This is a genomic window from Autumnicola psychrophila (genome assembly GCF_031846645.1).
In the GTDB taxonomy this organism is placed as follows: Bacteria; Bacteroidota; Bacteroidia; order Flavobacteriales; family Flavobacteriaceae; genus Autumnicola; species Autumnicola psychrophila.
The window spans coordinates 115343-173013 of sequence record NZ_JAVRHN010000008.1 but is presented as its reverse complement, the minus strand read 5'-3'; the positions used below and the strand labels follow the sequence as shown (position 1 = coordinate 173013).

General features: G+C 38.7%; 55 protein-coding genes (1 of these 55 cut by a window edge). 27 read left to right on the top strand and 28 right to left on the bottom strand.

All coding sequences use genetic code 11. The features are described 5' to 3' along the window. Window positions 1–4 precede the first annotated feature (4 nt). Window positions 5–295, bottom strand: coding sequence for a four helix bundle protein (locus RM541_RS12035; RefSeq protein ID WP_311500395.1), 291 nt, complete (start codon window positions 293–295; stop codon window positions 5–7). A gap of 42 nt (window positions 296–337) precedes the next feature. After that, on the bottom strand, window positions 338–745 hold the full coding sequence (gene ruvX / locus RM541_RS12030; protein WP_311500451.1) for a Holliday junction resolvase RuvX: 408 nt from the start codon (window positions 743–745) through the stop codon (window positions 338–340). Window positions 746–833: 88 nt separating this feature from the next. On the opposite strand from ruvX, the gene RM541_RS12025 reads away from it, so the two are divergent. Both RM541_RS12025 and RM541_RS12020 read left to right on the top strand, forming a co-directional pair. Beyond that, window positions 834–1649, top strand: a complete 816-nt coding sequence (locus tag RM541_RS12025; RefSeq protein ID WP_311500394.1) for a 2,3,4,5-tetrahydropyridine-2,6-dicarboxylate N-succinyltransferase — start codon at window positions 834–836, stop codon at window positions 1647–1649. A 43-nt stretch (window positions 1650–1692) separates the two neighbouring features. Beyond that, on the top strand, window positions 1693–2745 hold the full coding sequence (locus tag RM541_RS12020) for a glycosyltransferase family 9 protein (RefSeq protein ID WP_311500393.1): 1053 nt from the start codon (window positions 1693–1695) through the stop codon (window positions 2743–2745). Here the strand turns inward: RM541_RS12020 and RM541_RS12015 are convergent. Further along, window positions 2723–3553 carry a glycosyltransferase family 2 protein gene (locus RM541_RS12015; protein WP_311500392.1) on the bottom strand — a complete coding sequence of 277 codons (831 nt, stop codon included), beginning with the start codon at window positions 3551–3553 and terminating at the stop codon, window positions 2723–2725. The genes RM541_RS12020 and RM541_RS12015 overlap by 23 nt on opposite strands. Window positions 3554–3614: 61 nt before the next feature. Between RM541_RS12015 and RM541_RS12010 the strand changes: the two genes are divergently transcribed. Beyond that, window positions 3615–4622 carry a glycosyltransferase family 2 protein gene (locus RM541_RS12010; RefSeq protein WP_311500391.1) on the top strand — a complete coding sequence of 336 codons (1008 nt, stop codon included), beginning with the start codon at window positions 3615–3617 and terminating at the stop codon, window positions 4620–4622. A gap of 1 nt (window position 4623) precedes the next feature. On the opposite strand, the gene RM541_RS12005 is transcribed toward RM541_RS12010, so the two are convergent. Next, the gene (locus tag RM541_RS12005) at window positions 4624–5376 is read right to left on the bottom strand and encodes a lipopolysaccharide kinase InaA family protein (protein ID WP_311500390.1); all 753 of its coding nucleotides are present in this window, start codon (window positions 5374–5376) and stop codon (window positions 4624–4626) included. Between the two features lie 121 nt (window positions 5377–5497). Here RM541_RS12005 and RM541_RS12000 point away from each other — a divergent pair, with 121 nt between their 5' ends. Continuing rightward, window positions 5498–6655 (top strand): CDP-glycerol glycerophosphotransferase family protein, encoded by a 1158-nt coding sequence (locus RM541_RS12000; protein WP_311500389.1) that lies wholly within the window; start codon window positions 5498–5500, stop codon window positions 6653–6655. A 16-nt stretch (window positions 6656–6671) separates the two neighbouring features. On the opposite strand, the gene RM541_RS11995 is transcribed toward RM541_RS12000, so the two are convergent. Both RM541_RS11995 and RM541_RS11990 read right to left on the bottom strand, forming a co-directional pair. Then, complete coding sequence (locus RM541_RS11995; protein WP_311500388.1) at window positions 6672–7454, bottom strand: glycosyltransferase family 2 protein; 783 nt, start codon at window positions 7452–7454, stop codon at window positions 6672–6674. 116 nt (window positions 7455–7570) lie between these two features. Further along, on the bottom strand, window positions 7571–8434 hold the full coding sequence (locus RM541_RS11990) for a hypothetical protein (RefSeq protein ID WP_311500387.1): 864 nt from the start codon (window positions 8432–8434) through the stop codon (window positions 7571–7573). A gap of 244 nt (window positions 8435–8678) precedes the next feature. Here RM541_RS11990 and RM541_RS11985 point away from each other — a divergent pair, with 244 nt between their 5' ends. The 7 genes from RM541_RS11985 (at window position 8679) to RM541_RS11955 (ending at window position 14921) form a co-directional block, all read left to right on the top strand. Continuing rightward, window positions 8679–9824 (top strand): glycosyltransferase family 4 protein, encoded by a 1146-nt coding sequence (locus RM541_RS11985; RefSeq protein ID WP_311500386.1) that lies wholly within the window; start codon window positions 8679–8681, stop codon window positions 9822–9824. Further along, entirely contained in the window at window positions 9814–10386 is a 573-nt protein-coding gene (locus RM541_RS11980; protein ID WP_311500385.1) for an L-threonylcarbamoyladenylate synthase, read from the top strand. Before RM541_RS11985 ends, RM541_RS11980 begins: the two co-directional genes overlap by 11 nt. Window positions 10387–10479: 93 nt before the next feature. Further along, a complete protein-coding gene (locus RM541_RS11975) occupies window positions 10480–11901 on the top strand; it encodes a CCA tRNA nucleotidyltransferase (RefSeq protein WP_311500384.1) in 1422 nt (473 codons plus the stop codon). Between the two features lie 134 nt (window positions 11902–12035). Further along, the gene (locus RM541_RS11970; protein WP_311500383.1) at window positions 12036–13061 is read left to right on the top strand and encodes a COX15/CtaA family protein; all 1026 of its coding nucleotides are present in this window, start codon (window positions 12036–12038) and stop codon (window positions 13059–13061) included. Window positions 13062–13085: 24 nt separating this feature from the next. Next, a complete protein-coding gene (locus RM541_RS11965) occupies window positions 13086–13586 on the top strand; it encodes an IS1096 element passenger TnpR family protein (protein ID WP_311495942.1) in 501 nt (166 codons plus the stop codon). Between the two features lie 49 nt (window positions 13587–13635). Continuing rightward, entirely contained in the window at window positions 13636–14694 is a 1059-nt protein-coding gene (locus RM541_RS11960) for a nucleoid-associated protein (protein WP_311495941.1), read from the top strand. Between the two features lie 68 nt (window positions 14695–14762). Continuing rightward, window positions 14763–14921, top strand: coding sequence for a hypothetical protein (locus RM541_RS11955; RefSeq protein ID WP_311500382.1), 159 nt, complete (start codon window positions 14763–14765; stop codon window positions 14919–14921). A 26-nt stretch (window positions 14922–14947) separates the two neighbouring features. Here RM541_RS11955 and RM541_RS11950 read toward each other — a convergent pair whose 3' ends face one another. The 3 genes from RM541_RS11950 to RM541_RS11940 form a co-directional block, all read right to left on the bottom strand. After that, entirely contained in the window at window positions 14948–16078 is a 1131-nt protein-coding gene (locus RM541_RS11950) for an asparagine synthase-related protein (RefSeq protein ID WP_311500381.1), read from the bottom strand. A 63-nt stretch (window positions 16079–16141) separates the two neighbouring features. Next, entirely contained in the window at window positions 16142–16693 is a 552-nt protein-coding gene (locus RM541_RS11945; protein WP_311500380.1) for a hypothetical protein, read from the bottom strand. A gap of 765 nt (window positions 16694–17458) precedes the next feature. Next, on the bottom strand, window positions 17459–18523 hold the full coding sequence (locus RM541_RS11940; RefSeq protein ID WP_311500379.1) for a hypothetical protein: 1065 nt from the start codon (window positions 18521–18523) through the stop codon (window positions 17459–17461). Window positions 18524–18615: 92 nt separating this feature from the next. On the opposite strand from RM541_RS11940, the gene RM541_RS11935 reads away from it, so the two are divergent. The 5 genes from RM541_RS11935 to RM541_RS11915 all read left to right on the top strand — a co-directional run bounded on the left by RM541_RS11935 (window position 18616) and on the right by RM541_RS11915 (window position 26542). Next, window positions 18616–19521, top strand: a complete 906-nt coding sequence (locus tag RM541_RS11935; RefSeq protein ID WP_311500378.1) for an ABC transporter ATP-binding protein — start codon at window positions 18616–18618, stop codon at window positions 19519–19521. After that, window positions 19521–20357 carry an ABC transporter permease gene (locus RM541_RS11930; protein ID WP_311500377.1) on the top strand — a complete coding sequence of 279 codons (837 nt, stop codon included), beginning with the start codon at window positions 19521–19523 and terminating at the stop codon, window positions 20355–20357. The genes RM541_RS11935 and RM541_RS11930 overlap by 1 nt, the downstream gene beginning before the upstream one ends. Before the next feature lie 25 nt (window positions 20358–20382). After that, window positions 20383–23145 carry a T9SS type B sorting domain-containing protein gene (locus RM541_RS11925; protein WP_311500376.1) on the top strand — a complete coding sequence of 921 codons (2763 nt, stop codon included), beginning with the start codon at window positions 20383–20385 and terminating at the stop codon, window positions 23143–23145. A gap of 67 nt (window positions 23146–23212) precedes the next feature. After that, on the top strand, window positions 23213–25219 hold the full coding sequence (uvrB, locus tag RM541_RS11920) for an excinuclease ABC subunit UvrB (protein WP_311500375.1): 2007 nt from the start codon (window positions 23213–23215) through the stop codon (window positions 25217–25219). 96 nt (window positions 25220–25315) lie between these two features. Next, window positions 25316–26542: a phage tail-like protein gene (locus RM541_RS11915; RefSeq protein ID WP_311500374.1), complete on the top strand. Its 1227-nt coding sequence runs from the start codon at window positions 25316–25318 to the stop codon at window positions 26540–26542. Between the two features lie 88 nt (window positions 26543–26630). On the opposite strand, the gene RM541_RS11910 is transcribed toward RM541_RS11915, so the two are convergent. Then, window positions 26631–27074, bottom strand: a complete 444-nt coding sequence (locus tag RM541_RS11910) for an Hsp20/alpha crystallin family protein (RefSeq protein ID WP_311500373.1) — start codon at window positions 27072–27074, stop codon at window positions 26631–26633. 417 nt (window positions 27075–27491) lie between these two features. Here RM541_RS11910 and RM541_RS11905 point away from each other — a divergent pair, with 417 nt between their 5' ends. Beyond that, on the top strand, window positions 27492–27761 hold the full coding sequence (locus RM541_RS11905) for a DUF1456 family protein (protein ID WP_311500372.1): 270 nt from the start codon (window positions 27492–27494) through the stop codon (window positions 27759–27761). Window positions 27762–27895: 134 nt separating this feature from the next. Here the strand turns inward: RM541_RS11905 and ettA are convergent, their stop codons facing one another. From ettA to RM541_RS11890, 3 genes are all read right to left on the bottom strand, one after another. Beyond that, window positions 27896–29587, bottom strand: a complete 1692-nt coding sequence (gene ettA, locus RM541_RS11900) for an energy-dependent translational throttle protein EttA (protein ID WP_311495932.1) — start codon at window positions 29585–29587, stop codon at window positions 27896–27898. A 110-nt stretch (window positions 29588–29697) separates the two neighbouring features. Next, window positions 29698–30174, bottom strand: a complete 477-nt coding sequence (locus tag RM541_RS11895) for a DinB family protein (RefSeq protein ID WP_311500371.1) — start codon at window positions 30172–30174, stop codon at window positions 29698–29700. Between the two features lies 1 nt (window position 30175). Then, on the bottom strand, window positions 30176–30355 hold the full coding sequence (locus tag RM541_RS11890; RefSeq protein WP_311500370.1) for a CAL67264 family membrane protein: 180 nt from the start codon (window positions 30353–30355) through the stop codon (window positions 30176–30178). 186 nt (window positions 30356–30541) lie between these two features. Between RM541_RS11890 and RM541_RS11885 the strand changes: the two genes are divergently transcribed. After that, window positions 30542–32170, top strand: a complete 1629-nt coding sequence (locus RM541_RS11885) for an acyl-CoA carboxylase subunit beta (RefSeq protein WP_311500369.1) — start codon at window positions 30542–30544, stop codon at window positions 32168–32170. A gap of 13 nt (window positions 32171–32183) precedes the next feature. Beyond that, window positions 32184–33824: a M1 family metallopeptidase gene (locus tag RM541_RS11880; RefSeq protein ID WP_311500368.1), complete on the top strand. Its 1641-nt coding sequence runs from the start codon at window positions 32184–32186 to the stop codon at window positions 33822–33824. Window positions 33825–33959: 135 nt separating this feature from the next. Here RM541_RS11880 and RM541_RS11875 read toward each other — a convergent pair whose 3' ends face one another. The 9 genes from RM541_RS11875 to holA form a co-directional block, all read right to left on the bottom strand. Further along, window positions 33960–34430, bottom strand: a complete 471-nt coding sequence (locus RM541_RS11875) for an RES family NAD+ phosphorylase (protein WP_311500367.1) — start codon at window positions 34428–34430, stop codon at window positions 33960–33962. Next, on the bottom strand, window positions 34430–34993 hold the full coding sequence (locus RM541_RS11870) for an Xre family toxin-antitoxin system antitoxin (protein WP_311500366.1): 564 nt from the start codon (window positions 34991–34993) through the stop codon (window positions 34430–34432). The genes RM541_RS11875 and RM541_RS11870 overlap by 1 nt, the downstream gene beginning before the upstream one ends. A gap of 39 nt (window positions 34994–35032) precedes the next feature. After that, entirely contained in the window at window positions 35033–36127 is a 1095-nt protein-coding gene (locus tag RM541_RS11865; RefSeq protein WP_311500365.1) for an AMP-binding protein, read from the bottom strand. A 62-nt stretch (window positions 36128–36189) separates the two neighbouring features. Beyond that, window positions 36190–37134, bottom strand: a complete 945-nt coding sequence (locus RM541_RS11860; RefSeq protein ID WP_311500364.1) for a CPBP family intramembrane glutamic endopeptidase — start codon at window positions 37132–37134, stop codon at window positions 36190–36192. A gap of 6 nt (window positions 37135–37140) precedes the next feature. Beyond that, window positions 37141–38175, bottom strand: coding sequence for an o-succinylbenzoate synthase (locus tag RM541_RS11855; RefSeq protein WP_311500363.1), 1035 nt, complete (start codon window positions 38173–38175; stop codon window positions 37141–37143). A 72-nt stretch (window positions 38176–38247) separates the two neighbouring features. Beyond that, window positions 38248–38478 carry a four helix bundle protein gene (locus RM541_RS17450; protein WP_432264679.1) on the bottom strand — a complete coding sequence of 77 codons (231 nt, stop codon included), beginning with the start codon at window positions 38476–38478 and terminating at the stop codon, window positions 38248–38250. 192 nt (window positions 38479–38670) lie between these two features. Further along, entirely contained in the window at window positions 38671–39351 is a 681-nt protein-coding gene (locus RM541_RS11845) for a metal-dependent hydrolase (RefSeq protein WP_311500362.1), read from the bottom strand. An 85-nt stretch (window positions 39352–39436) separates the two neighbouring features. After that, window positions 39437–40339, bottom strand: a complete 903-nt coding sequence (gene menA, locus RM541_RS11840) for a 1,4-dihydroxy-2-naphthoate octaprenyltransferase (protein WP_311500361.1) — start codon at window positions 40337–40339, stop codon at window positions 39437–39439. A 3-nt stretch (window positions 40340–40342) separates the two neighbouring features. Further along, window positions 40343–41347 (bottom strand): DNA polymerase III subunit delta, encoded by a 1005-nt coding sequence (gene holA, locus RM541_RS11835; protein ID WP_311500360.1) that lies wholly within the window; start codon window positions 41345–41347, stop codon window positions 40343–40345. 87 nt (window positions 41348–41434) lie between these two features. On the opposite strand from holA, the gene RM541_RS11830 reads away from it, so the two are divergent. The 3 genes from RM541_RS11830 to RM541_RS11820 all read left to right on the top strand — a co-directional run bounded on the left by RM541_RS11830 (window position 41435) and on the right by RM541_RS11820 (window position 43831). After that, window positions 41435–41887 carry a type I restriction enzyme HsdR N-terminal domain-containing protein gene (locus RM541_RS11830; RefSeq protein ID WP_311500359.1) on the top strand — a complete coding sequence of 151 codons (453 nt, stop codon included), beginning with the start codon at window positions 41435–41437 and terminating at the stop codon, window positions 41885–41887. 11 nt (window positions 41888–41898) lie between these two features. Continuing rightward, window positions 41899–42891: a glycosyltransferase family 2 protein gene (locus RM541_RS11825; RefSeq protein WP_311500358.1), complete on the top strand. Its 993-nt coding sequence runs from the start codon at window positions 41899–41901 to the stop codon at window positions 42889–42891. Between the two features lie 91 nt (window positions 42892–42982). Next, window positions 42983–43831, top strand: a complete 849-nt coding sequence (locus RM541_RS11820) for an OmpA/MotB family protein (protein ID WP_311500357.1) — start codon at window positions 42983–42985, stop codon at window positions 43829–43831. Between the two features lie 389 nt (window positions 43832–44220). Here RM541_RS11820 and RM541_RS11815 read toward each other — a convergent pair whose 3' ends face one another. The 3 genes from RM541_RS11815 to RM541_RS11805 form a co-directional block, all read right to left on the bottom strand. Next, the gene (locus tag RM541_RS11815; RefSeq protein WP_311500356.1) at window positions 44221–44841 is read right to left on the bottom strand and encodes an L-threonylcarbamoyladenylate synthase; all 621 of its coding nucleotides are present in this window, start codon (window positions 44839–44841) and stop codon (window positions 44221–44223) included. A gap of 49 nt (window positions 44842–44890) precedes the next feature. Further along, window positions 44891–45100 (bottom strand): hypervirulence associated TUDOR domain-containing protein, encoded by a 210-nt coding sequence (locus RM541_RS11810; protein WP_311500355.1) that lies wholly within the window; start codon window positions 45098–45100, stop codon window positions 44891–44893. Window positions 45101–45171: 71 nt separating this feature from the next. Continuing rightward, complete coding sequence (locus RM541_RS11805; protein WP_311500354.1) at window positions 45172–47490, bottom strand: ATP-dependent helicase; 2319 nt, start codon at window positions 47488–47490, stop codon at window positions 45172–45174. Window positions 47491–47682: 192 nt separating this feature from the next. Between RM541_RS11805 and RM541_RS11800 the strand changes: the two genes are divergently transcribed. From RM541_RS11800 to RM541_RS11785, 4 genes are read left to right on the top strand one after another with little or no spacing between them, the layout of a single operon-like run. Next, window positions 47683–48231 (top strand): DsrE family protein, encoded by a 549-nt coding sequence (locus RM541_RS11800; RefSeq protein WP_311500353.1) that lies wholly within the window; start codon window positions 47683–47685, stop codon window positions 48229–48231. Window positions 48232–48236: 5 nt separating this feature from the next. Continuing rightward, window positions 48237–49514, top strand: coding sequence for an amidohydrolase (locus tag RM541_RS11795; RefSeq protein WP_311500352.1), 1278 nt, complete (start codon window positions 48237–48239; stop codon window positions 49512–49514). A 2-nt stretch (window positions 49515–49516) separates the two neighbouring features. Continuing rightward, entirely contained in the window at window positions 49517–51163 is a 1647-nt protein-coding gene (locus RM541_RS11790) for an FMN-binding glutamate synthase family protein (protein ID WP_311500351.1), read from the top strand. A gap of 56 nt (window positions 51164–51219) precedes the next feature. Further along, window positions 51220–51738 carry a DUF7935 family protein gene (locus tag RM541_RS11785; protein WP_311500350.1) on the top strand — a complete coding sequence of 173 codons (519 nt, stop codon included), beginning with the start codon at window positions 51220–51222 and terminating at the stop codon, window positions 51736–51738. On the opposite strand, the gene RM541_RS11780 is transcribed toward RM541_RS11785, so the two are convergent. The 3 genes from RM541_RS11780 to RM541_RS11770 are packed head-to-tail and all read right to left on the bottom strand — an operon-like array spanning window position 51735 to window position 55825. Continuing rightward, entirely contained in the window at window positions 51735–52658 is a 924-nt protein-coding gene (locus tag RM541_RS11780; protein WP_311500349.1) for a patatin-like phospholipase family protein, read from the bottom strand. The genes RM541_RS11785 and RM541_RS11780 overlap by 4 nt on opposite strands. Continuing rightward, entirely contained in the window at window positions 52658–53560 is a 903-nt protein-coding gene (locus RM541_RS11775; RefSeq protein WP_311500348.1) for a patatin-like phospholipase family protein, read from the bottom strand. Before RM541_RS11775 ends, RM541_RS11780 begins: the two co-directional genes overlap by 1 nt. After that, window positions 53561–55825 (bottom strand): M1 family metallopeptidase, encoded by a 2265-nt coding sequence (locus RM541_RS11770; RefSeq protein ID WP_311500347.1) that lies wholly within the window; start codon window positions 55823–55825, stop codon window positions 53561–53563. Here RM541_RS11770 and recG point away from each other — a divergent pair. Then, window positions 55824–57671: the 5' portion of an ATP-dependent DNA helicase RecG gene (gene recG / locus RM541_RS11765; protein ID WP_311500346.1), read on the top strand. 252 nt of this gene lie beyond the right edge of the window; only the first 1848 of its 2100 coding nucleotides appear in the window; the start codon lies at window positions 55824–55826; the stop codon falls past the right edge of the window. The two genes, RM541_RS11770 and recG, sit on opposite strands and share 2 nt — an antisense overlap.

The following is a 57671-nucleotide window of genomic DNA, read 5'->3' as shown; positions in this document are numbered from 1 at the left end:
TTCCTTATTTTAATGCTGATTCAAATGTCATGCCAGTCGCCAACCCTTCTTCTTTAAGGAACTCCATCCAAAAAACACATTCATCGGCTTCTTCAATGACAATGCTTAATTTTGAAATAAAAGCTTTTTTACTTTGGCCAAGACTTGCAGCTCTATAATTTGCCGCCACTGAAGTTGAAGATCTTATCAACTGATGTTTAATATGCCTCCCTAAAGCAGATTCCGGTAAGGAAACAGCAATTTTCACACATTGATGTGCAAAATCTTTAGAATGTAATTTCAAATCTCTCAGCATTGAGAATGACTTTTCTATTAACCCTTAAGCCTTTAACCTTAATCATTTATAAAGGTAGGTTTGTAAAATTATGGTTGCGCTAATCTCGTCAACCAGGGCCTTATCTTTTCTCTTTTTTTTTGACATTCCACTATCGATCATGCTTTGAAAAGCCATTTTAGAAGTAAAACGTTCATCTACCCGTTTCATTTCCATCTGCGGAAATTTTTCAGCAAACTTTTTTAAAAACTCCTGGATGTAAACTTCACTTTCTGAAGCTGAATTATCCATTTGCCGCGGCTCGCCGATTAAAACAAGTTCAACATTCTCTGTTCTAAAATAGTTTTCCAAATAAAGCAGTAATTCTTTGGTAGCAACTGTGGCGAGACCTGAGGCAATAATTTGCATCTCATCTGTAACCGCAATACCTGTGCGCTTTACTCCATAATCCAGTGCCAAAATCCTTGCCATATCAAAAATTTGCACAAATGTAAGGTTTATATCACTATGCATCCAAAATTTAGCCATAAGCTGTTATATTTGCGGAAAACATTTAAGAATGGATCAATTACAAGCAAAAATTACAGAAGCCTGGGAGAACCGGGACTTACTTCAAAATAAAGAAACAACAGATGCCATACGCGAGGTCATTGAACTACTTGACCAGGGAAAGCTGAGAACAGCGGAGCCAACAGCAGACGGCTGGCAGGTAAATGAATGGGTTAAAAAAGCAGTTGTTTTGTACTTCCCTATTCAGAAAATGGAAACCCTGGAAGCAGGTATTTTTGAATATCACGACAAAATGCCTTTAAAAAGAGGTTATAAAGAAAAAGGAATCCGTGTGGTTCCTAATGCGGTTGCACGCCATGGTGCTTATATTTCCAGCGGAGTAATTATGATGCCCAGCTATGTAAACATTGGCGCTTACGTAGATGAAGGCACTATGGTGGATACGTGGGCTACGGTAGGAAGTTGTGCACAGATTGGTAAAAATGTACATTTAAGCGGTGGTGTTGGAATTGGCGGAGTTTTAGAACCACTACAGGCCGCTCCGGTTATTATTGAAGACAATGCTTTTTTAGGCTCCAGAAGTATCGTGGTAGAAGGAATTCGCGTAGAAAAAGAAGCTGTACTTGGTGCAAATGTAGTACTTACAGGTTCTACAAAAATTATTGATGTCACGGGAGATGAGCCTAAGCAATTTAAAGGTTATGTGCCGGCAAGATCTGTGGTGATCCCTGGTAGTTACACAAAAAAGTTCCCGGCAGGTGAATATCAGGTGCCATGTGCTCTTATTATTGGAAAAAGAAAAGAAAGCACTAACAAAAAAACATCACTTAATGATGCTCTAAGGGAATACAGCGTTGCTGTGTAACCATGAAATAATCTTATAAAGAAGATAACCCGGGAGAATAAGGATGAAGATTTTAATTATTCAGAATAAAAGAATTGGTGACGTATTATTGGCATCAATAATACCCAACAATTTGAAGAAAAAATATCCCAATTCGGTTATCTTCTTTCTCTGTTATGATTATGCTGCACCAGTATTGGAAAACAATCCGAATATTGACCATATTATCGCTGTAAAGGAGAAGGAATTAAAGCAGATCAAAAATCTTATTAGTACGGCGTTCTACATTAAAGATGAGAAATTTGATGTAATTATAGATCCATATGTCAAATTTCAAAGTCAGTTCCTGAGCCTGTTTAGCAATGCAAAAAAGCGCATTAGTTATCAGAAAAAGACATTGCCACTCGCCTACACCCACAAAATTCCTATTCTCGAAGAGCAGGACTCCCCTTTTGGAAAAGCAATAGATGACAGAATCAATTTAATAAAGTGTCTGGATGGAGAAACTGAAATTGAAGCAGCTCCAAAACTATTTTTAACCGAAGAAGAAAAGAACGAAGGTGCGTCTATTTTGGCACCTTTAAATAAAAATAGGAAAACCATTATGTTTGGAATCCTGGGGAGTGATGCTTCCAAATCCCTTCCTGTTTCCTATACTGCAGAAATTATTAATTATTTAATTGATAATTACGACGTAAATATTATTTTTAATTATATCCCATCCCAAAGACCAAGTGTAGATAAAATCCTGGCAGAAGTCAAAACTTCAGATAAGATCTACCCGGACATCTTCGGCAAAAGCCTGAGGGATTTTATTAAGATCGTTTACCACTGTGATGGCATGATTGCAAACGAAGGTGGAAGTATTCACATTGCTAAAGCCTTTAAAAAAGCTACTTTCACAATTTTCTCCCCGTATATCGTAAAGGAATTCTGGGCCACATTCGAGAATGAACCTCAAAACCAGTCGATACATTTAAAGGATGTAAAACCTGAATTGTTTGCAGGTAAGAGTAAAAAAGAACTTTATAAGCAAAGCTCATCTTTATACCACGAATTTACCCCAGATTATATTCTGCCACAGATTAATGAATTTATGAAGAAGAATTCTTTTTAATCCCGTAAGCTGTTGTGGTACTTTTTTGATCGCGGGTAGCTTTCCTTATCGCAAGATTCTTATCTATGGAAACCTGATTCTTATAGCCACGCGAGTGATCCAGGTGAAGACAGATGGCGCTGTATCTAATCTGCTTAGCACGAATGCCCAGATTCATCAGTCGTTCCCCAAGCTCCCTGTCCTGTCCCCCGTATTGCATTCTTTCATCAAAACCGTTAACTTCCAGAATATCTTTTTTCCAACCCGAAGCGTTATGACCATTCCATGTTGCTGAAGTAGGCGTTATTAAATTCAGTATCCAGCTCTTAAATCCATGAGCATCAATTTTATTATTTTTAAATGAAGAAGAAAGTCCGTTCTTTTTTAGCCATTTTAAGTTGAAACAGCGACCGGTTAATATATCTTCCTTCTCTATTTTTTGAGAAAGGTCCATAGAAAGTTTAAAATAGCCGCCGCTTAAAAAATAGCCGTATGTCCTGTATTTCACATGCTTCTCAATAAAATCTTCGCGCACAATACAATCCCCGTCACTCATTACAATGTATTCACTTGCTGTGGCTAAAATTGCCTTATTCAGAATTTCAGATTTCTGAAAGCCTCTGTCCGGGTGCCATACATGTTTTATCGGAATTTCAGTCTTTGATTTAAATTCTTCAATAAGAGCTTTTGTTCCTTCTCCTGAACCATCGTCTGCAATTACTATTTCAAAATTTCGGTAAGTTTGAACCGTATAACTCCATAGAACTTTCTTCAACCATTCTTCAGCATTATACGTACTTAAAATAACCGATGTATCAATAGCCTTCATTAAAATTGGATTTACCCCAAAAATACTTAATTTTATCCACTTGAAATCCTTTGATATCTAGATGCGGGCACCCATAACAGTTTTAATACCTACCTACAACGAAGAAGAATTAATAGAGCAGGCCATTTCCTGTTCGGGTTTTGCAGACGAGGTATTAATTATGGATTCTTACAGTACAGATGCCACAGTTAAAATATCAGAAAAACATAATTGTACCATCCTGCAACGTAAATTTGACAATTTTTCTAATCAGAAGAATTACGGGATCGCAAGGGCAAAGAACGACTGGATCCTGGTCCTGGATGCTGATGAATACATCACTTACGAACTGCGCAATGAAATTCTTTCTGCGATAAAAAACCCGAAGCACGAGGCCTATAAGATGTTGTTCAAAAATTATTTTATAAACCGGTTCATCCATCACGGCACCAACGGAAATAAAATAAAGCTTCGGTTATTCAATAGAAAATTCTGCAGATATGAAGGTCTGGTTCATGAGCAACTTCTATGTGAAGGATCTGTTGGTGTGCTTAAAGGCAGAATACTCCACTATACTTACAGAAATTTGTGGCACTTCTTTCAGAAGAAAAATCAGTATTCTGAGTTGCAGTCCACGCAACTTTTTCAGCGGAAGAAAGAAGTAGGAGCAGCTCCGTTGCTATTGAAACCGCTCTACAGGTTTTTAAGTGAATATATTCTGCGACTGGGTTTTATGGACGGTGTAGCAGGGCTAACCTCCACATCTATGAATGGTTACGGGGTTTTAAGCAGGTATGTGAAGCTCCAGATTTTAAACGGAAAAATAAAGGATCCCGAATTGAAAAATTATAATCAGTACACGCAGGAGCTTATGAGGGAAGCCAAACGCATTGGATCTTCAAAAAACCCGAAGGAGAAAATATATAAATTTTATTTTCTCTGGAATCCGGTTAAAGCCTTTTTTAGACAGTATTTCATGAAAAGAAGTTTTCTTGCAGGAAAAGAAGGTTATATCTTGAGCTACCTCGAAGGTTTTAAAGCTTATAATATTGTTCTTTATCATTGGCTAATGAAAAGGAATATGGACTGACTTATTTTTTTAAACCTAATCGCTTCTTAAACTCCTTTTTCTTCCTTGCCTTTTCCTGAAATTTCTGAATATGGCTCCACAACTCAGAAAAAACTTCTTCTTCAGTCTCGGGGATTAACTTCGCATATTCATTTGCTATTATTTTTGCCATGTCCTCAAAACGGGTAATGCGATGCAAATTTTTCATTCGTTCTTCAAAATTCAGAGGTTCAAATTTCATCCGGTTTAAATCTACCAGATAAAATTCAAAATTTCCGTTATTCGTTTGAATGAGCGTATTTCCCGGAGAATGATCCAAAAAATTCACGTTATTTTCATGTAACCGAAAGGTAAACTGGGTAAAAGCCCGGAGTATTTCTTCTCTCTGAGGATAATCAGGCTCATGAATTAGCTCCCTAAAGGTAAGATCATATGGAATCTGTTCGCACACATAAAAGCTCTCTGTAAATAATAGACCAGGCGCTTCTGCATAGGCAACAGGCACAGGAGTTTTTAAATTGTGTGACAATAAATAATTTGCGTTTTCAAAAGAGCGACGTGCCTTGGATTTTCTGAAATATTTATATGCTACCTGATTAATCAGATTGGGTTTTTTAAAAGATTTTACGTTTAGCTTCTTTCCATTAAGGTCGAAGATTTTAATGTCGTTACGCTGACCTTTATCCAGTACTTCTCCTTCTCTACTAAAATGATTTACAAAGTGCAGAATTTCTTCTCTTTGATCTGCAAAAGCTTTTTCTACCACAAATTTCATAGCACAAAAATAAGTTTTTAATAAAGATTTCCCGTCTGAAAAAAGTTTTATCGAGGTACAGCAATGGGAATTCAAGTGAAGCAAATTGTATATTTCCTGCTAAAGTGGTAATCTTGTAACAATGGGGACTAAGATAGAAAGTGATAGAACTTATAAAATAGGATTTATTTTCCTGGACGAAATCCATCATATCTTTCATTTTATCAGCATTGCGACAGAACTTTCGAAAACTCAAAAAGTAAGTATTCTCACCTATCCTTCAAATCACGATTTGCTGCGCAGAAGCATTAAAGAGTTGGATGGCGATAATATTACCGTAGAAGAGTTGCCGACTTCAGCTTTCCGGGCATTTACTGATAAAATAAAAGGCAGAGAATTGCCAAGAAAAGGATTCTGGATCAAGAAAAACAAAAAGTATATTCTTCAAACTTTTGATGCTGTAGTTTTCACTGATTATTTTCACAAATACCTGTTACGAGATAGAAAACCGGGCAAAACACCCAAACTTCTCAAATTTCCGCATGGCACCCCCGGCAGGGCTTACGCTTTTAATAAGAGTCAGTTGGATTTTGATTTTCAGCTCATAATTGGCAATTTTCAATATAGACATTATAAAGCATTGGGATTATTGGGAAATTATCCCGCTCTTGTGGGCTACTCCAAGCTGGATGCCGTTCAACACAAGCAAAAGGAAATTTTTTTTAAAAATAACAAACCTATAGTGTTGTATAATCCGCATTTTGACCCTGAATTCTCTTCATGGAAGCAGGAAGGTCTGCAGATTCTGGAATATTTTTACAGCCAGGATGCTTTTAATCTCATTTTTGCCCCGCATTTACACCTTTTTCAGGAAAATAAGGGTGGACATTCAGCTTCTGAAATACCAGAAAAGTTTTATCAGAAAAAAAATATTCTTATAGACTTGGGCAGTCTTAAAAGCACAGACATGTCTTATCTAAATGCTGCAGATTTCTATCTCGGCGATGTTTCAAGCCAGGTTTATGAATTTATTATCTCTCCAAGGCCGTGTATTTTTCTAAATCCTAACAACCTTTCTTATAAAAATGATATCAACTTCAGGTTTTGGAGATGTGGTGAGGTGATCAATTCAGCAAAAGAGCTGAATGAAACTCTGGCAAAGGCAACAGCAGATTTTGCCAAATATCGAACCGTTCAGAAAAAAATAACCGAAGAAAATTATTATACCGAAGAAGGCTCTACTGCTTCAGAAAGAGGAGCAAAAGCGATCGTTTCCTATTTGGATAAAGCTTTAGCGTAAAAGAAAAAACAGCCTTTTAAAGGTACTTTTCAATTCCGTTTTTACAGCTAACCATCTCCCCGTCCATTGCCTTCTGCTGTATTATTCGGTTTACACCGCTTTTTTCCTTTGAATTTTCTTTATGCCAAATGTGGTAAACAATTCCCGCATAACGCAGTCGCCTGCCATCTACACCTTTATTTAATAATCTTACGACCATCTCCGAATCTTCCTGGCCCCAGCCGGTCATATCTTCATTGTAGCCGTTAATATCGATAAAATCGTTTCTCCAAAAAGACAAATTACAACCTCTTACTTTTTTGGAAAGCTCATTTTTCTGCTTATAAAAATTGGTCAAAAAAGGAATACGCAGGTTCCTTGTTCGCTTCTTTATTCCTCTGGCAAAAAAATTATAACTTATTTTTTCAACCTGAAAAACCTCCTGCAAATGGTTTTCCTGAATATTTACCCGGCTCCCAAATTGAAAAGTTGACTTTTTAGAATTATTGATATGATCTTTAACGAAATCCTTGTGCAAAATGCAATCCCCATCGGTTTGAATAATATAATCTGAAGTGGATTTTGCAATAGCCTTATTTAAAATTGAAGTTTTCCTAAAACCTTTATCTTCCTGCCATACATGTTTTATAGGAAGTCCCAGGTTTTTATATTTTTGAACGACCTGAGTCGTTTCCTCAGTAGAGCCGTCGTCTGCAATTAATATTTCATCTGGAGGAATACTCTGGATTTTTACACTTTTTAAAACCAGGTTTAAAGCTTCAGGCCAGTTGTAGGTAGAAATAAGTAAAGCAGTTTTCATCTCAATATGGTTTCAAAGTTGATTTTATTAACAGAGCTATTTTTTTGCAAATTTACTACGGAATAAAACAAAGTCCCATTCCTTTCTCTATGCCGAAAATTGACAAATTTCAGGCTTCACTTAAAAAGGAACTTAAACCATTGTCCGAAATTCTTTTTGCGAATATACCAATCTGAAGGAATTAAGGCTGTGGAATCTAAGTTGCTGTTGATTTCCTCTATAGAATTTCCATTTACAAATGCTAATTTTTTCCACTTTTCCGGCTCCAGGTAGAAAAAATCCTGGTATTCTGAAAAATTTTTACTGTTCACAGCACGCCACTTTTCCAGAAACTGATCTGGATTTGTCTCCTCCCGATGCCCCCAATTTCTTAGTTTAGTGAGGACCTCTTCTTCTGACCGTGATACGCATTCGTGCAGAAGAATATTTTTGGTATAAATAACTCTTTCTTTAGTGTTTCTTCCCACTTTATAATCGGGGAAATTGGTCGCTACCATCAATCGCTGCACATTATCCACATATAAAATTCCACCGTCGACATGTTTATAGAGAACCAGCAGAAAAGCCGCTATCTGCACGGGATTATCTTCAGGTTTATTTAAGAAATGGTCATATTTATGCAAATCCCTTACAAATTTTTTAAAATTGAGAAAATACTCATCGCTGTCCAATTGTATTAACCAATTCTTATCTCCCATTTTCTGCGCCAGCATTTTCCTTTCCCGCACTTCGTTTTGCATAGGAGTAAGTTCCGGCACATAAAAATTATCTTTGTAAATTGTAATTTTTTGATCAACATCAATTTCCTCCAGCCATTTGAAGAATTCAGGATCTACCGTTATTTTTCCTCCGGACCAGGTTCGATAATTTTCATCTAAAGCAATAAAAACAGAATCTGCTGCTGCATAAACCGGCGGAATTGCTTTTTTGAGCAATTCGTAATCGTAAGACATCAAAAAACCAACCTGAATTTTTTTCATGAAGTAGATTGCATGATTGTTTTGATAACTCAGAAAGTTTTTCAAAAGAAGCCGAAAATTGCCATTTTTCGCCTTCCGCTTTCTGAATACAAAAATCAAATATAATTATTTGAAGTCATTATTGTGGATCCTTCCGTTGATTGTGTTTTAGATCATTTAAACGTCTCATTCAAATTAAAATAGCTATTTCCTGATCTTTAATATCGATTTTTTTACTTTCACGATCTATTTTACATTGAAAATATTGCAGAAAGAAGCAAAACAATATCAGGATCAGGATTTAACTGTCCTCCACCTCTCAGCAGTTAAGAAATGGGGTGGTGGAGAAAAGCATATTGAAAATTTATGCAGGGAACTTCCCAATGTGGCCCCAAAAATCAACAATATCGTCCTTTGCAATAGTAAATTCCGCTTCAGTAAAGATTTTTATGACACAAGAACCGAAATAATTTCGGCCTCCTTAAGTTTTAAAATGGACCCGCGATATGTGGCTAAGATCATCAATATTTGCAAGAAAAGGAAGGTCGATATTGTGCATATTCACGACAGCACTGCTTTAACGCTTTATATTTTAGGAACCCGGTTCGCTTCCCTCCCACCTGCTGTTTTTAGTAAAAAAACGTCTTTTCCCATACGGTCCAGGAAGCAGACGCTATTTAAGTACAATTCTCCTCAAATAAAGAAAATCCTTTGTGTTTCCAGAGCCACTGCCGGGATTACTTCAGAAAACATCGAGGATAAAAATAAAATTCGCTGCATTTACCATGGCACGAACATGAAGGATAAAGCTACAACCACACCCTTTCTTCTTCGGAATAAGTTGCAGTTAAAAAAAGAAGTCCGAATTATCGGAAACATCGCCAATCACATCTGGCCTAAAAACCTGGAAACTTTTATTCTTGTTGCTGATGAGCTTATTAATAAACAGAATCTTAAAAACCTTCATTTTGTCCAGATTGGCGAATTTAGTACTCTCACGCCTCCGTTACTCAATTTGATAAATGAGTGCAAACTGGAGAAACATATGACTTTTATGGGAAAAGTGGAGAACGCCGCTAATTTTATTCCGCAGTTCGATATAAGCCTGATGACGTCGCAAAGTGAGGGGATTCCGCAGTTTATATATGAATCTTTTTATCATAAAGTTCCAGTCGTAAGCACAAATGTAGGCGGTATTTCTGAAGTTATTGAACATAACGTGAATGGATTACTTGCCCCGGCTTTTGATGTTAAGAAATTGGCCGCACATATCGTATCTTTGCTGAACAATCAGCAGAACCGGGAAAACTTCAGTCGTATTTCCCGAGCAAAACTGGAAAATAATTTTACTTCAGCAGTAATGGCTGAAAAAACATATTCAGAATATAAAAAAGTATTAAATGAAAGATGATTTTAAAACTGAATCTCAGGAAGCAATTAGCGTGTTAAAACGCGGCGGACTTATTCTTTATCCTACAGATACCGTGTGGGGAATTGGTTGTGATTCTACAAATCCTGAAGCTGTAGAAAAGGTTTTTGCCCTGAAAAAAAGAAGCGAATCTAAATCGCTTATCTGCCTTGTTTCAGATTTTAAAATGTTAAATGAATATGTAGAAGATGTTCCTGAAGTGGCTTATGATATCCTTAAATATGCTGCAAAACCAACGACCATTATTTACGATGATCCTATTCGTGTTGCTGAAAATCTTATCGCAGACGATAATACGCTTGCGATACGCGTGACCAAGGACAAATTTTGCAAAGAATTAGTGCGAAGATTTCGAAGACCAATCGTTTCAACTTCAGCAAATGTAAGCGGAGAAAAAACTCCGGAATCATACTCTCAAATAGCTCCTGAAATTTTAAAAGGTGTGGACTATGTAGTAAATTTGCACCAGTCAAAAAAAAGCACCAAACCATCTGCAATTATTAAGTTGAGTAATGATGGAAAAGTGAAAGTGGTACGTAAATAGCATCTGTAAATAAGCGATTCGCTGAGTTCGTTTTAAAGACCTCGCAGGTTTTAGAAACCTGCGAGGTCTTTCGACAGGAAGAAAAAAGAGTAAGTGGAAAACTATAAAGAAGCCTTAGATCATAAAATTTTTAATATAATCTCGCTTGCCGCGGAAGAACTGGATGTAGAAAGCTACGTTATTGGTGGTTTTGTACGTGACCACCTTCTGCAACGGGGCGATCCCAAAGATATTGATGTGGTTGCCGTGGGAAGTGGGATTGAACTTGCAAAAAAGGTTTCAGAACTATTATCTCACAAGCCAAAAGTCCAGGTCTTCAAGAACTACGGCACCGCAATGCTGCGGGCTTTCGATATGGAAATTGAATTTGTTGGCGCCCGTAAAGAAAGCTATAGTGAGGACAGCAGGAATCCCGTTGTGGAAAATGGCACGCTGCAAGACGATCAGAATCGGCGTGATTTCACAATTAATGCACTTGCGTTAAGCCTGAATAAAAACAATTTTGGAGAACTTCTGGATCCCTTTAACGGACTCGAAGATTTAAAATCCCAGATTATCCGAACTCCGCTTGATCCGGATGTTACCTATTCTGATGATCCTTTGCGAATGTTAAGAGCGATACGTTTTGCCGCCCAGCTTGGCTTCAGAATCGAAAAAGAATCGCTTAAAGCAATACGGGAGAATAAAGACCGGATTAAAATAATTTCCAAAGAACGCATTGTCGATGAGCTGAACAAGATTATGCTTTCCGAAAAACCATCAGTCGGTTTTGCGCTGCTTCATAAAACAAAACTTTTAAAACTAATTCTTCCTGAACTTACCGCACTGGAAGGAATCGATGAAATTGAAGGACAACGACATAAAGATAATTTTTGGCACACCCTGGAAGTAGTGGACAATATTTCTGAAAACACCGATGATCTCTGGCTGCGATGGGCCGCACTTCTTCATGATATAGGAAAAGCACCTACCAAGAAGTTTCATAAGAAAATAGGCTGGACATTTCATGGTCATGAGTTTGTGGGTGCCAAAATGGTCTATAAATTATTTAAGCGTTTGAGATTGCCGTTAAACGAAAAAATGAAGTTTGTTCAAAAAATGGTTTTAATGAGCTCGCGTCCTATTGCTATTGTGGATGATAATACCACAGATTCTGCCGTGCGCAGGCTTGTTTTTGACGCCGGGGACAATATTGAGGATTTAATGACCCTTTGTGAAGCTGACATCACTACCAAAAACCCTAAACGTTTTGATCGATATCATAACAACTTCAAAATAGTAAGACAAAAGATAAAGGAAGTTGAAGAGCGGGACCATATACGCAATTTTCAGCCTCCGGTAAGTGGAGAGGAAATTATGGAAACTTTTGGTTTAACGCCCTGTCGGGAAGTGGGAATGATAAAGGATGCGATTAAAGAAGCAATTCTTGAAGGAGATATCCCGAACGAATATGATGCAGCACATAATTTTATGCTGAAAAAAGGACAAAAGCTTGGGCTACAGCCGGTGAAATAGTGAGTTCGGAGATCGGAGTTTGGAGTAGCAAATCGAGCAGGAAAATTCAGCTGGAAGAATAAAATTTTAAAAATTCCTGAACCAAATTTAAAATTCTGATAGCGAAGCAGTCTCAAATCTAATATCAACAAAAAGTGTATCGAAAATCAGCAAAAATAGCGCTTGTCCTTGTTTACCTGGTAATTATTGCCGGGGCCGTGGTAAGAATGACCGGCTCTGGAATGGGCTGTCCCGACTGGCCAAAATGCTTCGGATATTACATTCCTCCTACTGAAGAGACCGAACTTTTGTTTCAGCCACAAAAAAAATATGAAAAAGGCCAGGTGATTATTGTAGATGAAACCTTGCAGGTCGCTGCTTCAGACTTCACTTCTTCTAAAGAATACAACAAAGAAAACTGGGAAACCTATATCAAACACGATTATGCAGTCTTTAATCCCGCACATACCTGGGTGGAATACATTAACAGGCTTTTCGGGGCGCTGGCGGGCTTTGCCGTATTAATCATGGCATTTTTATCCTTCAAAAAATGGAAAATCCGCAAACGTGTTCCGCTGCTGTCATGGCTTACCGTCCTTCTCATGGGATTCCAGGCATGGCTTGGCGCAACCGTGGTGTATTCTGTTCTTGCACCCGCCCGTATTACCGTACACATGGTGATGGCCCTGGTAATTGTGGCGATTCTCATCTACCTAATCTATATTTCTTCGGAAAAAAGACGTGAACATTATCAAAAGAAAGGCTTCCGGAATCTCCTTATTTCCGCCATTAGTCTTACATTAATCCAGGTGGTACTGGGAACTCAGGTACGACAGTTTGTGGATGAACAGTCTAAAGCATTAGGTACAGGAGTTGAAGAACTTTGGCTGGCAAACCCTAATTTCACCTTTTATTTCCACCGTTCTTTTTCAATCCTGGTACTGCTTGTAAACCTTCTGCTCTGGTGGCAAAACAGAAAATTCGGGTTAAAATTCTCAAAAATTAACTGGATACTAATCCTGCTTTTAATGGAAATAGCAACAGGTATTTCCATGTATAATTACGACTTCCCGTTTCTTAGCCAGCCGTTGCATCTGGTCATTGCCTCCCTGTTTTTCGGGATTCAGTTTTATTTGTTAATGGAATGCGTGTATGCCCCTAAGAAGTACAAAAGTTTGTAACTTTGCCCCCTAAAATTTAAAGCTATGGTTTATAGATTCAGAGTAATTCTTGATGCGGAAGAGGATGTGTTCAGAGATATAGAAATGCTTCAGGAAAGTACCCTGGAGGATCTTCATAACACCATAATCCAGTCATTTGGTTTTGACGGGACAGAGATGGCTTCCTTTTATGCCAGCGATGATAATTGGAACCAGGGAGAAGAATTTTCTCAGTTTGATATGGGTGGCGAAGTAAGGCTTATGAATGAAACCAGCCTTGACAGCGTCCTTTCAGAAGATAATACGAAAATGATCTACGTCTATGATTTTCTGAATATGTGGACGTTCCTCGTGGAACTTGCTGAAATTGCCGATCCTGAAGATAGTATCGATTATCCAAACCTTATGTTCGTACACGGACAAATACCTAACGTAGCTCCCGAAAAAGAATTTATTGGTGAGAGTGAAGAAGGTTCGGCAGAATTTGATGATGATTTTGATGTTGATGATTACGACAACCTTTCTTTTGACGAAAACTGGAATTAATCAGCATTCACTTCAATATTTCTTTTAACCTTTTACTTTTCATTATTAAATGATAAACCTCTTTAATGCCCAGATTGAATCTTTATCTATTCACAGAGTAGGTAATAAAAGTAGAAATGAAGGAATTTTCCTTTCTGCAAATCCTTATAATCTTGAGGATGAAATTAAACCGCTTATCAAGGAATTTTTCCTGAAGCCTTTCAGGGAAAAAGAAGAAAATTACTATCAGTTTTCTCATGAAACTGATTTGGAATTTAACGAACTCTATAATTTGGCCAATGCTATCTTTGATAGCCCAGATAAGGCTCACGAAATTTCAAAGAAAGTAACCACCTTGCTTTTCGAGCAATCTGCCCATCCGCATATTAAAAATGGAGAGGTCTTCCTGGTTTATTTTGAAAATATGCAACTGGACAATGAAAAAATGTCGGCAATTGGCATATTTAAGTCAGAATTGAAGCACGATTTTCTTCAGTTTGAAGAAAAAGGAAGTATTCTGGATATGATTGTCCAGCAGGGAATTAACCTGAACAAACTGGACAAAGGAGCGCTTATTTTCAATAAAGGAAGGGAAGAAGGTTACAAAATCCTCTCGGTAGATTCCAACAGGTACGATACAAAGTATTGGCTGGAGAACTTTTTAGGGGTAGATATTCTTGCCGACGATAATTATCGCACAAAAAACTACCTGAATTTTTGTAAAAATTTCGCCAAAGATGTTGTGCTTCCTGCGGAAGACAAAAAAGAAGAAGTCATGTTTATGAACCGAAGCATGGATTACTTCGCGAAAAATGACAAATTTGAAGAGACTAATTTCCTGAATTCTGTAATTGACAATCCAGAGCTGGTTCCTGAATTTCAGAATTACAAAACAGAGAAGGCTCCAAAATATAAAATTGAAGATCTTTCAGATTTTTCTATTGTAAACACTGCAGTTACCGCTGCCAGGAAGAAAATTAAGAGCGTAATTAACCTGGACACCAATATTCAGATAAAACTGGACTTCATTAACCCGGAATCTGCTGAAAAATTTGTAGAAAAAGGCTGGGATGAAGAAAAACAGATGTATTACTACCTCGTTTACTTCAATAAAGAAGAAAAAAGCTAAAAATGAAGTAAAGAGTGAAGAGTGAAAAGGCTCTTTCCTCTCTTCTCTTTCCTCTTTAAAAGCGATGCTTGAAAAATGGCAATTATCGACCTTATCTCAAGTACGAGGTAAGAAGTGAGAGTTACGGAAAAAAATTTTCTCATTTTTCTTTCAGAAGAAGTGCGTCCAAAATGGCAATTATCGATCTTCAGAATAGTTGGGTGTTGGGAGTTCCTTCCAGAACCTGAAATTCGGAAATTTTTTAGCTTAGCGCCTATTGCTTAGAACCTAAACTACAAATTCCCTCCACCACCTGCAGTAACCTGATTTTCTGAAACAAACTGAAATGCCGGTACACCTCTGTAATATTTTTTTCTTGAAAGTTTGCGTCTATTTCCTCCAGTCCTTCTGAATATTTCTGCATTAACTCCCGCCATTCCTTACTCTGCTGAACCACGTCCCATTGCGCCCAGGGACCATGGTTGCGTCTTCCAAATTCCTTTGTTTCCCTTAGATTTCTTATATGCCTTAAAGGAAGTGCTACAATCCGGTTTAAATACTCTGGAAAATACGGTAACCTGCCGGTATTGTGCATCAGCCATTTCGAAGGTTTCAGCAAAGGCTTTGCCATCTTGTGAAACAGCAATCTGTTCAACTTCCATTCCTGGGGGATACGAGCAGAAATTTTTACTATTTCATGAGAAATAAAAGGCTCGTAGCTCCTGAAAAGCCTTCGGTTGGCATGCAAATTTGGAACACTTGAATTCATTGAAATGGGCCACATAAAAAACCATTCCGCAGCAGATTGTGGACGTAATTCCTGTATTCGGTTTAAATGAGTATTCCTCCGCATATTTACTTCTGCCAATAATTCTGCTGAAAAAAGTTTATTATTAACTTCTTTTAATTCTGGATTTTCTCGTTTTCGCCGAGCTCTAAACCTAGTTTTGGGCTCCTTGGAAATTCGGGACCCCTTCAGGAAAGCATCAGCAAATAATCCGCCGAAAACAGCAGGATATTTTGTGAGGTAACAACTTTTGTATAATCCATAAGAGTGTGCATGTACATATTCTGCTCCGCTGCCCACAAGCTTTGAAGCAGCAGGAAGAATTTCAAGATAATGATTCTTGGTACGGGCCGTCAGTATAAAATTTGCTCCGTAGATCTTAGCAGCTTTTTTAGCCAGAATACCTTCCCGGTTCATCGAATCCAGAAAAACAAATGCATCCCGTTTTAAACTTTTTGGTAAAAGCGCGGCAATTAACCGGGAATCTTCGCCACCACTAATAAATTGAGCGACCTCTGTAGTGTTCTCGCAAACAGAATTTATATAATTTTCTAAACTTCCCCTGATAGCTGTCGCCGCCAAATCAAGCGTTTCATAAAAATTTTCTTCGGCGGGCAACCAATAACTTTTTGAATAAGTTCTATCCTCCTCTTTTATAAAATTGTCAACAGCAGCAGGCGATTATTGCCAAATTTCGGTATACATTGAAAAAGGAAAAGTCACCACGCCATTTAAAATAAAGTCTGCTTGCGAAACAGCATCAAAATTATTTTCTCTTCCGGCAGAACACGCCAGAATATCTACGTGGGAAGCTATAAAAAGATCCTTTTTATCTTGAAAAACATAAAGTGGTATAAAAGACAATAAATCTGTGACACAAAGTAATTCGCTCCTACTCTTATTTATAATAAAAATTGCAAAAGGCCCTGATAGATCCTTATCGCATTGGACTTCCCCATTCCGCCATCGATTATAAATCTTTTCTGTTCCATTCTTTTCAGTCAAAAAAGAATTATTGGCAAAACAAAGCACAGGGCCACCCAAAACAACAAAAATATGGTCATTTGTCTCCAGGGGCTGAAATCCATTGTACAAATTCCTGCTGACTGCCAGAGATCCCCATTTACCATGAAATTCTTCCACCTGAATCTCCTCACCGGAATAAATTTTGAAAATTTCCTGCGTAAGCAGCTTCTTTGGAAATACTTTTCTGGAAAAAATAAAGTCGGACATGGGGTTCAAGATAATTACAATGGAAAAAAAATCGGAGTTAGGAATTTAAGGCCTGAAAAATAAGTTATTTCAACTGTATCTATCAACATTGAATAGGTATACTTCTATCTGCCACATTACGTCTTTACATCTTCAGCCATAGAGCGCTATTTAAAATTTTTCCTTAGAGACTGTAAGATCCCGCTATACAGTAGAAGGTTTTGAAATCACATTCCGATTCTTCAATTTTTCGTAAAAAAGCCTTTGGATCAAAATTCTCTGAATCTTAAATCTTTGGAATATAGAAGATGAAGTGTAAAAAACCTCTAATGAATTTGAATTGTTTAAACGCAGGCTCATACTTTCCTTTTAAAGAACAGTAAGTAAATACAGCCATTCTTCTAAGGAAATCACTCATTTTTTTACTCTTTGTAATAATTCAAGAATTTTTCAGTTTTTCTGCCAGTTTACATATTACTTAGTATTTTTCTAAAATTTATCCGCTACCCCATTAGATTTACTGCCAAACAGTTTTTCACACTTCCCAACTAGCACCAAAATAATAATTTTGGATGAATTTTTTATATACTTGAATTAGACCTAAAACTGTAATTTGCAAAAACTATAATCAGATATAACCACTTATACTCTTCACTTTTTTAGCTTCTTAAATTTATAGGATTCACGGCGTATTTTTGCAGAAAACTTTTTACATGTTCAAGACAAAATCAAGAGCGCCGGCTTCAAAACAAAAATAAACTTTTTGCCTTTTTCAAAAGAAGTTCTTCAGCTCAACAACCGCTTCATATTTACATCTTCATAATTCCGCTTTACAAAATCCAGAGCAGTACGTAGAATCTGTCCCATCGTACTGGCGCGTTTAAATTTTACATCGTTAGTGTATTTATAAAGATCCTGACGAAGATTTTTCACTTTATCTCCGGTAGATACATGATCATTTATCATACACCTTATCAACTCCTTATACCTGCTTTTGGTGTTGATAATCCGCTTTGCAAGCAGCGACCGCTCCTCCTTCCTATATTGCTCAATAGAAGATTCCTGAAGCTTTTCTGAAACCAACTTTACCATCTTATAATTCTCTTTAAAGAACTGCGGACGGTAAACTTTTAAATTTCCCTCATAACATTGCTGATCGAAATCTATAGCTCTAATTTTATATTGGACATGATCAAAATCGTGGGTGGGAATCACCACATAATTATAAGAGCGCATATCTCCTAAAAGTCGTACCGTACAGCGCTCGTTGAATTTCACAAACTGTTTGGCAATTTGCGTTTGCTCACGTTCGCTGCAGGTTGGGAGGTGATCTTCAATAAAAACGTCACCGGGAATTCCTGCGATATGTTCCTCAATTAAAGTTTCTTTATAAACCAGAAAATTAATCCTGTGCGGGGAAAGTAAATGTTCAAATTCCAGTCCGTAAATCCGGGAAGCATCTGCTGTTTTCACGTAAAAGTAGGTGAAACTGTCGTTTAAAATATTCCGCACCTTAACTCTAAAAGGTTTTGAATTTCCGAAAGTGCAATAATCTATCGCATCAATATTAAGGAACTCGAGGGAATCGTCACTACCATCAGAATGAAGGATGGTATACACTTTCTTCAAGCTTTCATCAATCTCCAGGCGTTCGTGATCTGGATAATAGCAACGCACCCAAAAAGTATCCTCTTCATGTTGATCATAAACCACAATAGACCCGGAAAACCGCAGTAAATCTTCATAAAACACAGGAATCATCGTATTCCGGTTATATTTAGCCAGATACCGGTTAAAACGCTGGTTTATTGGGAAAGAAGGTTTCTTCTTCGACATTAATTTCTGCTCCATGAATCAATTGGTTTTACCCAAAAATACAGTTTCTAGTGCGAAACCCGTAACAAAACGTTAATTTCGTCGTCATATTAAAAACATTTCATCAATTGGAAACAATCCTTAGCATCACCAATCTTACTAAAAAATACGGCTCCCTTACGGCGGTAGACAATCTTTCTTTTACTATTGAAAAGGGAAATGTCTACGGAATTTTAGGCCCTAATGGTAGTGGTAAATCTACAACTTTAGGAATGGTTCTTAATGTCGTGAATAAAACCAGCGGGGATTTTCTATGGTTCGACGGAAGAGAATCTACGCATGAAGCTCTTAAAAAAGTAGGCGCAATCATAGAACATCCTAATTTCTACCCATACATGACCGCCACCCAAAACCTGGCTCTGGTTTGTAAAATTAAAGATATTCCGGCTGCAAAAATTGAAGAGAAACTCAAACTTGTCGGACTTCTGGATAGAAAAGACAGTAAATTTAAAACTTATTCTTTAGGAATGAAACAGCGATTGGCCATCGCTTCTGCCCTACTCAATGATCCTGAAATTCTTATTCTTGATGAACCTACCAACGGACTCGATCCTCAGGGAATCCATCAGATTCGGGAAATTATCAGAAAAATCGCTTCAATGGGTACCACTATTTTACTCGCTTCACATTTGTTGGATGAAGTGGAAAAAGTCTGCTCCCATGTAGTAATTATCCGCAACGGAGTTAAACTTTATACGGGCCCCGTAGACGGAATTAATGCAAGCCACGGATTTTTTGAATTAAGAGCTAAAGACACTGCCCGCCTGCAAGAGCTATTAAAGAGCCACCCCGATATTGGTAAAATTACGGTTAATGAAGATCTGGTAACAGCTATCCTGAAAGAACCTATGGAGGCCGAAGTGATTAATGAATATTTGTTTGAAAGAGGCCTCTCTTTATGTTATCTCGTAAAGAGAAAACAAAGCCTGGAAGAACAGTTCCTTCAATTAACTAACCAAACAAATAAAGCCTGATGCTACGATTATTAAACATAGAATTTCATAAATTAAAATACAGTCGTTCTGCTAAAGTATTAACGCTCACGTATTTTATTCTTATCACTTTTATTGCTCTTTTTGCTTCAATCGAATTCAATATTGGTCAGATCAATTTCCGGCTAGCAGACCAGGGAATTTTTAATTTCCCTTACATTTGGCACTTTAACAGCTATATTGCGGCAATGCTAAAACTGTTTTTGGCCATTGTCATTGTTTCTATGATGTCCAATGAATACAGCAACAGGACGCTCAAGCAAAACCTCATCGATGGTCTTAGCAAAAAAGAATTTGTACTTTCTAAATTCCTGACGGTACTCGTATTTTCATTGGTCTCTACGTTATTCCTGTTTATTGTTTCTTTAATCCTGGGCCTTTCTTTTTCAGATTTTACTGAAGTTTCCATTATTCTTTCAGATATGGAATATCTTGTAGGATATTTCGTCAAGCTTACAGCTTTTTTTGCCTTCTGTATGTTCCTGGGAATATTGGTAAAGCGCTCTGCATTTGCACTGGGCTTTCTTTTTATCTGGTGGATAATAGAAAGCATCACCTATGGTGTTCTAAAGTGGAAAATTTTTAGAGGAACTGATACTGCAGATCATATCGCGCGCTTCTTTCCACTGGAGAGCATGGCGAACATTATTAAAGAACCATTTTCCCGTCTGAATGCCTTTAAAGCTGCTGCGAACCAACTGGGATCTGAGTTTGAAAAAGATTACGGCATCCATTGGTATCAGCTTCTAATAGTAATTGCCTGGACAGCTATTTTTGTGTTTTTCTCCTACCGACTGCTTAAAAAGCGGGATTTGTAATACCTTGGTGATCTTTCACCGTGGTATGAAATTAAGAAGCTGCCTATTCATTTTTATTCTTGTGTTTTTTGCTATAGAAGCAGAAGCGCAAAAGGAAGCCTCCAATTGGTATTTTGGAGACCAGGCAGGTCTGTCCTTTAACAGCGGCACACCTACACCTCTTCTAAACGGAGAATTGCAAACGGTAGAAGGATCCACCAGTATTTCTGACCGCAATGGAAATCTTCTTTTATATACCGACGGAAGTACTGTCTATAACCGCAGCCATGACGTGATGCGGAATGGAGAGAATTTAAAGGGCCATGTTTCCAGCACACAGTCTGCCATTGTTGTTCCCAGACCTGGTAATCCCAACCGATATTTCATTTTCACTGTAGATAAACCTGATTACTATCTGTCTCCGGAAGACCCTCTTGAGGGAGTGAATTATTCTGAAGTAGATATGACTTTAAGCAATGGACGAGGTGCTGTAATAGAAGGACGAAAGAACATACACCTGGTGACATACAATCCTTCAGATCCACTGGAAAATGAATTTAAAAATTCAGAAAAAATTTCTGCTGTAATCGGTGGTGACTGCATTTCTTATTGGGTGGTCACGCAATTCGGAAATAAATTTTATTCCTTCAGAATTAGTTCAGCTGGCGTGGAGACTTCTCCTGTTGTTTCAGTAATTTCAAATAATTTCCCTCCCGTTATCAATGAAATTGGTGTCAATATCACAGCTGGAGGATACCTGAAGATTTCCCCTGACGGAAAGAAGATAGCGGCGGCCTATTCTAATACAGCGCTTCAGAATTCCGGTATGAATGGTACCAAAAAAAACGGAAAAGTTTTTCTGTACGATTTTGATGATGTCACCGGAAAAGTATCCAACGAAGAACTCATATTAGAAAATTCTTATCCCTATGGCGTGGAATTTTCACCTGAATCTTCCAAACTCTATGTCACTGCAAATAATTATAATGAGAATGACGTTCTGGACAACAGTGAACTTTATCAGTTCAACCTGGAAAGCGGAAATACTGCAAACACACGCACTGTAATTCACTCCTTCCGAAATGTTGCCGGAGCACTTCAACTGGCAATCGATGGCAAAATTTACCGTGCGGGTTATCCTACAGATGACGGAGGTTATTTACACCACAATTTTTTATCTATCATTCATGAGCCGGAGAATGCCGGTAACAACGTAGATTATTCACATAATTCTATAGATGTTTCACCTAACGATGTAAAACTTGGCCTGCCGCCTTTCGTCCAGTCTCTTTTCAACAATAGTTTTGAGGCTGAAGATTTTTGTCTTGGAGAGCCAACCAGGTTCACTCCCAGCGGCAATAATTACGATACTGTAGAATGGGATTTTGGAGATGGAAATTTTTCTTCGGAAGAAACCCCTTCACATACTTATGATGCACCCGGATCTTATACAGTTAGCCTGACAAAATTCATAAACAACCTTCCGCAAGATCCTGTATGCAAGGAGATCACGATAATTGGCATTCCTGAAGCTGCACAGGATTATGTTTTAACCCAATGTGATGCAAGGGATGGCATTCCTGACGACGGACTCACAGATTTTAATCTGCAGCTGGCGCGGAATTACCTTACCGGAAACAACAATAATCTTCGGGTCCTCTTTTATGAAACGGAAAGGGATGCCATGCTGGATAACCTGAATCGGGAAGGCCTGGATGATCTTTACCGCAATACTTCCCCTAATCAGGAATTGGTCGCAAAAGTCACCGGATTTGACGATGAATGTACCTCCCTTACAAAAATTCAACTTGCCACCTCAGAAGGTGTAGTGTTGGATGCAGGAACAGCGAGGGGATGCGACATTGGCAATGGAGAGGCAGAATTTAATCTTACTAATATCGAAGAGAGCATACGTGCTAATCTTAACCTTGATGAAAATGTAAACCTCACTTTTCATAGAGATGAAGATGATGCTGTGTTGGGCGCTAATCCTCTGCCCGATATTTATAATTCTGAAGCGGGCATAATCTATGTAAAAGCCTATAAGGAGGATGTATGTTATGGTTATGGCAGTCTGGATCTGGAAATTGTCACTTTTCCCGATATTCAGCAGAACAATATTCTGGAACTTTGCTCATCACAATTTCCTTTGCTGCTGGGAAAAAATCTTGGTCTGAATAATCCTGAAGATTTTTCTTTTGAATGGAGCACCGGCGAAACAACTACCACAATTGAAATTAATGAACCGGGAAATTACAACCTCAATCTTATTAATAACAGTTTTGGCTGCGGAAGAACAATAAATTTTTCTGTTCAAGAAGTGGGTGCAGCGGAAATTTCTGATATTCAGGTCGACAATAATGGCGCTGTAAGTAACGTGACTATTGTTACAACTCCGGATAGCTCCAACCTCACTTTCTCTCTGGATAATATTAATGGTCCTTATCAATCCAATCCTCAATTTAGGAATGTTCCCGGCGGAAAACATACGGTTTATGTTCAGGTGGAGAATGGCTGTGGGATTATAGAACAGGAATTTACAGTTTTTGGCTTTCCTAACTTTTTCACTCCCAATAACGATGGCTATAATGACAGTTGGAAACCCTACGACATCGATAATAACGAATTTACCATTCGTAATATTCACATTTTTGACAGATACGGAAAAGTACTGAAGCAGCTTAGCCCTGATGGTGCAGGTTGGGACGGAAATTTCAACGGTCGTCCAATGCCCTCAGATGACTACTGGTTCAGTATTTATTTTGAGGATGGAACTGAGATAAAAGGACACTTCACACTTAAAAGATAGAATTGATTTTCAGGAGTTTGAATAGGCACGGGAATTGCGTAATTTCGCGTGGCTAAGAAAAGAATCCATGAAATTCCAAATAGAATCAGATTATAAACCTACCGGTGACCAGCCACAGGCAATAAAGCAGCTTGTTTCAGGTTTAAACCGGAACGATCAATATCAAACTCTGCTGGGGGTTACAGGCTCCGGAAAAACTTTTTCTGTTGCGAATGTTATAGAAGAGGTACAAAAACCGACGCTTGTTCTTGCCCACAATAAAACCCTGGCAGCTCAATTATATTCGGAATTTAAGCACTTTTTTCCAGACAATGCAGTTGAATACTTTGTAAGCTACTACGATTATTATCAACCGGAAGCTTTTATTCCGTCTTCGGGAACTTATATTGAAAAGGATCTGTCTATTAATGAGGAAATTGAAAAGCTTAGGCTTAGTACAACTTCTTCGCTTTTAAGCGGCCGGCGGGATGTACTGGTTGTTGCTTCGGTTTCCTGCCTTTATGGTATCGGAAATCCTGTGGAATTCAAGAAAAACGTGGTTTCCATAGAACGGGACATGAATATTTCCCGAACCAAATTGCTGCACAAACTGGTGCAAAGTCTTTATTCACGGACTGAAGCTGAATTTTCTCACGGGAACTTTAGAATAAAAGGAGATACTGTTGATGTCTTCCCGAGTTATGCAGATAATGCCTTCAGAATTCACTTTTTCGGAGATGAAATTGAAGAAATTGAAGCTTTTGATCCCGGAACTAATGATGTTGTGGAAAAATACGATCGGTTGAATATTTATCCTGCCAACATGTTTGTGACTTCGCCCGATGTACTTCAGGGTGCTATTCGTGACATTCAGGATGATTTAGTGAAGCAGGTGGATTATTTCAGGGATATCGGAAAACACCTTGAGGCAAAACGGCTTGACGAAAGGACAAATTTCGACCTGGAAATGATTCGTGAACTTGGTTACTGCTCCGGGATTGAGAATTATTCCCGATACCTTGACGGAAGAAAACCCGGAACACGTCCTTTCTGCTTGCTGGATTACTTCCCCGATGATTACTTAATGGTCGTGGACGAAAGCCATGTTACAATTCCGCAGGTGCACGCCATGTACGGCGGTGACCGCTCCAGAAAAGAAACTCTCGTGGATTACGGCTTCAGGCTTCCTGCTGCCATGGATAACCGTCCGTTAAAATTTGAAGAATTTGAGGCGCTGCAAAATCAGGTGATTTACGTGAGTGCTACCCCTGCAGATTATGAACTTCAGAAGACAGAAGGGGTTTATGTAGAACAGGTGATACGGCCCACAGGTTTACTTGATCCTGTAATAGAGGTGCGTCCAAGCTTAAACCAGATTGATGATTTAATTGAAGAAATCCATGTTCGGGTAGAGAAAGACGAGCGGATTCTTGTGACAACTTTAACCAAAAGAATGGCTGAAGAACTCACCAAATACCTCACCCGAATTGACATCCGCTGTAGATATATTCACTCAGATGTGGACACTCTGGAACGGGTGGAAATTATGCAGGATTTGAGAAAAGGGATTTTTGATGTACTTATTGGAGTAAACCTCCTACGGGAAGGCCTGGATTTACCTGAAGTTTCCCTGGTTGCAATCATTGATGCCGATAAGGAAGGTTTTTTACGAAGTAACCGCTCCCTTACCCAGACCATTGGTCGGGCGGCCCGGCACGTAGAAGGAAAAGCTATTCTGTATGCAGATAAAATTACGGATAGTATGCAGAAAACAATAGATCAAACCGAGTACCGCAGACAAAAACAAATTGAGTATAACCAGAAGCATAAAATCACACCAACTCCGTTAGTTAAAGCTTTCGATAGTGCCCTGGTTAAACAGAAATTAGATGTTTATGATTATGATGAGAGGCCAAAAACGCTTAAAGCTGCCGAAGAAGAGGTAGAATATTTCAGTAAAGTTCAGGTCGAAAAGGTTATTAGGGAAAGAAGAAAAGCAATGGAGACTGCGGCAAAGGAACTGGATTTTATGGAAGCTGCCCGTCTTCGGGATGAAATCAAGATGTTACAGGAAAAGGTAAAAGAAAAAGACTAAAAAAATAAAATTAAAGGTCTGATTTTTAATTAAATAAATTATCTTGATCAGACCTAAAACATTCTTTTACTGAAGTGATCAATAAACCGTTCACTTATGAAAATTTTTATTTTACTAATTTTACTATTTTCTCCATGTCTCTTATTTTCTCAGGTGGGGATTGGTACTACTGCGCCTAAAGCCCAGCTGGACATTGTCGCTTCAGATGAGGCAAATCCCAATATTATTGACGGAATCCTTATCCCAAGAATTGCGAAGTTCCCTGCTAATAATCCCGGAATTGAACAAAATGGTATGCTGGTTTTTCTGAACAAAAATATCGTCGGCTTCCCTGTTGGATTCTATTATTGGAGCGCTGATACCAGCAGCTGGAAAACTTTGGCCGGCAGTCCTGGATCAGGATCGTCCGACTTCTACAAAAGCGGAACAACAAGTAGTGCAGGTAATATTGCAGATCCTATTTTTCGTGAAGGAAATATAGGAATTGGTACTCAGCAAATTTCCTCCAAACTTCAAATTGCTATCCCCTCCGGAAAAGATTTGAACATTAAGAAGCCGCTGGAAGTAGATAATAACAATTCGGCTACCGACAATCTCGCAACCTACGGTATTGTAAGTGACAACAGAAGTTCTACCAACGGTCTGAAATACGGTTTAAAATCGAATGTGGGCGGCACCGGGACAGGAATCCACTACGGATTTTTTAATGAAACCTACCAAAATTCAGGTACCAGTGACATCTACGGAATCTATAATAGAATTGGCCGCACTTTTGGCTCAAAAAGTAACAATTACGGAATCTATAATGAAGTCGGCAGCATCCAGGGAGTAGGAAATATCTACGGAATTTATAGTGTAGCCTATGGTGACCGTAATGCAAATGTCTTTGCAGCATATTTTGCAGGAAGAGTAGGAATTGGTGCTACTCCCGAAACAGATTACACCTTACCCGATAGTCGGGGACTTGAAAATCAAATACTGGTTACAGATAAAATTGGCGGCGTAAGCTGGAAACATTCTGGTTGGACCAATTATATTTCGACAGAAAGTACTACCGGGGATTATCTCATTGGCGAAGAAGTTGGAACATTGAGAATTAATAATCAGGTGTCAGGAATTGTGATTCCAAAGGCTTCAGAAAACAAGGGAAGAAAAATAACTTTGTCCGGATGGCCGGGAGCAGGAGTAAAGAACCTGATCTTTCTTGGAAGCGATAACCTGCTCGACATCTCCACAAATACAACGGTAACGACAATCCAGGGAGGAAAAACCTACGAAATACAAAGTGCGGGAAATAGATGGATCCTACTTTTTAAGCAATAAATTATTTTCCCTTTTTGCGCAGACTAAAATATAGCAAAAAAGCATCCGGAATCCGGATGCTTTTTTAGCTAATTCTAGAAGATAAATTTTAAGAAATTTCAATCAGACGTTTGGCTTGTACCTTAGCTTCCTCACGCTTAGGAAGAGCAATTTCAAGAACGCCATCATTGTAAGCGGCAGAAATTTTACTGCTATCTACAGATTCTGGTAGACTAAAAGCTCTTTTAAAAGTGCTGTAACTGAATTCTCTTCGGGTAAAACGTCCTTGTTTTTCAGAAGATTCATTTTCTTTCTTTTCTTCGGAAGAAATGGTGAGAACATCATTATCTAATTCGATATTGAAATCCTCCTTTTTCTTTCCGGGAGCGGCTACAGAAACAGCAAAACCATCTTCATCTTCCCTGATGTTCACTGCAGGAATGCTGGTTCCAATACTGTTTACGTTAGTAGTTCCTCCTAACCAATCAGTTTTAAACATATCGTCGAAAACTGAAGGCAGCCAGTTGGCCTCATTTGTTTTAATTAAACTCATAACATTTATTTTTTAAGGTTATACTTTTTGTTTTCCATATATCCATTAGCAATTCAAATTCCAAACCTTAAAATAAGCCATTGTGTCACTTTTAGCTAGTATTCGTATGTCATTTTGACGTTTTTAGACATTTATATGATCCTAAAGTATTCCAGAGGTCGATAATTGCCATTTTGAGGCATCACTTAAAAAGAAGAGAGAGGAAAGAAAGAGAGAAAATTTTAATACTTCCCACTTCTCCCATTTTACTTTCAGGCAGGTCGATAATTGCCTTTTTTGAGGCTATACTGAAGTTGGAAATCCTTGAAATGACAATTTCAGCTTTAAAAAAGATTCTTTAATTTTAATATGACCTGAAATTTAAAAACCAGAACAATATTTCCCCAAATTCGGAAAAGAATAATTTAAATTTGCAGTATGGGACTAACAAATAATGACATTTTCAAAAAATTAAGGGTAGCTCACAAATTACGTGATGACGATATTGTGCAAATTTGCGCCCTCGTGGATTTTAAAGTTACTAAAAGTGAATTGGGAGCTATTTTCAGAAAAGAAGATCATCCAAAATACGTGGAATGCGGAGACCAATTCCTTAGAAATTTCCTAAACGGACTAATAATTCACCTGCGTGGACCAATGCCGGGAAAGGGTGAAAAAGTGAAGGGTGAAAATAACTCAGACAGTTGACTGTAGACTGTAGACTGTAGACTGTAGGCTGTAGGCTGTAGGCTGTAGGCTGTAGGCAAAATTAAAAAGGAGTAGCATTAATCGAAATGCTACTCCTTTTTTATTGATTATTGTTTAGTGTTAGTTGCCTAAAATTATCTGACCAACTTTTTATACTTAATTCGCTTCGGCATTATATCGCCACCAAGACGTTTTTTCTTGTTTTCTTCATAGTCTGAGAATCCGCCCTCAAAGAAATAAACCTGGGAATCACCTTCAAAAGCAAGGATATGAGTACATACCCTGTCCAGGAACCAACGGTCGTGGGAAATTACCACCGCACATCCCGCAAAGTTTTCCAGTCCTTCTTCCAGCGCCCGCAGTGTGTTTACATCCAAATCATTGGAAGGCTCATCGAGTAACAGCACGTTTCCTTCTTCTTTCAAGGTCATCGCAAGGTGAAGCCTGTTCCGTTCTCCACCTGAAAGCATGCTGACTTTCTTATTCTGCTCGCTTCCGCTAAAGTTGAACCTGCTTAAATAGGCTCTTGAATTTACCTGACGCCCGCCCATCATGACCAATTCCTGCTCATCACTAAAGTTTTGCCAGATAGTTTTTTCGACATCAATATCGCTGTGCGCCTGATCTACATAAGAAATTTTAGCGGTCTCCCCTACTTCAAAGTTTCCTTTGTCGGGTTGCTCTTCTCCCATTATCATCCTGAAAATTGTAGTTTTACCGGCACCGTTAGGTCCAATGATTCCCACAATTCCCGCCTGCGGCAATTTGAAATTAAGATCTTCATAAAGCAATTTGTCTCCAAAAGCTTTACTCACTCCCTTGGCTTCGATCACATTCGTTCCCAGCCTTGGTCCATTCGGAATGTATATTTCAAGCTGCTCGTCTACCTGTTTTTGATCCTGACTCATCAACTTGTCATAATTATTTAAACGGGCCTTCTGTTTCGCCTGTCTTCCTTTCGGATTCATTCTCGACCATTCCAGCTCTCTTTCTAAAGTTTTCTGACGCTTGCTCGCCTGCTTTTGTTCCTGCGCAAGTCGTTTGGACTTTTGATCTAACCAGGAAGAATAATTTCCTTTCCACGGAATTCCTTCTCCTCTATCCAGTTCTAAAATCCAGCCGGCTACGTTATCCAGGAAGTAACGGTCGTGCGTCACAGCAATCACGGTCCCTTTATATTGCGCAAGGTGATGTTCGAGCCAGTGCACAGACTCGGCGTCCAGGTGGTTGGTAGGTTCATCCAAAAGTAAAATATCCGGTTCCTGAAGTAATAGTCGGCATAATGCAACCCTTCTTCTTTCTCCTCCGGAAAGAACTCCAATTTTCTTGTCACTTTCCGGCGTACGGAGTGCATCCATTGCTATTTCCAGCTTGGTATCCAGTTCCCATGCATTAGTCGCATCTATTTTATCCTGAAGCTCCGCCTGTTTATCCATGAGCTTCTGCATCTTATCTGCATCTTCATAAACTTCAGGCAAGCCAAACATGTCGTTGATCTTGTTGTATTCATCTAAAACAGAAACTGTTTCAGCTACACCCTCTTTTACAACATCCAGTACAGTCTTATCTTCATCCAGTTTTGGCTCCTGTTCCAGGTATCCTATACTGTAGCCAGGGGAAAAAACCACGTCACCCTGATAGTTATTGTCCTCTCCCGCAATAATCCTAAGCAAAGTGGATTTACCGGAACCATTTAATCCTAAAATTCCAATTTTCGCTCCGTAGAAAAAACTCAAATAGATATTTTTGAGAACAGGAGTATTTGCATTTTTATAAGTCTTGGTAACTCCGGACATGGAGAAAATTACCTTTTTATCGTCTGCCATAATTCTTAAATTTTGATGTATCAGTCTTTTCTGAAGACAGTTTTTGATCATCAGAAGAAATGCAAATATCTTAAAATTTGATTAGAAAATAATTGATGTCTTACCAAATATCAGCTTTTGTGTAGTCCGAGTAAGCGCAGAATAATAAGTAGTTGCCCTGTGTGATAAGAAGTGTGTTCTATTACCAGCATAAGCTCCCGTAAAAGCGTGTGGTCTTCACCGTTCTTTACCGGCTGCATTAGTCGGTTTTCCGGATCCAGAATAAAATCTTCAAAATCTTTACGACATTCAAAATAATCTGCTTTTAATTCTTCCCAGTCCTCTTCGCTTTCAGGAAACTGTATATCCGGCCAGTAATCATCGGGCCAGTTTGCGCTCTTATAACCTTCAGCAGTACAATATTCTATAATATCTTTTTGGGCATAGGCAATGTGATAAAAGACTTCATAAAACGAATACGGAAGCATTTCCGGGCGTTTTCCGATTTTATCATAAGGAATTTCATCGAGAAATTTGGCTAAAGACAAATATGCCTCACCTCCCTGCAAATGCTTAATCAGTTGTTCCTTCATTTGTTTCTCTTCCATCCTATACTCTGCCTTTTAATGCGTTAAATGCCCTTGAAATTGCAAAAAATCCTATCCCAACTACAGAAAATCCTATTGCGTAGTCGATATATTTTAACACTCCCAGTAAGATCACTGCTGTCCCAATTAAAAACAGGACGAAAGACGCCCAGCCAAAAATGGTATTCTTATTCATTCCCATAACGATATCCTTATAATCAAAAGCTTCTCCAGATAATCCTGCTTTTCAATATTCCAATAGACTTGATTTTGTATTTTAGCGGAACAGCAATTTAAGGGAGTTTTTCCTTATAGTGTCATAAAAATATATGAATATTTTTTAGCTTTTTCCGGTAATTCCGGAGTCTATTCTCAAATTTTGAAAAACATGAATATCAACTTCAATAAAAATGAAGATCATAACCGACTTTTAGTTTCCAATCTAAATCACAGGCTAAAGGAAGTAAAATTGGGTGGTGGCGAAAAAAGAATTGCAAAGCATCACGACAAAGGCAAAATGACTGCCAGGGAACGAATAGATTTTCTTTTGGACGAAAAATCAAAATCTGTAGAAATTGGTGCTTTTGCAGGTGACGGCATGTACAAAGAGCACGGCGGCTGTCCCAGTGGCGGCGTGATTGTGAAAATTGGCTACGTATCAGGAAAGCAATGCGTTGTAGTGGCCAATGACGCCACCGTAAAAGCAGGAGCCTGGTTCCCAATAACCGGAAAAAAGAATCTTCGGGCACAGGAAATAGCTATTGAAAACCGGTTACCCATTATTTATCTTGTGGACAGCGCCGGAGTATTTTTACCAATGCAGGATGAAATTTTTCCTGATAAAGAACACTTCGGAAGAATTTTTAGAAATAATGCCGTAATGAGCAGTATGGGCATTACCCAAATTGCCGCTGTTATGGGTAGTTGTGTTGCAGGAGGGGCTTATCTTCCTATTATGAGCGACGAATCTATTATTGTAGAAAAGACCGGAAGTATTTTCCTTGCCGGAAGTTACCTGGTGAAAGCAGCAATTGGAGAGAGTGTCGATAATGAGACCCTTGGTGGGGCTACCACTCATTCTGAAATTAGCGGCGTCACAGATTACAAGGTTAAAAATGATTCTGAAGCGCTTGATAAAATCAAAAATATCATGGACAAAATCGGTGATTTTGACAAAGCCGGTTTTAGCCGAAAAGAGTCCGCTAAGCCTAAAGAAGATGAAAATGAAATCTTCGGGATCCTGCCCAAAAAGCGCAGCGATCAATATGACATGACCGAAATTATAAAACGTCTAGTAGATAATTCAGAATTTGAAGAATATAAAGAAGGCTACGGACAAACCATTATTACTGGCTATGCAAGAATTGATGGCTGGGCGGTTGGAATTGTTGCCAATCAGCGTAAGATCGTTAAAACCAAGAAGGGAGAAATGCAGTTTGGCGGAGTGATTTATTCTGACTCGGCAGACAAAGCCACCCGTTTTATAGCAAATTGCAATCAGAAAAAGATTCCACTGGTTTTCCTTCAGGATGTCACCGGTTTTATGGTAGGCAGCAAGAGCGAACACGGCGGAATTATCAAGGATGGCGCAAAATTGGTGAATGCAGTAAGCAATTCTGTAGTTCCAAAGTTTACCGTGATAATTGGCAATTCTTATGGCGCAGGAAACTACGCCATGTGCGGTAAAGCATACGACCCGAGGCTTATCGTTGCCTGGCCCAGTGCAGAACTTGCCGTTATGGGAGGCACACAGGCAGCAAAAGTACTGGCTCAAATTGAAACTGCAGCGATGGCTAAAAAAGGAGAAAAAGTAGATGAAGAAAAGGAGAAAGAAGTTTTCGAAAAACTCAAATCAAAGTATGACGAGCAGACCTCTGCCTATTACGCTGCCGCAAGATTGTGGACAGATGCTGTAATAAATCCTGTAAACACCCGCAAGTGGATTTCTATGGGAATAGAAGCCGCTGACCATGCTCCTATTGAAAAAGATTTTAATATGGGAGTAATACAGACTTAAACCAAAGCTAAGCATGAAAAATCTATATTTTTTGGTATTTGCTCTTCTTATAATATCCTATGGTACTAGCGCGCAAGTGTTGAGCAACAAAGAGGGAAAATATACTGAAGCGGATACTCTTAGAGGTTCTCTTCGGAAGGAGCGTGCCTACGATGCTTTAAAATATCATCTCCAGGTAAGGGTTGTTCCTGAAGATAAATTTATTTCGGGATCCAATACGATTACTTTCAGGACAATAGAAAAGCTGCCGGTTATGCAGGTAGATCTTTTTGAAAATATGAAGGTGGATTCTATTGTTCGGAAAGGAAAAAAGCTCAAATACCAAAGGAAACATAATGCTGTTTTTGTCGAATTTTCTAACCCTCTCAGGAAAGGTAAAAAAGATTCTATTCAGTTTTATTACTCAGGAAATCCGATAGTGGCAGAAAGGGCTCCGTGGGATGGCGGTTTTGTTTGGACTGAAGATGAAAAAGGAAATCCGTGGATAGCCGTTGCTGTGCAGGGAATGGGCGCAAGTGCCTGGTATCCGAACAAAGATCACCAAAGCGATGAACCGGACGAAGTACTTAGCGAAATTGAAGTCCCCACAGGATTGACCAATGTTTCCAACGGCCGACTTTTAGGAAGCGAAGAACTTGAAGACGGCTACACCAGGTGGAAATGGCAAGTTTCTAATCCCATTAATAACTATAATGTGGTGCTGAATATTGGCAAATATGCCCATTTTCATGATGAATATAAAGATCTTGACCTCGATTATTACGTGTTGGAATACAATCTGGATAAAGCCAAAGAACAGTTTGAACAGGTAAAGCCGATGATGGAATGCTTCTATGAAAAAATGGGACACTATCCTTTTCCGGAAGATGGATTTAAACTTGTGGAAACTCCGTATCTCGGGATGGAACACCAAAGCGCTGTTGCCTACGGAAACCATTATATGAACGGCTACCTCGGAAACGATTTATCGGGAACCGGCCACGGACTGTCCTGGGATTATATCATCATTCACGAGTCGGGGCACGAATGGTACGGAAACAGTATTACCACCAAGGATATTGCCGATATGTGGGTTCATGAAGGATTTACCAGCTATACGGAAGCAATTTTTGTAGAATGTGAGCAGGGAAAAGAAAATGCGCTGGAATACCTGGAAGGGCTGAGAAGAAATATAAATAATCAAAGTCCAATAATTGGAGACTATGGGGTAAATGCTGAAGGATCTGGCGATATGTATGCAAAAGGAGCAAATCTTCTAAACACCATCCGCAGTATTTATAAGAATGACGAGCTATGGTGGGAAACACTTCGGGGTTATACTGAAACTTTTAAGCATCAAACGGTCACCACGCAACAGGTAGAAGATTTCTTTAACGAACCAATAGCAACAAATCTTCAGCCGGTTTTTGATCAGTACCTAAGAGAAACTGCAATTCCTGAACTTCAGCTAAAGCAGGAAGGAGAGACAATTTCTTTCCGCTGGGAAGCAGATGTTCAGAATTTTATCATGCCTGTAGACGTATTAATTGATGGCGAAGAAGAACGACTAGTCCCTACCGAAAATTGGCAAAAACTGGCAGGCGTTAAAAACCTAAATGAAATTGAAGTAAAAACAGAAGAATTTTATGTGGATGTAAAAAAGGGTGGAAATTAGATTTTGGTATTTTTTGATGCTCAAAATTAAGAATAAGTACCTGATAATTTTATAAAGACGAATATATACTTTCCACAATTAATCTTATGCCCGAAAATGGCAATTTTCGGGTATTTGATTTTTTAAAGTCTCAACTCAATCACGCTTTCCTACCTTAAGCCTTTCATCAACCGGTAATTTCAAAAATTCTGTAACTTCTACTTTTCCAAAGTCCTTATACAGCGGATTCAAAATGAAATTCGATTCTACTCCAACAATAGTGGAGGGTACTCGTAAAGCAAAGAAATTCCGGTCTTTTACAAAATTTGTAAAGATTTCTGTTGTTTTAGAAGAGTATGGGTAATCGTTCCAACTTTCCGGAAGTTTTTGTAATTCTTCAACAACAAAATTATCTGGAAATTTGATTTTTGCAACTAATATTTCTTTAGGTAGATATGCAATATTTGCAGAGTGAACGTAGTATTCCAGTAACGCTAAAGAAATGTTTTCTGAGCAATAAACTGCCCGTGTTCCAACTTCGTTCCACCTTCCACCAACCTTTTCAGCTCCTATTCCAGACAGTGTTGCCTCTTTATATTTCAAAGTCGCAACCCTATAGACAATCATTAGCTATAAACATTGTACTGAATCCTTACAATCTCGTTCTCCACCATTTCGAATCCAAAACTACTGTCCAGAAGTTCAAACGGAATTTTATCTCCAAGAGTTTTGGACGGAGTTATTAACCATTGCTTAAAGTCTTCTTTAGAATCAAAAACCTCATAGCCCAATCCAAACAACCTTGCCAGTTCATAGATCCTTTCTGAAGTCTCCTTTCCATAAACACTTCTCTTTTGCATGCTACTAATAGATGCCGGCAGAATATTTTCAAATTCCTTTTCAGTAGAACCTGTGTCATGTAATAATTGCTTCCAGTCCGTCTTTTTAACTCCTTTCCGGATACGCTCAATTAATTCCATTTTAAATTCAGGAGCGTCTTTTATATTTAAAACAACCCAGGATGGTGAAAACTTGTCAAGATCAGCTCGTTTTCTCTCTTTTTTAGATATTGCCTCTACTGCCATTATTGTATAATTACGGGGATATAGATGTAAATATACAATAAAAAGTATTGATTTATTCAAGGTTGGTTTATAGAAGATCAACCTATCAAGGTCGAAAATTGCCATTTTCGGACAGTGGCTTTTTTTGTACTTAAATAAAACAGGTTAACCGACTTTACTCTTAACGGTATTTTCACGGTGGATTTTTCCGGAAGAGGTTTCTTCGAATTTTGCGATGAGATATATTTTCTTCGGAACTTCGTATTTATCCAATGCCGGCAGTTTTTCTATCTTTTGTTTTAACTGAAGTAGCAATTCTTCAGAAAAATCGCTCTCTACAAACAAAACGAGCTTATCTCCAAGGGCATCATCGGGAATTGAGGTAATAAAGAACCGTTGATCGATCACCGGACTCATTTTTTGTTCTACTTCTTCAGGAAAAATTTTAATTCCTCCACTATTTATCACATTATCAATTCTACCTTTCCAGACGAACTTTTTGTAGGTGAGAATTTCCACAATATCGTTAGTAACAATGACCTCATCGGAAAGTTTAGGAGCTTTTATCACCAAACAACCCCTGTTATCCTTAGAAATATTTATATTCGGAAGAACTTTAAAGGGACGATTCTCCTTCTTTTTATTTGAATTAAGACGTTTGGCTGCGATATGTGTCACCGTTTCAGTCATCCCATACGTTTCATAGACTTTCGTGTCAACATCCTTCACCATTTTCTGAATGCGATAGGAAACCGCACCTCCGCCAACAATTAGCTTTTTAATAAGATGAAGCCGACCTACCGAATTATCTAATTGAAATGGAGTCATTGCACAAAAATCATAGCGCTTAAAAACCTGGTCTAATGGATTGGAAGACGGAGGAATCAAATCCAGATGCCAGCCCAGTATCATCGCCCTTACCAACATCATTTTTCCCGCAATATAAGTAGCCGGTAAACTTAACAAAGCTGTAGTTCCAGCCGGTAAATCGAAAAATTTGGAGGTTGCCATAGCCGAATTAACCATGTGCTCCTTTTTTAGCTTAATTTCTTTTGGAGTCCCTGTAGAACCGGATGTTTTAGTTGTAGTATATGCAGGTGGTTTTAACCAATCCAGGAGAAAACTTCCAATTTTTTCTTCGTAAGCTTCTCCTTCCTTTATAAAATTATAGGCAACCTGGCGCAACTCAGCATTAGTATAATGCTGTCTGTTAAGCTTGAAATCGGGATGTGTTTCAGGTACTTTATACTTATCTATCATAGCCTAAAATCAAAATTATTTTAATTTTGATTAAGGGAAGTTAACAAATCGCTATGAAAAATTTAAGGTTCTTCAGAAAGATTTAAGGTTTCAGGCTTTTCTACTTTTCCGAAAAGTTTATTTTTCCAGTTGCTCCAGCCATACTTTTTGGCAAATACTCCTAAAACCACTGGATAAATAATAAGTATTTCAATAAAGACTTCCCAACCCAAAATTTCAGGTGTAGAGATGTCTTTAAATATAGAATGAGTTTGGAAAGCGGTATTTTCTGAGGTTAATAAAAGCGCAATAAAGAGATTATTCGCAGCATGGAAACCCAGGGCCAATTCGAGCCCCTCATCCATTAACGTGATAATTCCCAGGAGCAAACCTATGCCTATATAACTTGCCATTATAAAATATCCGTAGGTGGCAACTTCGGGATTGGCAATGTGCAGACCACCAAAGATGAGAGAAGTTATCAAGAGAGGGACCCATCTGTTTTTCGCAAGAGTTCCTATCCCCTGCATAAGATATCCTCTAAAAAGGTATTCTTCAAAACTTGTTTGTATTGGAATAAGTACTACTGCTATTGCCAACAGAATCAAAAAAGGGACAAGATTAAAATTCCACTGGAAATTCTCTGGTTCCAGTAAATATCCTATAAAAATTCCACCCACTATTAAAATTGCAGTAATCAGGAAAGAAAACATCACTCGTTTTACGTCCAGGCTTTTGCGGGTGGTGGATAAGGTAAGAATAGGTTGTTCATGAAGGTACTTTACTGCAAAAAAAAGTGCCGCCAATCCTACTGCATAAGACAACAACAGGAGAAAAAGTGATAAATTCGATTCCAGTGAGCCAAGTAATTCTGTCTGGGGCATTTCAAACATGCCAAAGCCATCTTGCATAAAAACAGCAAAAGTCCATGGAACCTGACCTAAAGTGATTCCTATTGCTACGATAATGATTCCCACAATATATCTCCAGAAGCCATATCGATACCTAAAAGCTTGAGCTATGTACATATAAAATTATAATTTGAAATCCCAGCAAATTTCGGGATTGTAGTGAATTTTACCGCTATGCACCTCTAGCGGACAATTAAAATTGTTTGTGTATAAGCCGCCGGTTCCTAAACCCTGTGGCATATTTGGTTGTTTGGTGTATGTCCACTGCGAAATCGCATTCAGCCCAATATTGCTTTCCAAGGCACTGGTGATCCACCAGCATGTCTCTTGTTTCTCAATCAGGTCCATCCATTCCTGAGTGCCCCTATAACCACCAATTAAACTAGGTTTAAAAATAAGATATTGCGGCTGTATAGTTTGTATTAGTTTTTCCTTTTTTGTTACATCAAAGACCCCTATAAGTTCCTCGTCCAGTGCAACAGGCAGCGGAGTCCTGCTGCACAAATCTGCCATTTCCTCAATCTGCCCCTGTTTTATTGGCTGTTCTATACTATGTAGCTCAAAGTCACTTAGCTTTTGAAGCTTTTCAAGAGCTTCAGAAGGTGCAAAAGCTCCGTTGGCATCCACTCTCAACTCTATTTCTTCGGAAGAAAATTCTTTTCGAATATATTTTAATAATTCAAGTTCTGCCTGAAAATCTATCGCGCCAATCTTCAGTTTAATGCAATTAAATCCTGAAGCAATTTTTTCCTCAATCTGGGATTTCATATAGTCCTTCTCTCCCATCCAGATCAGCCCGTTAATGGGAATGGAATCTCTGCCTTTAGTAAATTCCGAAGGAAATAATTCAAAAGGATTAGCAGCTTCCAAAGAACGGAAAGCCATTTCCACCCCAAACTGAATGCTGGGGAATTCGATTAATTCTTCCCAAAGCTTTTCCTTACCTAAAGCTATATTTTCACAGGTCCATTTCAGTTTTTCTTCATAATCGGGCCTGTCATCGATGCTTAGACTTCTAAGAATTCCGCATTCACCAATGCCTTTGTGGTTGTCGCTATGGATAATAATAAACCAGGTTTCCTTTGTAGTAAGAACGCCCCGGGAAGTTCCACTGGGGCGTTTAAAATTTAAAATAAACTTTTTGTATTCTGCGGTCATTTAGTGTCCTGGATTCTTCGATTATTAGATTGTTGGATAATTGGATTAAGAAAATACGAATAAAATTCTGATTCAAATGCGACTTTTAATAGTAGAACGGAATTTCGATATCATTTTTATTATTGAATCTAATTCCGTTTTTAGAGTTTCAAGATGCCTAGCTTCTATAAAGCCAAGATTATTTGATATCAGGAGTTGTGTTTCTATTTCATAACAAGAACCCATTGCAATTTCCAGAAACCTACTGAATTTCTTTGGCGATTCCCTTGAGGCTCCTTCGGCAATATTAGATGGAACAGATATACTTGCTCTTCTTAATTGATAATAAGGCCAAACTTTTCTACTTCTGGAAAATCTGTTGTGATTTTATAAATGTCTTTACAAAAGATGCGACTTTTCTTCCAAATCTCCAACTCTTTAAATCGATGCATCTTTTATTTATTATATCTCTACCTAAAATTCCAGAAATCCAATAATCCAATAGTCTAATATGCATTATAATTCTATACTCTCTCCAATCTCAAGAAGCATCAGGTCCTTTCCTTTTTCGTAAAATTTCTTCTTTGCTTCTTCATGATCTATTTCGATGTAACCGAAAGTATCATAGTGACAGCCAAGAATTTTATCACATTCTACAAAATTACTTGCAATAATGGCATCGTCCACACCCATGGTGAAATTGTCGCCAATCGGGAGGACAGCAAGATCCAGTTTTGTAGTCATGGGAATTAGCTTCATATCCATTGTAAGCGCCGTATCCCCTGCTATGTATATATTTTTATGTTCTCCTTCTATCACAAAACCGCCGGGTTGCCCGCCATATTTCCCATCCGGAAAAGAGCTGGTATGAATTGCATTCACATATTTCACATTCCCAAATACAAAATCCCAACTACCGCCGTGATTCATAGGATGCACCTCAATACCTTTTTCTTCGTAATGATTGGCTATTTCAAAATTAGCTACGATTACTGCGCCGGTATTTTTAGCAATTTCTTCAGCATCAAGCGTATGATCCTGATGTGCGTGAGTTAGCAGAATATAGTCTGCCTTTAATTCTTTTATATTGATTTTATCCTTTGAAAGATCATTTCCGGTTATAAAAGGATCGACCAGAACATCGACCTCCCCTATTTTAAGTCCCAAACAATTTTGTCCGTAGAAAGTGATTTTCATAATTGAAGCATTTTCAGTTAGCGCCTAAAAATAAGGATTTGTCAAAAGATCTTAAGAAGGATTGGATATATAATTTTGTTAAAGCTCATAAAATCTGACCAATCCCGAAGAGTACCGCAGTTGCAAAAGTAGATAGCGCAAGACGCTTTAACTCCGGGTCCAGCAGAACAGGGTTTTTGTTCTCCTTTATTCTCTTTAAATGAAGCGAAAGTGGAATAAATGCCAATAGATAAATAAAATCATCAATACCTTCAAAATTCAGCAGTGTATAAGTGATCATCAAAATAAAAGCTGCAATTATGAGAAAATAATGATATTTCTTAGCTGCCTTTCCTCCTATTTTCACCACCAGAGTGTTCTTTCCGGCTTTCTTGTCAGACATTCGATCGCGCATGTTGTTCAGATTTAAAACTCCCGCACTAAATAACCCGAATGCTGAAGCGGGCAAAAACACATCCCATTCCATTTTATGGATATAAAGAAAAAATGATCCGTAAACCGCTACTATTCCGAAGAAAATAAAAACAAACAGGTCGCCAAGACCACGGTAGCCATATGCCGATTTTCCCACGGTATATTTTATTGCAGCGACGATAGCTCCTATACCCAGAAAGAAAAAGAAAAGCGCCGGAATAATATTTTCAGTTCCAAATGCGGCGTAGATTAATAAAATAGCCAGTACTAAAGTAAATACCGCTGTTATTATGATCCCAACCAGCATTTCTTTTTGGCTGATTATCCCGCTTTGTAAAGCTCGCATTGGCCCTACCCTATCTTCATTATCTGTTCCTTTTACGCCGTCTCCATAATCATTAGCGAAATTGGAAAGCACCTGCAGACCTAAAGTAGTAGCCAGGGCAAGACTAAAAATTGCAATATTAAAAAATCCTTTTTCTACAGCAATAGCTGTCCCAACAAGAATTCCCGAAAGGGAAAGTGGTAAGGTTCTTAGTCTGGCAGCTCCAACCCAGGAATTAATTTTCTTCATGAATTAGTGCATTATTTTTACCAGCAATTCCTTTAGTAGGTCGCCCTGTGAAACGTTTACAGATCCTACTCCTTTACTTTTTACATCGGTTTCATGCAACAGGCTAATCACACCGCTCACTTTTTTCATAGGATAATTCCTGGCGCCTGTAGTGTAATCGCTCACGAAATACGGATTAATCTTTAACTGTCGCGCCACGTTTCCTTTGGACTTATCTGAAAGTCCATGATATTGCAATAACTGGGAAAAGTAGGAGAACAACAGGGAAATGGTAACTACAAGAGGATTGTCCTTTGGATTTTGCGCAAAATAATTTATAATTCGGTGGGCCTTTAAAGTATCCTTCATTCCCACCGCTTTTCTTAGCTCAAAATTGTTAAAATCTTTACTTATTCCAATGTTCTCTTCTATTAATTCCGGAGTAATTTGTGTTCCTTCGGGAACTATTAACTGTAGTTTTTGCAACTCATTCTCAATTTTTCCAAGATCGTTCCCAAGGAATTCTACCAACATTTGTGCGCCCTTGGGTGAAATGCTGTAGTTTCTCGTTTTCAGCGTAGTCTGGATCCACTGTGCCACCTGATTCTCGTAGAGACGCTTGCTTTCAAAGATAACACCCGTTTTTGCTACGGCTTTGTAGAGTTTTTTCCGTTTATCGATCTTTTTGTACTTGTAGCACATTACCAGTGTGGTAGTAGGCTGCGGATTCTCTGCATAGGCCGTTAACTGCTCTATGGTCCTGGAAAGATCCTGCGCCTCCTTTACAATAATCACCTGCCGCTCTGCCATCATAGGATAACGTTTTGCATTGCTGGCGATCTCATCTATGCTCGTATCCCGCCCATACATCACAATCTGGTTAAAACCTTTTTCCTCCTCTTGCAGAACGTTATCTGCAATAAAATCGGCAATCTTATCTATATAATATGGCTCTTCGCCCATTAAAAAGTACACAGGTTCAATTTTTCCGCTCTGTATGCTGTTAACGATTTGCCTGGCTTCGTCCATTGGTAGATGTGGGGATCTTTTTATCCTTCCTGTTCTTTTCAGAATTTTTCACAGAAGGGTTATTTTTTCTTTCTTATTTTTGGCGCTATGCAAGAATTAAACTTTCCGCGGTATAGCTTTCGGTTCAAAAATACTCAAAATAAAACAGCTGTTTTTGACAAACTACGGAAAAAATTCATCATTCTTACTCCTGAAGAATGGGTGAGACAAAATTGTGTCCGGTTTTTGACTGAAGAAAAAAAATATCCGGAAAGTCTTATTAATGTTGAAAAACAACTAAAGCTGGGGGATCTGGTAAAGCGGTACGATATTGTGGTTTTTAATCCTGACGGTAACATTCATCTTATTGTAGAATGTAAAGCTCCAAAAATTAAAATAACTCAGGAAACTTTTGACCAGATTGCAAGGTATAATTTGAGCCTGAAGGCCACTTATCTTATGGTGACTAACGGAATTGATCATTATTATTGTCAGCTGGATTACAAGGCAGAAAAATATAATTTTCTGAAGGAAATACCCTTTTTTCAGAAAACCGAATAGTAAATGCAATTATGAAAACTGCAGTAGTCATCTTAAACTGGAACGGAAAAGAACTTCTGAAGCAATTCCTTCCCTCCGTCATTTCCCATTCTCCTGAAGCTACAGTCTATGTGGCAGACAATGCCTCTACAGATGATTCGGTTAAATTTCTACGGAAAAATTTTCCGCAAGTCAGCATTATTCAAAATAAAACCAACGGAGGTTATGCAAAAGGCTACAATGATGCGCTCCGCAACTTAGATGAAGATATTTATATTCTGCTAAACAGCGATATTGAAGTAACACCTGGCTGGCTAAAGCCGATAATTGCCATTTTTGAATATGCACCAAAAGTAGGAGCAGTACAACCTAAGATACTGGATTATAATAGTAAATCCTACTTCGAGTATGCAGGAGCTGCAGGAGGTTTTATTGACAAATACGCTTATCCCTTCTGCCGTGGAAGGATTTTTGACGAAATTGAGAAGGATAATGGCCAATATAATGATGATACGACCATCTTTTGGGCCAGTGGTGCCTGCCTTGCCATCCGAAAAGAGGCATTTTTGGCTGCCGGTGGTTTTGACGAGGATTTTTTTGCTCATCAGGAAGAAATTGACCTTTGCTGGAGGTTAAATAACCTTAATTACAGCATAAGGTTTGCCTCAAAATCCATAATCTACCACGTAGGCGGTGCTACTTTAAGCAGTATCAACCCTATCAAAACTTTTTTTAATTTTAGAAACAGTCTCTACTTAATTATTAAGAATGTACCGTCACCACAAGTATTTTGGGTTCTCTTTATACGAATGATACTGGATGGAATAGCTGCTTTCCGATTTTTGGGGCAGGGAAAGTTCAATCATTTTTTTGCAGTTTTGAGGGCACATTTGCATTTTTATTCTTCATTTTCAGCAATGAGAAAAAAAAGAAAAAATTTTCCTAAAAAAGAACAATATTATAAAATAGAATCCGTTGTGTATGCCCGCTATCTTCGAGGAAAGAAGATATTTGAGGAAATTTAAAAATCGACGCAAAGAAATGTTAAAATTACTTTATAAGAAAGTTTTTTTTTGATACTTTTGGGTCATCTAACATTAATAATATTTTCAAGTTATGAAAAAATTCATGCTTCTATCGGCAACAGCCGCTATTATGCTTTCTTCTTGTGTTTCTCAAAAGAAATATGCAGAACTGGAGACTAAGCAAAGAGAAACTCAGGATCAATTAAATACAGCTACTGTAAAACTTAACTCCTGTCTCGACGAGAAGGAAAGGTTAAATAGCCAAATATCAACTTTAAATAACACCAATGCAGCACTCTTGAACAACGTAGGAGATTTGGCTACTTTATCTAAAAAAGAAGCTGAAAATCTGGAGCGTTCTTTAGAGAGTATTAAAGAAAAGGATATGGCTATAAGCAGTATGCGTGATGCCATAAACAAGAAAGATTCTGTTACCCTTGCATTGGTTACCAGCCTTAAAGGTGCTTTAGGTAATATTAATGATGAGGATATCGAAATTAATGTTGAAAAAGGAGTTGTTTATGTATCCATTTCAGATAAGTTATTATTTGACAGTGGACGCTACAACGTGACCAACAGAGCAAAGGAAGTTCTTGGAAAAGTTGCTACCGTAGTTAAAAACAAGCCGAACATCGAGTTTATGGTTGAAGGTCATACCGATGATAAGCCAATTAGCAGCGGAGTTATTGAAGATAACTGGGATCTTAGTGTAAAGAGAGCTACTTCTGTAGTCAGAGTTCTCCAGGATGAGTTTGGGGTTGAGCCAGCTCGTATGACTGCTGCCGGTAGAAGTTACTACGTTCCTGTAGCAACAAACGAAACTGCTGAAGGCCGTGCTAAAAACAGAAGGACTCGTATCGTAGTGCTTCCTAAACTTGATCAATTCTATGGAATGATTGAAGAAGGAATGAAAGAAGCAAATGCAGCTTCTCAAAACTAAAGGAGTTTAAAATATAATTACGAAAGCCCCGCAATTTGCGGGGCTTTTTTATTGATTAATTTTCTAATGGTTCTCCGTATATATTCTGTTAAAGCTAATAATTGCTGGATATATGCATTTAATCTAAAATATCCTACGGAACCCCTCTCCAGAGACTTGAAGCAGCACGTTTAGGCTATGAACTAGCCCAAGGTGCACAAAAGCAAGGTCATATTTTAACTCAGGATGAAGTTCACGAAGCTTTTGTTTCTGTTGTTGAAAATATTGTAAGTACAACAACTGCAAAAAAGTAAAAGATAAAAATCTTTTAAAAATAAAGCCTTCTGATCTTGTCAGAAGGCTTTATTTTCTTTGAAAGATTAGTTAGATTAGTTCTCTCAAGGCTGCTTTTACATAATCTCTATACTGCCTTTTCCTTCCCGTATAACCTCCGGAGTTGCCGTAGTTAAATCAATTACCGTGGAAGGAATATTATTACCAAAACCACCGTCAATTACTATATCTACAAGATGATTCCATTTTTCCTTTATAAGCTCAGGATCTGTGGTATATTCCAGGACCTCATCATCATCTTTTATCGAAGTGGATACAATAGGATTGCCTAATCCCGATACTAAAGCTTTACATATATTATTATCTGGAACTCTAATCCCGACGGTTTTCTTTTTCTTAAAGACGTTTGGGAGATTGTTGTTCCCGGGGAGGACAAAAGTATAAGGCCCAGGCAGACATCTTTTCAAAATTTTAAACGTAGCAGTGTCTATTTGTTTTACGTAATCTGAAAGATTGCTGAGATCCTCACAAATAAAGGAGAAATTAGCCTTATCTAATTTTATGCCCTTTATCTGTGCAATTTTTTCAAGTGCTGCAGTATTTGTAATATCACATCCCAAACCGTAGACGGTGTCTGTGGGGTAGATTACTAATCCCCCATTTCTCAAGGTATCTACCACCTTTTTTATTTTATTTGCTTCAGGATTTTCATTGTATATTCTTAGTAATTCCGCCATAGATCCAATTTTTATTATTAGTTTTTCTCTTTCCGGTTCCTGGTAAAATTTACATTTTTTCTACCTCCTTTTCGAGTTTTAAAACCTTGCTCCCGTCTTCCTGTTCAATATACAATGCTTTATTACCTTCTTCCCCGTTCCTGGTAATTTTACTTCCATTAATGGTTTTGGTCACCTTCTCATTAAAAGTAGAAACCACCTTTCCTTCTGCTGTTCCATTTCCCCACTTCCAGGAGACCTTGCTTCCTTCCCTTATCATTTTTTCTTTTGAATATAAAAATAATGAGATAGAAAAAAGCCTCTATAACAGAAGTTTAACTGAAAATTATCCTAAGAAAGTAGCTTAAGCTTTGCAAAACGGAGTAGTAAATTTTTAATTCCACCATTCTCAAAGTCGATCTCTGCTTTCTGGTCCTGCCCCACTCCTTCTATTTTCAAAACCTTTCCTTTTCCAAAGCGCATGTGCTCCACTTCATTCCCTTCTGCCAGATTTACTGTTTTAGTAGCTTTTGCCGGTTCTGATGCAGCCGGTTTTAATTTCCGAAGCTTCTGAAGCTGCTGCTCGGTTGGTTTATGTGCCGGCGGTGGGGTTCCTTTCTTTGGTTTTGTTTGCCTAAGTTTACTCTTGTCTACTTCTCCAAAAATGTCGGTATCGATAAGCGGCTTGTATTTGTAATCATCCTGCGGAACAAGATAATCCAGAAATTGATCGTCTATTTCTTCAATAAACCTGCTAGGCTCGGCATCTACAAGTTTACCCCAGCGATACCGGGACTGTGTATAAGTTAAGTATGCCTGGGTTTCTGCACGGGTGAGGGCTACGTAGAATAAACGACGCTCCTCTTCAAGTTCGCTTCTGGTGTTCATACTCATTGATGAAGGAAATAAATCTTCCTCAAGACCTACAATGTAGACATAGGGAAATTCAAGTCCTTTGGCAAGGTGAATCGTCATAAGCGCTACGCGGTCTTCATCTGAAGTATCCTTGTCCATATCTGTCGCCAATGCTACATCCTCCAAAAATTCGGCTAAAGAACCGGAAGAATCTGCCAGTTCCTTTTGCTCCTCCACAAAATCTCTGATTCCGTTTAAAAGTTCTTCAATATTTTCAATCCTGGCGACACCTTCCGGAGTACCGTCCTTTTTCATTTCCTGAACAAGACCTGTTTTCTTAGTAACAGTATCTGCAACCACAAAAGCATCTGCATTTTCGCTAAGGATGGTGAAGCTTTTAATCATATTCACGAAATTCTCCAGCTTATTTCGTGTACTTTTATTGATCTTCAGATCCAGGTGATCCAGATTTTCTATTACCTCAAAAATTGATTTGCCATATTGATTTGCAGCTATACTAAGCCGGTCCATTGTTGTTTGTCCTATTCCGCGGGCGGGAAAGTTAATGATCCTCTTTAGCGCTTCTTCATCTTTGGGGTTTATGAGCAACCTTAAATAAGAAAGAATATCCTTTATCTCCTTCCGCTGGTAAAATGATAGTCCGCCGTAAATTCTGTAAGGAATATCCCGCTTCCGCAGTGCATCTTCCATGGCCCTGCTCTGTGCATTAGTCCTATAGAGAATTGCAAAATCTCCATTGGATAACTGATTCTGCATTTTGGTTTCAAAAATAGAACTTGCTACAAAACGTCCTTCTTCCCCATCGGTAAGCAGACGGTTCACGACGATTTTAGGACCATCATCATTGGCCGTCCATACAACTTTTTCAAGCTTGGTCTTATTTTTGTCAATTATTGAGTTGGCAGCATTAACAATGTTCTTTGTAGAGCGGTAATTTTGCTCCAATCTGTACATTTCCACATTTTCGTAATCTTTCTGAAAATTGAGGATATTATTAATGTTTGCTCCCCGAAATGCATAGATACTCTGTGCATCATCACCCACCACACAAATATTCTGAAACTTATCTGAAAGCGCTTTTACAATCAGGTATTGGGAATGGTTGGTATCCTGGTACTCATCCACCAAAATATACCTAAACCTGCTCTGATATTTGTGCAACACTTCAGGAAAACGATTCAGTAATTCGTTTGTTTTCAGCAGTAAATCATCAAAATCCATAGCGCCCGCCTTGAAACATCGTTCCACATAAGCCTGATAAATTTCCCCCATTCTGGGTTTTTTGGACATGGCATCTGCTTCCTGCAATTCGGGATTCTGAAAATATGCTTTTACGGTAATCAGGCTATTCTTAAAAGAAGATATCCTGTTATAGACCTGTTTATATTTATAAACATCCTTATCCAGGCGCATATCCTTAATAACTGCCCTTATGACACTCTGAGAATCCTGCGTATCGTAAATGGTAAAATTTGAAGGATAACCTAATTTGTCCGCTTCAAATCGTAGAATTTTGGCAAAAATGGAGTGAAAAGTCCCCATCCATAAATTCTTTGCTTCGCTACTACCAACAATTTTGGAAATACGGTTTTTCATTTCCCGTGCCGCCTTATTGGTAAAGGTAAGCGACAAAATGTTAAAAGGATCCACTCCCTGGCTCATCAGGTAGGCAATTCTGTAAGTAAGCACCCGCGTTTTTCCTGATCCTGCACCCGCAATAACAATCATTGCACCGTCTTTTTGCAATACCGGCGCACGCTGCGCTTCGTTTAATTCAGCTAAATAAGATTCCACTTTTCCTCCTTCTTTTAAGGCGTGAATTTAACCAAAAAAGCACGTTTACAAAAACAGGAAGTCCCTTCTTATAAATAAAAGCTATATGAATAATTATGAGCCGTTCCATATTTTGAATATCTTTAGATAAATGGGTGCCTTTTGTCGGCATTTCAAGGTGGAGATATTACAGAAAAGAAAAATTGCTGTCTCATGAAGAACTATATGCTGATAATTGCCATTTTTCTATCTCAACTTTTTTTCGCCCAGGAACTGGCACAAAAACGTCTTATAGAAGAATATGGAGACAGTTATGAAATACCTTTTGCTGAATTTAGAACCGATACTCTCGCGCTGCTAAAAGTAGTTTTTGATGTGAGCAGACCTTCAGAGAATCAACAAGAGCCAAATGAAATTTTTGTAGCGGCTGCTCGCTTTCTCAATATGCACTATAATGCAGGAGCAAATCCAAATAATCTCAAGATTGCGCTGGTTGTCCATGGAGCTGCCGCCAATGATGTTCTTAATAGTGAAGCTTTTTTGAGAAGAACCGCAACCGCTAATAATATCATTAATCCTAACGAAGAATTATTAACAGCGCTGGCAATGGAAGGGGTGGAAATTATTCTCTGCGGGCAAACCGCAGTTTACCGGGACATTAAACAACATGAGGTTCACCCGGAAGTAAGATTTTCACTTTCTGCAATGACAGCGCTGGTCCAGCTCCAAAAAGACGACTATTATTTAATCAATTTTAATTAGTAAATATGAAATACAGGTTATTTTCAGCTTTTCTATTTATCAAATGTGGATTATTGGCACAACCCGATCTCCAAATAAATAAACAAATTGAAGAAATCGAAGACAAAGTAATCGAATGGCGCAGAGACTTTCATCAAAACCCTGAACTCTCCAACAGAGAATTTAAGACCGCTGAAAAAATAGCAGCTCATCTGGAACGACTTGGAATGGAGGTACAAACTGAAGTCGCAAAAACCGGAGTGGTAGGTATCCTAAAGGGAGATTACCCGGGAAAGACCGTTGCGCTTCGTGCAGATATTGATGCCCTGCCCGTGACCGAAAGGAATGATCTTCCTTTTAAATCTAAAGTTACCACAGAATTTTTAGGTTCTGAAACCGGTGTTATGCACGCTTGTGGCCACGATACACATACCGCTATTCTTATGGGTGTTGCTGAAATTTTATCAGATCATAAAGACAAAATTAACGGCACAGTGAAGTTTATTTTTCAGCCTGCAGAAGAGGGAGCGCCACCCGGGGAAGAAGGTGGTGCGGCTTTGATGATAAAAGAAGGTGTGCTGAAAAATCCTGATGTTGATGCCATTTTTGGTTTACATATAGATTCTGAAGTTCCTGTGGGGACGATTACATACAAACCTGAAGGTATCATGGCAGCCGTGGAACGTTTTGTAATTGATGTAAAAGGGACGCAAACACACGGTTCCCAGCCCTGGTCCGGAACCGATCCTGTAATGATTTCAGCAAAAATTATTGACGGACTCCAAACAATTATTAGCCGCGAAGCTAAACTAACCGATGCTGCGGCAGTGATCACCGTTGGAAAAATTTCTGGAGGTGTACGTTTCAACATTATACCGGAATCGGTAGAAATGATTGGAACCGTGAGAACGCTGGATCAAGATATGAAGGAGCTTATTCTAAAAAGAATGAGAGAGATGGTACCTACCATTGCTAAGGCTTATGGCGCTGAAGCCACTATAGAATTCGAGAACAAAACTTCAATTACTTATAACGAACCCCAACTCACCCAACAAATGCTGCCGACACTTCAGGAAGTCGCGGGAAATGAAAATGTAAAACTGGTGAAAGCTACCACCGGAGGCGAGGATTTCTCATTTTTTCAGGAAAAGGTTCCGGGTTTATATTTTTTTCTTGGAGGAAAACCATTACATTCCGACGAGCCTGCACCTCATCATACTCCTGACTTTTTTATAGATGAAAGCGGGTTACTATTGGGCGTGAGGGCTATGTCACAATTGGCGTTGGATTATTTAAATGAATGATGATGAACGGAATTTTAGATTTTTTAGGATCAATTAGCTGGTGGGGTTGGATATTAATTTTCCTGGTTTTAATAGCTATAAAAGATATTTTTTTTAACAAAACTCATATTATAAAACATAACTTTCCGGTAGTGGGTAACCTTAGGTACCTATTAGAGAGTATTGGACCGGAGCTGCGACAGTACATTGTCGCCAGCAACAGGGAAGAACTCCCATTTAACCGCGGGGAACGCGGCTGGATCTATGCATCTTCCAAAAATGAAAATAATTATGAAGGTTTTGGTACCGATCGGGATATCTATGGCAATCATTACATTTTTGTAAATAATGCGCTGATGCCCTTTAGGATGGACAAAGACCATCACAACCATAAAGACCCCACCTTTATTGCCTGTGCAAAGGTAATGGGCCTTTATCACAAACGACGACGCCCCTTTCGCCCTGCTTCAATTATTAATGTTTCGGCAATGAGCTTTGGCTCTCTCTCTGCCAGGGCCATAGAATCTTTAAACCGCGGATGTAAAAAGGCAGCAGCTTTTCATAACACCGGAGAAGGCGGACTCTCTAACTACCATAAAACGGGAGCAGATGTGGTCTACCAAATTGGCACAGCATATTTTGGTGTAAGGGATGACAATGGGAATTTTTGTCTTGAAAAACTTGTGGCACTCGTAGACGAAAATCCGCAGATCAGGGCTATCGAAATAAAACTTTCCCAGGGAGCAAAACCGGGAAAAGGCGGTGTTTTACCTGCATCAAAAATAACTCAAGAAATTGCTGATATAAGGCATATTCCAGTCGGTAAAGATGTGCTTTCCCCTCCAAACCATACTGCCTTTGGAAATACAGAAGAACTTGTAGAGTTTATTGAAAAAATAGCAGAAGCCACAGGATTACCTGTAGGAATTAAGTCTGCCGTAGGACAGCTCAAGCAATGGGAAGAACTGGCAGATATTATGCAGGAGACAGGAACCGGACCCGATTTTATAAGCATAGATGGTGGCGAAGGTGGTACAGGAGCGGCGCCACCAAGTTTTGCAGATCATGTCTCCCTACCTTTTATTTACGCATTTTCTGATGTCTACAGGATATTTTTAAAGCAGGGAATTACAGACAGGATAGTATTTATTGCCAGTGGGAAACTTGGCTTTCCCGGGAAAGCAGCCATGGCCATGGCATTGGGAGCAGACTGTATAAGCGTCGCACGGGAAGCCATGTTGAGTATTGGTTGCATCCAGGCGCAGGTGTGCCATAATAACACCTGCCCCAGTGGTGTCGCTACCCAAAATAAATGGCTGCAATCGGGAATTAACATTAAAGATAAATCTGAACGGGTGAATTACTACTTCACAAAATTCCGAAAAGAACTTCTGGAAATCACCCATGCCTGTGGATATGAACATCCATGCCAGATAGACATGAGTGATGTGCAAATAAATCTAAGTGACAAAACCCTTGTTGCCACCTTAGAGGTTACTTTTTGCTATCAAAAGAGCAAAGTCGATTTCACCTCTGTTCAGGAGCACGTAGATTCACCGTATCTAGGCGGAAAAACAAAGGCCAAAGAAGTTACAACAAAAGAAGCTGAAACGGAAGATACTTCAGTTTACGACAAGAATAAACGTACCAAGACAGAAGATAAAGCCTGATTTTAGTTACTTTTGGCAGCTTTCGGGGTTTAATTAACTAAGACTAGATTTTTTATATGAATGAAGATTTTACACAGCTTCTTTTCAGTATTCTTCCTGCTATTATAGTAGGTGCCGTTGCTTTTTATTTTTTTCATACTAATTCCAAAAACGAAGAATCCAGAAGAAGATTTCTGCTACACCGAGAGAATCAAAAGACTGCGCTTCCCATGAAATTTCAGGCCTATGAGCGAATGACATTATTTTTGGAACGGATTTCCCCTGGAAAGATTCTATTCAGGATAAAACCTGTAAACAACGATTCTAATGCATATGCCAATTTGCTGATCAATACTATAGAACAGGAATTTGAACATAACCTGGCACAACAAATCTATATAACAGCAGATTGTTGGGATTATATTAAAACAGCAAAAAATGCCACAATAGGTTTAATACGGAAAGCTGCTTCGAGAGAAGAAGTAAAAAATGCAGATAAATTAAGAGAGGTGATTCTTACGTCACTTATTGAAAAACAAGCCCCAACAGATGCGGCTCTGGCTTTTATTAAAAAGGAAGTTAGTAGGATTATTTAAAAAGAGAACCGACTAAAGAATCCTCTTGATTTCTTTTTCTCCTCATTTCTGGCCTTTGCATAATCAAACCCCTGCTGCCACCAATCCCTCATTGCTTTCTTATTAAAAACCAGAGAATTTTCAGTGAGTTTAGTGGGCGTATAGTAAATATTCAGTTTTACCTGTTTATTAAGTGCTGCAAGCTTCCCTTCAATAATATCATGATATTCCACCTGGTCCAGCAAAAATCCGAAAAGATTCATCATTAAAGAAAAAGGATTTTTCCCCAACACTTTATTGTACTCCATATTTTCGGCCTCCAGAATAATGGCATCTATTTCTTTAGCACCACGTTTTACAGCTTCCCGAATAGGAACCACGCAGCCCAGACCGCCATCAGCATACTCACAGTTGTCCTTTGTAGCAAGGCTCATAAAAGGAATATAATTACAACTTATCCAGATCCAGTCACAAAAATCATCATAAGAAAAGTCATGAATAGATTTATATTCCACCCGGTTTTTGGAAAGATTGGAAACAGTCACCACAACATCTTTGACTTTTGACTTTAGTGAATTAAAATTCTCTTCGGTAAAATGAATTCTGATGTGCTTCTTCAGGTTTTTGCTTTCACCAAACGTACGTTTTCGTTTAACGAATTGCCAAAACATGTTGAAATAATTAATGGTAATATATTCGCGGCCATCTTTTTTCCTTACAATAAAAGGATTGACGCTAAAAATTTTATGCTGATCTACGTTGGTATAAATCTCATGTACTTTTTGAATATTCCCATCGGCAAGATGAGGAATTAAAAGGCTTCCCGTAGAAGTTCCCAAAAAAAGATCGTATTTCTTTTTCTCTTCTTCTATAAGATATTGTGCTACCCCTCCGGCAAAAGCTCCTTTACTACCACCTCCCGATATTACCAGTGCCCGCATTAAACTTCTATTTGATTAACTTCTTCAGTCTTCAATTTAGCATAATCATAGCCACTCTTCCACCAGACCTTCATTTTCTTCTCGTCAAAAATAAGGGAATTGGTAGTTAATACTGTGGGAGTATAATAAAAATTAATGATCACATCTTTATTCGCTGCTGCAAATTTTCCGATTTTAATATTCTGATGTTCGATCCTGTCCAGCATAAACTGAAATAAAGTTGTTATTAGAGAAAAGACATTCTTTGAAGGCATCCGGTTTAAATAATTCACTTCAGTCTGCAGGATAATAGCATCAATTTCGGTCGCACCACGTTTAATCGCTTCTTCTATAGGAACCATGGATCCCAAACCCCCATCGGCATATTCGCAGCCTTCCTTTTGCACTAAACTCATAAACGGAGTATAATTTCCTGAAATCCAGATCCAGTCGCAAAAATCTTCGTAGTTAAAATCTTTGATGGACTTATATTCCACATCGTTCAGTGATAAATTGGAAACGGTAACGACTATGTTCTTTGCGCTTTGCTTTAGCTCTTCAAATTCTTCAGGGGAAAGCGTTTCTTGGATCAGTTTCCTTAGATTTTTACTTTCGCCGAAGGATTTTCTTCCTTTTAGAAGATTCCGGAGTACATTGAAATGATTGATGCTAATTTGATCAAAACCGTGTTTTCTTTTAATCAAAAAAGGACGATTGCTAAAGATGTCCGATTGTTTTACTGAAGTAAAAACATCCTGAATTTTTTCGGTTTTATTGAGTGCGAGATGCGAAATAAGCAGGCTTCCGGTAGAAGTGCCAAGGTAAAGATCGTAATCCCGGTCCAGTTCCTTTATAAGAAATTGCGCCACACCACCTGCAAAAGCGCCTTTGCTGCCTCCTCCTGAGATCACGAGTGCCTTCATTTAATCGTTTAATTTTGTCTGTAGAAATTCCCGTTGCTTCTCCGGAACTTCATCAGCTAAAGATTGAATTTTTTTTCGGTAATCCTCTTGCTTCATAAGTTCTTCCAGCAATTTTCTACAATAATTCTGGAAACTCGACGTATGATGCTGCGTTCCCTGCAGCAAACCTTTCAGGTTCTTATCTGTAAATGCATTAAGCTGATAAAGGTAGCCGAAGGCATTTTGACGCGTTCCAAAATGATGATATTCTGAAGTATAACTGCTTAATTGCTGAAAAATTTCCTGGTTTCCTTCCGGCTGATAATTTGGCGTCGCCAGGTTTAAAGCTAACCATAAAGTTTCGACATTTTTGTCCATAAATCCGGTTATTCCTTTAATTTTTTCAAGGAAGGAACTTCGCGCTTCAGGAAACTGCATCCACAAATTATACAGCGCGGTTTCTTTGGTGAGATATGAATCATCTTCCAGAAGTGAAATATATTCCGACTTTAATTCTGAAGGAATTTGATCCATACTCGTTGCAATAGCCTGCCTTACATAGAGATTATTCGTTTCAAAGGCTTTTTCATAAAGCATTTTAGCTTCTTCTGAAGTATTTCCGGCCAGTTGAAAAACCACTTCCTGACCTATATAATCATTAACCGGAAAATTTAATGCAGCATTTAAATTGGCAAATTTCTGACTTATCGGAACTTCCCGCAAGCCGGCAATGGCAAGATAATCTGTAATAAATTGGGATTTCCTCAGCGAGTTTAAAGCATCGGTTGCTTTAAAAGCCGATTGTTTTAGCCAGTTTTCAATAAAACCTGAAAGATCCTGACCTGAAGTCTTTTCAACTTCAGCAATAAAATTATCGGTAGTGACTATACTGAATTTATACTGATTCAAATAATTTCTCACCGCCTCATTAAAAGCCTCTTCCCCTACTCTTTCCCTCAAAATATGTAGTGCCCAGGCTCCTTTTTGATAAAAAGTAAGCGAACTCGCCTTAGGATTTAAAACCGACTCGCCTTTGCCGGCGTCACTCAAATCTTTTAACTGTTCTGCACTTTCGTATAATTTCCAGTAATAATATTCTTCGCCAAAAATTTGCTTTTCGGCCAGCAGCGCATAAAAAGTAGCAAATCCCTCGTGCAGCCAGTGATCTTTGCTTCCGGTTTCTGTAACCAGATTGCCAAACCATTGGTGCGCCAGTTCGTGAGCATTCACATTTACGTAATTGCGGTCGTTAAAACCTGTAGAATCCACCACAAAAACATTGGAAAATATCGTCGTTCCAGTATTTTCCATTCCCGCATATAAGAAATCCTGGACCGGCACCTGCTTGTAATTTTGCCATGGATAATCCACACCAATTTCCTGCTCCAGGAAATCAAATATCTCTTTAGAATAGCGGTAAGTTGGTTCTACTTTTAAAGAATCTTCAGGTTCATAATAAAGCAGCATTTCTACTCCGGAAGTACTTACTTTTTCCTCTTTTCGATAATCTCCCGCAGCAACGGCCACCAAATAACTGCTCATTGGCTGCTCCATATCGAAACTCCATTGTATAATAGAATCGTTTAAAATCTTTTTATCCTGAAGCACTCCGTTGGCAATAATTTCATAGCCCGGCCTAAACCTAAACTGCAGGTCGAAAATTGCCTTTTCCTGCATGTCATCAAAACTCGGCAACCAGTGCGAAGTATATTTTCCCTGCCCCTGCGTCCAAACCTGCCGTGGCGCATTTACAGCTTCTGGAGCATTCCAATTAATGAAATACATGGTCTGTTTTGGGGTTGCAGCATACTTCAGCTTGAGTTTGTTTCCTTCAGAAGGTCGAAAATTGCCATTTATCCATAGTCGCCTGCCACTATTGCTGAATTCAGCGCTCTTCCCATTCAGCATTACCTCTTCAAAATCCATATTATGAGCATCGATGAAGATGGAATCTGTAAACTGAAGAATTTCGAACAAATATTCGACTTCCCCCGCTACTTTTTCCTCTTCCGGAAGAATAGTTACCGTTGCATTGACGTTTTTGAAGTCAACATCCTGAATTTGATCTAAGAATTCTGAATTTTGAGCGATTCCCGTTATAGAAATTAGAAAAAACAGGCCTTGGAAAATCTTTTTCATGCTGAAGGTTACAATAAAGTTTAAATTTACAAAAATATGAAGGGCCAAAACTGATGATGCCTCAAAAATGGCAATTTTCGTCCTACTGTAAATCCCCTTCCTATCTCCTCCCGAAATTTTAGCGGGATTTAATATCTTCGTTTCCATGAAGCCCAACATCCTGCAAACGCCCATAGATTACCTGAAAGGAGTAGGTCCCGGTCGCGCCGATTTGCTGCGGAAGGAGCTTGGCATTCATACTTATCAGGATCTTCTTAATTTTTTTCCGAATCGTTACCTCGATAAAACCCGATTTTACAAGATTTCCAGCCTGGAAAAAACGTCTGCAGAAGTACAAATTGTCGGAAAAATCACCCACCTTAAAACCGTTGAACAAAAACGCGGAAAAAGGCTCGTCGCCGATTTTGTGGATGATACCGGCAAAATGGAACTGGTTTGGTTTAGAGGGCACAAATGGATTCGTGAAAATCTGAAAATTAATACTCCCTATGTGATTTTTGGGAAAACCAACTGGTTTAATGGCATGTTTAGTATGCCGCACCCGGAAATGGAGCTGGTTGAAGAGTACAAAAAACAGCTGCGCACCGCGATGCAGCCTGTCTACCCTTCTACAGAATTGCTGGCGAAGAAAGGCGTGAGTAACCGGATGATCAATAAGATCATGCAACAACTTTTCCTGGAAACCAACGGAAAATTTTACGATACGCTTACCACTGGAATCCGGGAGGAACTAAAACTTATTCCTAAAGCAGAAGCGCTATTTAACGTGCACTTTCCGAAGAGCCAGGAGCTGCTGGCAAAAGCACAATTCCGGTTAAAATTTGAGGAATTATTCTATATCCAGTTGCAGTTGCTCATAAAGAACATGCTTCAGAAAAAGAAGATAAAGGGATTTGTTTTTGATCAGATAGGTGAGAATTTCGGTAATTTTTATAAGGAACATCTTCCTTTTGAACTTACCAATGCTCAAAAACGGGTAATTAAAGAAATACGCAGTGATCTTGGCAGCGGCGCACAAATGAATCGGTTACTACAAGGAGATGTAGGATCTGGAAAAACCATTGTTGCTTTAATGTCTATGCTAATCGCGCTCGACAACGGCTTCCAGGCCTGTTTAATGGCGCCGACAGAAATATTGTCTATTCAGCATTACCAGGGGTTAACGGAACTATGCAGCGAGTTGAACATCAGCATCTACCTTCTAACCGGTTCCACAAGAACAAAGAAGCGAAGAGAAATTCATGAAAAGCTTGAAAATGGGGAAATAAATATCCTTATAGGTACACATGCATTACTGGAAGATAAAGTAAAATTTAAAAATCTTGGACTCGCGATTATTGATGAGCAGCATAGGTTTGGAGTTGCCCAAAGATCGAAATTGTGGAAAAAAAATCACCTGCCTCCACACATCCTGGTTATGACCGCTACCCCAATTCCCCGCACACTGGCGATGAGCCTTTATGGCGATCTTGATATTTCGGTTATAGATGAATTGCCGCCGGGACGAAAGCCGATAAAAACCGTGCATCGCTATGATAGTAACCGGCTGAAGGTTTTTCGATTTATTAAAGAAGAAATTCAGAAAGGCAGGCAAATTTATATTGTTTATCCGTTGATCCAGGAATCTGAAAAAATGGACTACAAAGACCTGATGGATGGCTACGAAAGTATTGCAAGAGAGTTTCCTGATAATCAGATTTCGATTGTCCACGGACAAATGAAACCGGCAGACAAAGACTACGAAATGGACAGGTTTGTGCGCGGAGAAACAGATATTATGGTAGCAACTACGGTGATTGAAGTTGGTGTGAACGTGCCGAATGCCAGTGTAATGATTATCGAAAGCGCAGAACGTTTTGGGCTTTCGCAACTGCACCAGTTACGGGGTCGGGTTGGCCGGGGCGCAGAGCAAAGTTTTTGTATTCTTATGACCGGACATAAACTTTCCAACGACAGCAAAACCCGCTTACAAACCATGGTAAGTACCAACGAC

Coding starts and splice junctions, on each gene's coding strand:
- RM541_RS12035 (WP_311500395.1), bottom strand. CDS start 295: ATGCTGAGAGATTTGAAATTACATTCTAAAGATTTTGCACATCAATGT.
- ruvX (WP_311500451.1), bottom strand. CDS start 745: ATGGCAAGGATTTTGGCACTGGATTATGGAGTAAAGCGCACAGGTATT.
- RM541_RS12025 (WP_311500394.1), top strand. CDS start 834: ATGGATCAATTACAAGCAAAAATTACAGAAGCCTGGGAGAACCGGGAC.
- RM541_RS12020 (WP_311500393.1), top strand. CDS start 1,693: ATGAAGATTTTAATTATTCAGAATAAAAGAATTGGTGACGTATTATTG.
- RM541_RS12015 (WP_311500392.1), bottom strand. CDS start 3,553: ATGAAGGCTATTGATACATCGGTTATTTTAAGTACGTATAATGCTGAA.
- RM541_RS12010 (WP_311500391.1), top strand. CDS start 3,615: ATGCGGGCACCCATAACAGTTTTAATACCTACCTACAACGAAGAAGAA.
- RM541_RS12005 (WP_311500390.1), bottom strand. CDS start 5,376: ATGAAATTTGTGGTAGAAAAAGCTTTTGCAGATCAAAGAGAAGAAATT.
- RM541_RS12000 (WP_311500389.1), top strand. CDS start 5,498: ATGGGGACTAAGATAGAAAGTGATAGAACTTATAAAATAGGATTTATT.
- RM541_RS11995 (WP_311500388.1), bottom strand. CDS start 7,454: ATGAAAACTGCTTTACTTATTTCTACCTACAACTGGCCTGAAGCTTTA.
- RM541_RS11990 (WP_311500387.1), bottom strand. CDS start 8,434: ATGAAAAAAATTCAGGTTGGTTTTTTGATGTCTTACGATTACGAATTG.
- RM541_RS11980 (WP_311500385.1), top strand. CDS start 9,814: ATGAAAGATGATTTTAAAACTGAATCTCAGGAAGCAATTAGCGTGTTA.
- RM541_RS11965 (WP_311495942.1), top strand. CDS start 13,086: ATGGTTTATAGATTCAGAGTAATTCTTGATGCGGAAGAGGATGTGTTC.
- RM541_RS11960 (WP_311495941.1), top strand. CDS start 13,636: ATGATAAACCTCTTTAATGCCCAGATTGAATCTTTATCTATTCACAGA.
- RM541_RS11945 (WP_311500380.1), bottom strand. CDS start 16,693: ATGTCCGACTTTATTTTTTCCAGAAAAGTATTTCCAAAGAAGCTGCTT.
- RM541_RS11940 (WP_311500379.1), bottom strand. CDS start 18,523: ATGGAGCAGAAATTAATGTCGAAGAAGAAACCTTCTTTCCCAATAAAC.
- RM541_RS11930 (WP_311500377.1), top strand. CDS start 19,521: ATGCTACGATTATTAAACATAGAATTTCATAAATTAAAATACAGTCGT.
- RM541_RS11925 (WP_311500376.1), top strand. CDS start 20,383: ATGAAATTAAGAAGCTGCCTATTCATTTTTATTCTTGTGTTTTTTGCT.
- uvrB (WP_311500375.1), top strand. CDS start 23,213: ATGAAATTCCAAATAGAATCAGATTATAAACCTACCGGTGACCAGCCA.
- RM541_RS11915 (WP_311500374.1), top strand. CDS start 25,316: ATGAAAATTTTTATTTTACTAATTTTACTATTTTCTCCATGTCTCTTA.
- RM541_RS11910 (WP_311500373.1), bottom strand. CDS start 27,074: ATGAGTTTAATTAAAACAAATGAGGCCAACTGGCTGCCTTCAGTTTTC.
- RM541_RS11905 (WP_311500372.1), top strand. CDS start 27,492: ATGGGACTAACAAATAATGACATTTTCAAAAAATTAAGGGTAGCTCAC.
- ettA (WP_311495932.1), bottom strand. CDS start 29,587: ATGGCAGACGATAAAAAGGTAATTTTCTCCATGTCCGGAGTTACCAAG.
- RM541_RS11895 (WP_311500371.1), bottom strand. CDS start 30,174: ATGGAAGAGAAACAAATGAAGGAACAACTGATTAAGCATTTGCAGGGA.
- RM541_RS11890 (WP_311500370.1), bottom strand. CDS start 30,355: ATGGGAATGAATAAGAATACCATTTTTGGCTGGGCGTCTTTCGTCCTG.
- RM541_RS11885 (WP_311500369.1), top strand. CDS start 30,542: ATGAATATCAACTTCAATAAAAATGAAGATCATAACCGACTTTTAGTT.
- RM541_RS11880 (WP_311500368.1), top strand. CDS start 32,184: ATGAAAAATCTATATTTTTTGGTATTTGCTCTTCTTATAATATCCTAT.
- RM541_RS11875 (WP_311500367.1), bottom strand. CDS start 34,430: ATGATTGTCTATAGGGTTGCGACTTTGAAATATAAAGAGGCAACACTG.
- RM541_RS11870 (WP_311500366.1), bottom strand. CDS start 34,993: ATGGCAATTTTCGACCTTGATAGGTTGATCTTCTATAAACCAACCTTG.
- RM541_RS11865 (WP_311500365.1), bottom strand. CDS start 36,127: ATGATAGATAAGTATAAAGTACCTGAAACACATCCCGATTTCAAGCTT.
- RM541_RS11860 (WP_311500364.1), bottom strand. CDS start 37,134: ATGTACATAGCTCAAGCTTTTAGGTATCGATATGGCTTCTGGAGATAT.
- RM541_RS11855 (WP_311500363.1), bottom strand. CDS start 38,175: ATGACCGCAGAATACAAAAAGTTTATTTTAAATTTTAAACGCCCCAGT.
- RM541_RS11845 (WP_311500362.1), bottom strand. CDS start 39,351: ATGAAAATCACTTTCTACGGACAAAATTGTTTGGGACTTAAAATAGGG.
- menA (WP_311500361.1), bottom strand. CDS start 40,339: ATGAAGAAAATTAATTCCTGGGTTGGAGCTGCCAGACTAAGAACCTTA.
- holA (WP_311500360.1), bottom strand. CDS start 41,347: ATGGACGAAGCCAGGCAAATCGTTAACAGCATACAGAGCGGAAAAATT.
- RM541_RS11830 (WP_311500359.1), top strand. CDS start 41,435: ATGCAAGAATTAAACTTTCCGCGGTATAGCTTTCGGTTCAAAAATACT.
- RM541_RS11825 (WP_311500358.1), top strand. CDS start 41,899: ATGAAAACTGCAGTAGTCATCTTAAACTGGAACGGAAAAGAACTTCTG.
- RM541_RS11820 (WP_311500357.1), top strand. CDS start 42,983: ATGAAAAAATTCATGCTTCTATCGGCAACAGCCGCTATTATGCTTTCT.
- RM541_RS11815 (WP_311500356.1), bottom strand. CDS start 44,841: ATGGCGGAATTACTAAGAATATACAATGAAAATCCTGAAGCAAATAAA.
- RM541_RS11810 (WP_311500355.1), bottom strand. CDS start 45,100: ATGATAAGGGAAGGAAGCAAGGTCTCCTGGAAGTGGGGAAATGGAACA.
- RM541_RS11800 (WP_311500353.1), top strand. CDS start 47,683: ATGAAGAACTATATGCTGATAATTGCCATTTTTCTATCTCAACTTTTT.
- RM541_RS11795 (WP_311500352.1), top strand. CDS start 48,237: ATGAAATACAGGTTATTTTCAGCTTTTCTATTTATCAAATGTGGATTA.
- RM541_RS11790 (WP_311500351.1), top strand. CDS start 49,517: ATGAACGGAATTTTAGATTTTTTAGGATCAATTAGCTGGTGGGGTTGG.
- RM541_RS11785 (WP_311500350.1), top strand. CDS start 51,220: ATGAATGAAGATTTTACACAGCTTCTTTTCAGTATTCTTCCTGCTATT.
- RM541_RS11780 (WP_311500349.1), bottom strand. CDS start 52,658: ATGCGGGCACTGGTAATATCGGGAGGTGGTAGTAAAGGAGCTTTTGCC.
- RM541_RS11775 (WP_311500348.1), bottom strand. CDS start 53,560: ATGAAGGCACTCGTGATCTCAGGAGGAGGCAGCAAAGGCGCTTTTGCA.
- RM541_RS11770 (WP_311500347.1), bottom strand. CDS start 55,825: ATGGAAACGAAGATATTAAATCCCGCTAAAATTTCGGGAGGAGATAGG.